The organism is Saccharopolyspora spinosa NRRL 18395 (assembly GCF_000194155.1).
Classification (GTDB): Bacteria; Actinomycetota; Actinomycetes; order Mycobacteriales; family Pseudonocardiaceae; genus Saccharopolyspora; species Saccharopolyspora spinosa.
This window is the reverse complement of sequence record NZ_GL877878.1, coordinates 3,317,557-3,375,227: the sequence shown is the minus strand read 5'-3', so window position 1 is coordinate 3,375,227 and position 57,671 is coordinate 3,317,557. Positions and strand designations below refer to the sequence as shown.

Genomic DNA, 57,671 nt, shown 5'->3' with positions numbered 1-57,671 from the left:
GTGGTGCCGGGAAACGCGCGCGGCGGGAAGTGCGCGTCCCAAGTGTCCGGTTCGAACCATGCCAGATGCGCGCCGAGCCAGTCCAACGCCTCGTCGAGGACCGCAGACTCGTCGAAATCCTGGGCGATGGGCGGATGCCGCACCACGACCGCATCCCCCATCCGACAGCCTCCCAACCCGCCACCACGACAATCCCAGCAACCACGCTAGCCGTGCACCGCTGCCGAAACATCGTTCTGGAGAACGAGCCAACCTCCTCCCCGAGAACGACTCCGCTGACGGCAGGCGTGTGCGCATCGGGAGCGTGCCCAGCCACAAAACCCTGGGGTACGCAAACTCCCGGTACCTGCAGCGCGTCGGAAGAACCGCTTGGGAGACCGGATCGCCACGCGCGGACGCAAGACGAACGCACTGACCGTCACCATCGTTGCGGGATCTTCCCCATGCAACAAAGGCGAACCGACCCTGCTTGCTGCGATCAGCAGACCTAGGACACTCCGGCGCATTGGGGTACCAGACGCGGTATCTTCACCGCTTTCTCGGCAGTCCCGGCTGCGGTAGTCGCGTTTGCGGACCCCGTGGCCGCAGGTGGCGGTGATTTGGCCGTGGAGGCTGGCGGCCGTAGGGCGGGGAGGTCAGCTGGAGGTTGATGCGGCCGGTGTAGGCGCTGGCGGGCGCGGCGGGCGTCGCCCGCTGCGGATCGCCTCTGCGCAGCAGCAGGGTGGCCACCGATCATGGGTGACCACCCCGCCGCTTACCATTCGGTTTTTCTTGCCGGGCCTTGTGGTTACATGGTGTTGCTCCTCTGATGCTGAAAGTGTCAGAGCGGCCGGGCGTACCGACCGCGAACGGAAGGCACTGGGTGATTGTGTGGCTTCCGGTCAGTCGTTGAGCAGGTCGATTGCCACCTCGGCCATGATCTGTACGCCGAGGGTGCAGTCCTCGGGCAGTGACCACTCCTCAGGGGAGTGCGAGATGCCGTCACGTTGGCTGCGGACGAACACCATCGCGGTCGGGCAGATCGTGGCGAGTTGCTGTGCGTCGTGCCCGGCGCCGGACCAGAGCCTGCGCCCTGGCAGGCCGTGAGCCTCGATCCGGCCGGCCACCCGGTCCACCATGCCCGGATCGAACGTAGCGGGCGCGGTTCGGGACATTCGCTCACAGGTGGTCAGCTCGCAGCCGTAGGTCAGGGCGGCGTCTTCGGCGAGAAGGCGGATTGCGCTTTCGGCCTTCGCGAGCACCGCCTCCTCCGAGGCGCGCAGGTCGACTGTCAGGGTTGCCGCTGCTGGCACGACGTTGACCTGTTGCGGGAGGGTGTTCATCGCACCGACTGCCACGGTGAGGCCGGGATGATCGTCGGTGAGGGCGTGCAAGCGCAGCCGCAGCGCCGACATGGCCAGTCCGGCGTCCCGGCGCATTTCCATCGGGGTCGCGCCGGCGTGTGCTGCGGCACCCGTGAGCGTAATCCGGATCCACGAGGTGCCAACGACTCCGGTGACTGCGGCTACGGGAAGATTTTCCCGTAGCAACACCGGGCCCTGCTCGATATGTGTTTCCAGATATGCGTGCGGCGGGCGGTCGACCAGCAGTGGCGCGGTGCCGAGCAGACCGTGCACGCGCAGTTCGTGCTCGACGGTTCTCCCTTCGGAGTCGGCGATGGCCAGTGCCTCCTCCGGTCCGAGCAGTCCACATGCGACGGACGAACCGAGCAAGTCGCGGCCGAAGCGCGTGCCTTCCTCGTCGGTGAACACCGCGACGGCGAGCGACCGGCGCGGGCGGGGACCGGCCGCCACCGCGCGCAGCACTTCTACGGCGCCGAGCACACCGAGGCAGCCGTCAAACCGGCCGGCGTTGACCACGCTGTCCACATGCGAGCCGAGCAGGACGGGGGACAGGCCGGGGTCGGTGCCCGGCAGGATCGCGATGGTGTTGCCGATGGCATCGTGGTTGATTTCGCAGCCGGTCTCGGCCAGCCAGGACTCCACCAGACGCCGGCCCTGCGCGTCCGCCTCGGTAAGCGCCAGCCTGGTGACCCCACCGCCGGTTGCCCTGCCGACCACGGACAGTTCGGCCAACCGTTGCCAGAGGGACTCGCCGTCGATCTCCGGCACGGTGGTGCGGCGGTACGTCCCGGTCATGAGACCACCAGCAGTTCGGGTGCGGCCCTGGTGGTGAGCAGCTCGGCGCCGTCTTCGCGGATGACGATGTTCTCTTCGTGCACCATCATCCTGCCGGGCGCGAACTCCATGCCTGGCTCGATGGCCAGCACGGTGCCCGCTTCCAGTACCGTTTCGTCGTCCGGGTGGTTGCTCGGTGGTTCGGTGAGCTGGAGGCCCAGCCCGTGCCCGAGCCTGCCCACGTTGTTGCCTGCCGAGCCGGCCGCGGCCAGTTCGTCGGCCATCACCTTCCACAGGTCGCACACTCGGACCCCTGGACGGGCGGCCGCGATGCCGACTTCGGTGGCGCGCCACACGGCTTCGTAGGCTCGGCGCACCGCGTCGTCGGCCGTGCCGATCGCCCAGTTGCGGTCGAAGTCGCAGAAGTAGCCGTCGAAGACCGTGCCCGTGTCGATGATGAGCACGTCACCGGTGTCCAGTGCCCGGTCGGTGGGCCCCATGATGATGTTGTCGTAGCCGCCAGGACCGGACACGCCGATCAGGTAGGGACTGGTGTCGGCGCCCCGCGCGATCAGGTCGGCACGCATCCGCTGCACCACGGAGCGCTCGGTGTCACCTGCCCGGATCAGTTCGGGGACGCGGGCATAGGCGTCCGACGCGAGTTGGCAGACGAAGCGGATCTTGTCGATCTCGAGGTCGGACTTGACGTGTCGGCAGTACCGGATCACCGCAGAGCCATCGGTGATGGTCACGCCCGCTCGGGACGCGATTTCCGGCAGTTGTCCGGCAGGCATCCGCAGCTGCAGTTCGGGGCCTAGCTCGGCGCCGACGGTGCCGCCCGTGCCGGCCAGCTCGCGCAGGGTGCCGGCTAGCAGACTGACCCCGTCATCACCGGGGTTGGGCGCGGGCCACGTGCGCACGTCGGTGACCCAGGTGGCACGCATGCCCGGCTCACCGATCTCGGGGATCACCGCGACCGGGGCGCCTGCCGCAGGCACCACCACGTACCAGGGTCGGGTCGGGCTCTCCCAGAACTGGGTGTCGAAGCCGGTGAAGTAGCGCACCTGCTGGGGTGCGGTCACCAACAGGGCGTCCAGGCCGTGCTCGCGCATCGCGCGCTGTGCCCGGGCAGCCCGCTGTTCGAACTCGGTGGCGGGGAAGCCCCGCGGCGGGGTTTTCACAGAAATGGCGGTCATAGCGCCTCCTCACTTTCCGGTGTCGGTCGGTACCGAGCTGGCTTGGTGCAGGTCGTGGTGGCGGGTTTCCGGGGCCATGAGCACCGACACGATCAGTCCGAGGACACAGATCAGACCGGCCAGCAGCATGGTGGCGCCGATACCCATGTGGCCCAGCAGAATCGGAGTGACGAACGTGCCGACGCCGGCGCCGATCCTGCTGACCGTGGTTCCCAGGCCCACGGCGGTGGCCCGGATGGCGGTCGGAAAGAGCTCGTTGGGATAGATCCATTGCAGGATCGTCGGGCCGCCGATGGCGAGCGCGTAGAGCACGAACAGTGTCGCGATCACCGGGGTCGGAGCGGTGGGTATCAGGCCGAGGAGCAGCAGCGCGACGGTGGCCACAGCGAACGGCCAAATGAGCAATGTTCGCCGGTTGAGCCGGTTGGCCACCAGTGTTGCGATCACGCAGCCGGCCAGGAAGAACACGCCGATGGCGGCCGAGCCGAGGTTGGCCTGCCTCGGATCGTCGAGATTGAGTGCGCTGAGCAGAGCGGGACCGAAGGCGTAGATGGCGTAGACGGGCCACAGCGAGCAGGCCCAGAACACCGCGACGAACACGGTCCGGCGCAGGTAGCCCTTGGAGATCAAACCGCGCAGGCTGGTCTCGCCCGGTTCGGCGGGCAAATCGTCTAGCTCCGCGTCCGGTCCGAGTGCTTTGCGCAGCGCGGCCTTGGCTTCCTCGGTGCGCCCCTTGGACAACAGCCAGCGGGGCGACTCGGGTGTGCCGAAGCGGGCCACCATCAGCACGGCTGCGGGGATCGCGGGAGACAGCAGCATCCACCGCCAGGCGTCAGGGCCGAGCTCGAGAAGCGCCTCGCCGACCAGGTAAGCAATGGTGTTGCCTGCCGCCCACATGGTCGTCAGCCAGCCGAGCATGCTGCCTCGGTGCCGGCGCGGGGTGAACTCCGCGAGCAGCGAGGTGGCGATCGGGTAGTCCGCCCCGATGGCCAGCCCCACCACGAAGCGCAGGATGAGCAGCCACACGGGGCCGTCCACGAAGAACTGGGCCACCGAGCCGACGACGATCGCCGCCAGATCAATGGTGTACATCGCCTGTCGGCCGACCAGATCCGTCACGTAACCGAAGACCAGGCCGCCGAGGAACATGCCCAGCAGCGCGGATGCGGCGAGCAGGCCCTGCCAGACCGGACTCAGGTCCCACAGGGGCACCACCTGTGTGAGGGCCAGCCCGATGATGCCGAGCACATAGCCGTCCAGCAGGGGGCCGCCGGCGGAGTAGAGGGTCAACCTGCGGTGAAACCAGGTCAGTGGCGCGTCGTCCACGCCCGTCTTTGCTGTGGGTCGGCCGGCATCCCGGTGATATCGGGTCGCTTCGGCTTGTCCTGTGTCGTGCTGTCGCATGCCACCGCCCTGTCTGTGTGTGGGGTCCGACACATGCCGCAGGACCTTAAGGTTGTTCAACAAAGACTGTCAATACACCGCATAGGCCCAGGAAAGTATTGAGCATTGTTGAACAAGCTAGCTATAGTGCGGGCATGGCTGAAGGCATAGACCTGACGGGCACGACCGCCGACCGTGCGGCGGAGGAGTTGCGTGAAGGCATCGTCACGGGCGCATTGCCGCCCGGCACCCCGCTGCGGGAGGTCACCCTGGCGGCCGAGCTCGGCGTGTCCCGCAACACGCTCCGCGAGGCGCTGCGCCTGCTCACTATGGAAGGGCTGGTGAGCCAGCGACTGCACAAGGGCGCGGTGGTGAACACCATGTCCGCCGAGCGGATCCAGGACATCTACCTGGTGCGGCGAACTCTCGAATTGCGCGCCGTGGAGGAGAGTGGTGCCGCGACACCGGCTGCGCTGGCCGCCATCGATGGTGCGGTGCGGGCAGAAGAGCGAGCCGAACAAACCGGGAACTGGCGGGAAGTGGGCACTGCGAGCCTGCGTTTCCACTGCGCGATCGTGGCCACCCTGGGCAGCCCGATGCTGGACTCGATGTTCCGGGGCGTCACCGCTCAGCAGCGACTGGCATTCGCCGTGGTGGCAGAAGAACGACGGATCCAGCAGCCCTGGGTGTCGCGGGACCGGGAAATCTGCGATCTCATCCACGCCGGCTACCGCGCAGCCGCCGGAAGGGCGCTGCGCGAATACCTGGACGACTCGGAACGCGTGGTACTCGGCCTGGTCGGCGAAGACGCCAACGCGACCGTGGACGCGATCAGCAAGGAGGCATGATGGGGTCCTACCCTGCCGCATACCAGCCCGGTGCGAACGCCACGTTCGCTGCCGACCGGGACCTCTACGGGCGCATCGGCAACGCCTCACCGGATCAGCGGATCCAGGTCGAGTCGTTCATCATTCCGCCGCGCTCCGGGCAGGCCTGGGAAGTACCGGCCGGCTCTGTCTGCCGGATCATTGCCGTCGACGGCCCGCAGGTCGGCGACCTCAACGTGTGGCACCGGCACAACCCGCGTGAGCGGATGTGGGCGTCGCGGACCCGCCAGTTGCAGCGTGCGCACGTGTCCACCTACGACCGCATCTGGTCCACGCTGCCCTACCTGCGGCCGCTGCTCACCATCACGGGGGACAGCCTCGACGGCTACGGCCCGGATGAGCACGGTGGCCGCGTTCACGACCTACTCGGCACCCGGTGCGACCCGTACGTCAACCGGTTGCTCACCGGGGAGGACTTCGATTTCCACTGTCATTCCAACCTCACCCGCGCGGTGCTGCCCTACGGGCTGACCGAGCTGGACGTGCACGACGTGCTGAACGTCTTCCAGTGCACGGGCCTCAACGACGAGGATCGCTACTTCATGAAGGCAAGCCCAGCACGGCGCGGCGACTTCCTGGAGTTCTTCGCCGAGGTCGATCTGCTGTGTGCACTATCCACCTGCCCCGGTGGCGACTTGAGCATTCCCTTGTGGGGTCCGGAAGCGGGCGATCCCATCGAGGTATGCCGCCCACTCGGCATCGAGGTGCACCGGCTGGACCCGGCCCTGCTCGACGGTTGGACACCACCCGAACCGGCTCTATATCGCAACATGCACGGCTTGACCCTGCTCTCCGTCGCCCAGTCGCAGGGCGACGACTCGTGGTGGGTGCGCGACTCTCCCACGACCAGCGCTCCGGCCGGGCCCCTGGACACCGCAGCGACCGACTTCCACCGAACGCTGCCCGGCTACCAGCCCACACCACTGCAGGATTTGCCCGAGCTCGCCGAAAAGTACGGCATCGGCCGGCTCTGGGCGAAGGTGGAATCCACCAGACTGGGCATGCCGTCGTTCAAAATGCTCGGCGCGTCATGGGCATGCTGCCGTGCACTTGCCGACCGCGTCGGTGCCCCACCGATCCCGGACGAACTACGGCCGCGGGTGACGGGGCGGTTCACACTGGTCGCGGCCACCGACGGCAACCACGGCCACGCGGTCGCCCGCACCGCCCGCTGGCTCGGCGTAGCCTGCCGGATCTACCTCCCCGAGTCGATCGGCGCCGAGCGGTCCGCGGCGATCAAAGAAGAGGGCGCGGACGTCATAGTGGTGCCGGGCAGCTACGACGACGCGATCGCGCTGGCAGCAACACAGGAAAACGACAACACGCTGGTCATCTCCGACACCGCATGGCCGGGCTACGAACAAGTGCCCCGTACGGTGATCGACGGCTACGCCACATTGTTCGGGGAGATCGAAGCACAGCTCCCGGACGGAGAGCTGCCCGATCTCGTGATCGTGCAGGTTGGCGTAGGCGCACTGGCAACGGCCGTCGCGCGCTGGCTTTCCCGGTTGCCGGGACGCCGCCCCCGCCTGTTGGCAGTGGAACCCACCGAAGCGGCTTGCCTGCTGCGCTCGCTGCGGGCCGGGGCGCCGACGGAGGCCCCGGCACCACATCGCTCCGGAATGGACGGACTGAACTGCGGCAATGTCTCGCCGATCGCCTGGCCGACGCTGGCCGCCGGGATCGACGCGGCACTCGTGGTAGACGACGCTGCGGGCGCAGCGGCGGTGGCATCGCTGCACAGTGCCGGGGTGAGCACCGAGATGACTGGCGCCGCAGGCATCGCCGGTCTGGATCGTCTGACCAGCGACGAGACGCTCGACCTGCTCCGCCGCCACCTGGACGTCTCGGCGAACACCCGAGTGCTCGCTCTGGTCACCGAGGGGGCAACCGCAGGGCCGCGGCAAAGTCGTTAGTTCCTTGTCAGGCAACGTTGATCTGGTTATTGAGATCCTGGCGGGAAGTCTTCGGGTTGCTTCGCGAAACCACGAGGCGATCGGCAACGGGCGCATGACCGATGCTCACCTCGCATTGCGCGAACCGCTGACCGGACTGGTCAATCGCGCTTTACTCGCCGATCGCCTGCACCACCACCTGGCGGCGCTGTCCGCTGGCAGCGGCGAAGTGCTGCTCTCGACATCGAGGCTTTCGATCATCGAGAACGCGGAAGCGCGTGCCTCGCCCATGAAGCAACGCGCCATTGACCGCGCTTGTCGAGATCGCGGATGAACCAACACGTCGGCGCATTTGGGATGAAGACTGGCTGATGCCGGCCACCTTTCTTCAACGTGGGAATCGAGAGTTCCACGCGAGTTGGTGGCGGAAACACAACGGGGGAGTTGGAGCAGGCGGGCGAATCCGCTTTCCAGGCGGGACAGGCTGCTCTCCGAAACCCTGGTCTTCGCCGCGAGTTCAGTCAGGTGATCCCGTGTGCCAGCACGGGATCACAGCCGCTCGCCCGCGTCCAGTACGCCCACGTCTCCGGCCGCGAATTCCAGCAAGACGGTGCAACCCGCCCAAAAGACCATCTCTGCCAGGTTGTCGGGCAGAAGGTCACCCGGGCATGCCTTTCAGGGCTTGGAGATCTGGGCGATGAGAATGTCTCTGGTCTCTGTGAGGTGGGCCTTGACGGCAGCGGAGGCTCGGGCCTCGTCGCCGGAGAGAACGGCATCGTGGATCTCGCGGTGCGCTGCGATGACCTCGGCGAGGGAGCGCGTATGGGTAGTCGAAAGCCGTCGTGTGTGCGCCTGGCCGCGGGCACGACTGACGGCCTCGGCGACCTGTGCGTTGCCTGCCGCACGGAGTATCGCATCGTGGAAGGTTGTGTCGTGTTGCTGGAAGGCCAGCTCATTGCCCCTGGCGCAGGCGTCCTCCATAGCGCTGAATGCCTGCCGCATCCGGTCGAGTTGTTCGCTGTTCTCCGACACAGCAGCGAGGGCCGCGGATGGCACTTCGAGCAGTAGGCGTAGACCGAAGAGGTCATGGACATCGGTCACGGAAGCTTCGAGGATGCGAACGCCTTTGCTGCGCTCGAAGGAGACGACACCCTCGGACGCGAACTTGAGGAGGGCTTCGCGTACCGGGGTGCGGGACACACCCAGTTGGCGAGAGATTTCCACGACGGAGTAGAGCTTGCCCGCTTCCAGCTCGCCCCGGACCAGGGCGTCGCGCAGCTCATCGTAGATGCGCTGCGTAAGTGGAATGTCGTCGGCGAGTGATCTCAATGGAATTCCTTCGCGGGCCTCTGGTGGACATCGACAAGGGTAGCCGCAGTGGTCGTCACATAAAGTCGAGGTCGGCGCCTTGGCTGGCTGGTAGGACGGTCTCGGCGTAGAGGCGCCGCCATCCTCGGGCAGGTGGCGTGATCTCGGGGAGGTCGGCGAGCCGCTGCTCGAGGGTGGTCTCATCGATCAACAGGTCGATCCGGCGCGCTGGGATGTCGAGGCGGATGAGATCGCCGTTCTGGACGGCGGCGAGCGGGCCGCCGACAGCGGCCTCGGGGGCGCAATGGAGGACCACGGTTCCGTAGGAGGTACCGCTCATTCGCGCGTCTGAGACCCGGACCATGTCGCGCACGCCCTGCCGGGCGAGCTTCGCCGGGATCGGGAGGGCGCCGCTTTCCGGAAAGCCTGCGGCCACCGGACCCGAGTAACGCAAGACCAGAACGTGTTCCGCGGTGATTTCGGTGTCGGGATCATCGAGGATGGCTGTGATGTCCTGACCGGCGTCGACCACGAAGGCGGGGCCGGTGTGCTGAAACAGATGCGGACTGGCGGCAGAGGTCTTGATGACAGCCCCGTTGGGAGCGAGCGATCCCTTGAGGACTGCCAGCGCCCCGGGCGGGCCGAGGGGCTCCTCGAGTGTGGTGATCGCGGTCTGCCATTCCTGGCGCTCAGGTAGGTCTGCGAGCAGGTCACCGAGCCGCGTTCCCGTGGCTCCGACGGTCGTCAGGTCCAGGCGGCCCGCCAGTTGCTTGAGGACGGCCGGGATCCCTCCGGAACGGTGCAGGTCTTCCATGTAGAGCTGGCCGGAGGGTTTGAGGTCGACCATGAGTGGAACGTCGGCCGCGACCGTGTCGAACTCTTCGAGGGCGAGGTCGATGCCTGCGCGGCGGGCGACCGCGAGGAGATGCACGAGGGCGTTGGTGGATCCGCCGAGCGCGGCGAGGACCTTGATCGCGTTCTCGAACGCGGGGCGAGTCAGTATGTCGCGCGGCGGTGCACCGCCTTCGCGCACCATCTCCACGATTCGCCGGCCGGTGAGCACGCCGTGCCGAAGTCGCGCGCCACTGCTGGCTGGCGGCGTTGCGCCTCCCGGCAGCATCATGCCCAGCACCTCGGTGAGCGACGCCATCGTCGACGCGGTGCCCATGACGGCACAGGTTCCCGCTGTCGCCACCAGTTCGCCACGAGCTTCGGTGATCTCCGCCGCATCGAGCACTCCGCCGCGATGGTCTCCCCACAAGCGGCGGCAGTCGGTGCACGCGCCCAGGCGCTGGCCTCGCCAGCTGCCGGTCAGCATCGGACCGACGACTTCGAGCAGCACCGGCTTGTCGGTCGAGGCCGCCGCCATGAGCTGGGCCGGCACGGTCTTGTCGCATCCGCCCAGCAGTACGGCGCCATTCATGGGCAGTGCCTCGATCATCTCCTCCGTGTCCATCGCCATGAGGTTGCGAAAAAGCATGCTCGTCGGCGAAGTCAGGATCTCCCCGAGCGAGATCGTCGGGAACTCCATAGGAAGGCCGCCTGCTTCGAGCACCCCGCGTCGGACGGACTCAAGCAGAGCAGGCATGTCGCGGTGGCAGGTGTTGTAGTCGGACTTGGTGACCGCGATCCCGATGACGGGCCGGTCGAGATCCACGTCGTCGTAACCGGCGGAGGCGAGGAACGCACGACGCAGGTACCGGCTGAAGCCCTCGTCGCCATAACTGGTGCGCGACCGGTCGATCGCGGATTCGGCGGGCTTGGGGGCCATCAGTGTTTCTCCTGTGTGTCCAGTAGTGATCTTGGTGGTTGATCTTCCGCTTCAGCAAGATCCAGCAATATGCGATCGATCGGCTCGCCTTGTTCATCGGCAAGAAGCACAAACGCGGACGCGGTTTCGGCCTGCCTGTCGTGGTTTGAGGTGGCGGGAGCTGGAGCGGGCGTGACCTGACCACGGGCACCAGGGAACGCACAGCCGACCGGGAAACCGGCGGCGCGAATGCCCTGGGCTCGGACGTCAGTGATCATTCACTACGCCAGCTCCCGACCCGACTTGGTGGGGCGGGCAGGCTGGGGTCGGTGATGGCGGCGTAGCGGCCCGGCCGGCGCGCGCCGAAGATGCTCACTTCGTACTCACCGGGGATGAACACCAGTTCTTTGGCACGGGCACGTTCGAGCTGGACTTCGGCAACGAACGTCCCCGTCTCCGCGCCCGCGTCGAGAACGATGTCGGCGTCCGGGCCGACGATCTGACTTCGGCCCAGGAAACGCAGGCCACCTTCTTCGTCGGGCCGGTCCGCGATCGCCAGGAAGACCCGGTTCTCCCAGGCCCGCACGCGCGTGACGAGCTCGGCCAGCAGCGTCGCGGACGCTGGCCAGGCGGTCGGCATGACGATGATGTCCGCGCCGGCGAGTGCGAGCTCGCGGGCGGATTCCGGGAAGCGGAGGTCGAAGCAGATCATCATGCCGACTCGGCCGAATGGCGTGTCGAACACCCGCGGGGCACCGTCGTCCCCGGGGGCCACGAACCGATCGGCTCCCATGAAGGGGATGTGCTGCTTGCGGTAGTGGCCGAGCGTTCCCGCAGGCCCTAGGGCCAGGGCGGTGTTGTAGACGTAGCCGTCGGTGCCGCGCTCCAGGAGACCGAGCACCGCGTGGACGCCAGTCCGGCGAACGACGTGATGCAGGGGGAGGAGCGCCGGGTCGTCGAGCGGCAGGGCCGCTTGATGTACCGCGTCGGCATCGGCGAACATGTAACCGTGCAGGTAGCACTCGGGAAAGACGAGTAGGTCGGCCCCCCGTTCGGCGGCGCTGATGACTTCGTTGACCGCAGTGTCGATGTTGGCGGCGACATCGCCCAGGACGCTGCCGCTCTGCACCAGACCAACGCGAGGCGCCGTTAGCGAGGTCGGCCCGAGTCCAGGCATCCCGGTCGAATCTGTGGAGGACACGGCCCGATTCTTACACTCAGGCATGCAGCATGTAAAGCTTGACGTGTTGCATGCAGCATGTCACAGTCCGCAGACTCGTTGAGCCCGGCGCGATGGTCGCGCGACCGGATCTGCAGCTGACGAGCCGAGAGAAAGGGTGTGACAGAGTTGGCCACCATCGGACGGACCAACCAGCAGCGTTGCGATCTGTCGAAGCGCATCTTTCGCAGAATCGTGCCACTTTTGTGCGTGGTATACGTGATCAGCTTCCTGGATCGGACGAACATCGGGTTCGCGAAGGATCGACTCGAGGTAGATCTCGGAATCTCAGCTGCCGCGTACGGGCTGGGCGCAGGTCTGTTCTTCTTGAGCTATGCCCTGCTCGAGGTGCCGAGCAACCTGCTGATGCGCAAGGTCGGTGCCAAGTGGTGGATCGCGCGGATCATGATCACATGGGGCCTCCTGTCCAGCGCGATGGCCTTGGTACAGGGCGAGATCTCCTTCTACGTGATCCGGTTGCTACTCGGTGCTGCGGAGGCGGGTCTGTTCCCCGGCGTCATCTTGTACTTCACGTACTGGTTCACGCGTGAGGAGCGAGCCAAGGCCAACGGGTACTTCCTGCTGGGAGCCTCGATCGCCAATATCGTCGGTTCGCCGGTCGCCGGGTTGCTGCTGAGCCTCGATGGGCTCGGTGGGTTGCATGGCTGGCAGTGGCTGTTCATCGTCGAGGGCGTCCCCGCCGTGGTGCTCGCGTTCATCGTGCTCCGGGTGCTGCCGGACTCTCCGCAGAGCGCGTCGTGGGTCACCAAGGAGGAAGTACGTGACCTGCAGGCTCGGCTGGACGCCGAAGCCGACGTCGCGCAGGAGAGGACCGGCCGTCATCCCGTTGCGCAGGTCCTACGGGACGTGCAGATCCTCATGGTGATCGCGGTCTACTTCTGCCACCAAGTGGCGATCTACGCCGTCGCCTACTTCCTGCCCAGCATCATCGGCAGCGCCAACTCGCTGACCCCGATTCAGACCGGGCTCCTCACTATGCTTCCCTGGCTCGCCTCCGGTGTCGGGGCACTGCTGCTTCCGCGACTGGCCACTACCGCCTCCCGGGCTCGTCTGCTCATCGCCACGGCGCTGATCGTCATGGCGTTCGGTTTCGTGCTCGGCCTCGTGGCCGGTCCCGTGCTCGGGCTCGTTGGCATGTGCATCTCCGGATTTGTCTTCTGGTGCGTCAACTCCACCATCTTCACCTTCCCCGCCTCCCGGCTCACCGGCGCCGCCCTCGCAGGTGGTCTCGCGTTCGTCAACTCCTGCGGCATCCTCGGGGGGTTCGTCGGCCCCTATCTCATGGGGCTCATGGAGAACGCCACCGGCAACCCCGCCTCGGGACTGTGGGCCGTTGCCGTGCTGCTCGTTGTCGGAGCGGTACTGGCCATGCTGCTGCGTCAGGGTCATGAAGGCCCCAGCGTCGACACTCCAGCTCGCAAGTCCAGTCTGGAATTTGACTGACGTAATGCCTGACGGTGAAACTGCCTGGGCCTCAACGCGACCCACTTACGTGCTGCTGACCTGTTTGGACAGCGGGCCACGCCGGTGGGTTGCGGTCCAGGCTGGACCGCGGCCAGCTGAAGAGCGCCGGGGCGGACGGATTCGCGTCTGCCCACCTGCGTCAGCGGTGCGGTGCGTAAAACCGGATCGGTAACTCGTTGAGCGAGGACACGTCCGCGGCGGTGTGCTCACGGACTCGATGTGCGGGCCGCTGATGCGCAGCCAGGCGCCGTCGCGCAGAATCAGGACGGGATCGGCGTTCCCCGTGTGGTGGGCTGCGGCCGCAAGGGCAGCTACCGGCGGTAACCGTCTCTTGTGGACGCGGTGGGGGGAACCGCAACGACGGTTGTTTCTAGCTGGCGTGCGGGGTGTTGTCGTCCTCGATGGCCCAGACCGCGATTTGGGAGCGTGAGGTGAAGCCGAGTTTGACGAGAATGTTCTCGACGTGGGCTTCGGCGGTGCGCTGGGAGATGACCAGGTTGCTGGCGATTTGCTTGTTGCTCATGCCTTGGCGCACGAGTTCGGCGATTTCCCGCTCGCGTCGGCTAAGGCGTGTGTGCGGCTCTTTCCGGGGAGCGGCCTCGGTGCGTGGCGGTTTGCCGCGGGCGTAGGCGATGGCTTGTTCGAGGCTGACGTCCGCGCCTTTGGCGTAGCAAAGGCGGTACTGGTCGTCGCCGAGAGCGTGGCGGGTCCGTTGTTCGCATTCGTCGTGGTAATTGCTGAAGAAGGTCAGCAGTGGTGCGCCGGCTTCGCGGCGAATGGTTTCGGCGGTGCCGAACATTTGGGCGGCGTCGGCGTGGCGGTTTTCGCTTGTGGCGACCCATGCGAGCAATTCGGCGCACAGTCCGTTGCAGTGTTGGTCGTTGAATCCCTGCAGGAGGTCGAGGCTTTCGCGGGCCAGGGTGGCGGCTCGTTGCGGCTGGCCTTGCCGCCAGGCGTCGACGCCGAGGCCCCAGAGGGCGTAGGAGCAGCGCCAGCTTTCGCCGTATTCGCGTGAGAGCGCGAGAAGTTCCTCGTGCGCGGCGGTGACGCGTTCGGAGTCGCCGTGCAGCGAGGCGCAGACGCCAAGGAGGACCAGCCCGGTGGAAAACCAGGGCAGGTCCCCGGAAAACCGCAGCCGGGGGATCATTTCTTCACAGAGCTCAACCGCAGTTGAGAAGTCGCCTTGCAGTGCCGTGTTGAGGGCGTCGGTAATCTGGAGCGGTGCGGCTGTGTCCCCGTCGTGATCGGCAGCGAGCGTGCGGGCCTCGCTGATGAGAGTCGACGCTGCGGGAACATCGCTTTGCAGAAGGGCGAGGTAGCTGGCACTAATGAGCAAACGCAGCCGGTCGCCGTCTTTCTCGGTGCCATGCTGAAGGATTCGGTCGCACCAGCGGCGGCCTTCACTGGTGAGTCCGCTGACGCGCCAGTAGTCGCGGAGGGCGTCGGCGATGCGCGTTCCGGCGACGGTACCTGTCGGCTCGTTCAGGCAGAATTCGAGTGCGGTGCGAATGTTGGCGTGTTCGGTTCGCAGGCGTGCAAACCAACGGGCTTGATCCGGGCCGAACCAGTGCTGCTGCATCTGCTCGGACAGTTTCAGGCACCAGTCCCGGTGCCGTTGGCGGACCCGCGTCTCCTGGCCGGAACGTCGCAGCATGTCGCGGCCGTACTGCCGGATGGTCTCCAGCAGCCGGAACCGGGCCGGGCCGCCACGGTCATCGCGGATGAGGATCGACTTGTCCACCAGTCCTGTCAGCGTGTCTAGAATGTCGGCTTGGGTTAGGTTTTCGTCCGCGCAGACCGCCTCGGCACCGTCGAGATCGAAGCTGTCGGCGAAGACAGAGGTACGTGCCCACAGCTCCTTCTCGTTGCTGGAGCACAGATCGCAACTCCATTCGATCAGGGCGCGCAGCGTCTGATGTCGCGGCAGCGCGGCCCTGTTGCCGGAGGTGAGCAGGCTGAACCGGTTGTCCAGCCGTCGCAGGATTTGATCGGGGGACAGCACTCTCAGGTTGACCGCCGCCAGTTCGATGGCCAGCGGAATGCCGTCCAGTCGTCGGCAGATGCCGGAGGCGGCATGTCCGTTGTGGTCGTCGAGGACGAAGTCCGGCAGGACCGCTTTCGCACGATCCGAAAACAGCGCGATAGCTTCGTAACCGGCCAACGCACTGGGCTTAACATGGCTGTTGGGATCCGGGCATTGCAGGGCGGAGACCGGCAGGATGTACTCCCCGGCGATGCCGAGCGCCTGGCGGCTGGTGACCAGGATCCGCAGTTCAGGACACCGTTCGAGCAGGGCCGCCACGGTGAGCGCGCAGGTTTCAAGCACATGTTCGCAGTTGTCGAGCACTAGCAGCAGACGCCGGTCCGCGACACTCTTGGCCACTGTCTCGGCGGTCCAGCGGGTGGACTGATCGTGGATGCCCAGTGCGGACACGATCGCTTGTGGTACGAGCCCCTCGTCTTCCAGACCCGCGAGTTCGACCAGCCACACACCGTCGGGGAAGGCGCGCCGCATGTTCCAGGCGGCGCGCGAGGCCAGCCTGGTCTTGCCCACGCCGCCCACGCCGGTCAGGCTGACCAGCCGGGAGGAGGACAGTGCCCGCCTGACCTGGCTCAGCTCTTTGCGCCGGCCGACGAAGCTGGTGAGCTCGGTCGGCCATTTTCCCTGCACGGGCGGCGTGGACACGTCGGTCATAGCAGTTCCAGGCTAGCTCGGCGGCTCGTGAGAAACCGGCCGCAAGCACGCAGGTGGTATGCGGGCTGGTCAGCCGTGCACGTGCGGCGGTTTGCTGGCCAGGGCGAGGTGGGCCTCGCCGAGGGCTTCGGTCCGGGTTGGCGTGCACGAGATTGGCCTTCGATTATAGATGAGCTGGGCTTCGCCGACGAGTTCGCCGACGCGGTCGCCGCCCACGTGCAGTCCGACGAGCGGGCCGTCGGCGGCGCGCACGAGCTCGACCGCACCGGCGGTCTTGACGATCTGGTTCTTGTCGTTTCCGGTTAGGTCGTAGGTGAAGATCTGCACCTCGCCGTACTGCTCCTTGGCGGCGGCCCCGGTGCGGCCGACTGAGGAGACCTCGGGGTGGGAGTAGGTCACGCGGGGGATGCCCCGCCTCGTCGACCGGCAGCGGGTTCAGGCGCTCGGGTGGCTGCTCGTGGGCGTCGTCGTGCTGGCAGTCCAGGGCCCGCGGCGGGTTGATCTTTCCCTGCATACGAACCGTGCCGAGGTGTGACGGCGTTGTTTCAGCCGTCGGACTTGGACTCCGTCCGGCCTGCCCAGAGCCCGCGCGCGTGCTCGAGGTGTCGCCTCATGACTTCGATCGCGTCTTCGGTCCGGCCCGCTTCGACGGCGTCGAGGAGCTCGTCGTGTTCCCGGATGGATGTCAGCAGTACCTGTGTGCTGGCCAAACGGTCGAGACCGTAGAGCCGTGTCTGGTCGCGGAGTTGGCCGACGAAATCCACCAGCCGAGGGTTGCCGAGGTGCGCCAGCAGGGCCAGATGGAGCTGTCGGTCGATGCCGAGGTAGCCGATCAAGTCGTCGGCGAGAACGGCTTTCTGAGTGCGATCGGCGAGGTCACGCAGGGCCGCGAAATCGCCGACTAGGCCGTGCGCGGTGATCTCGCGGACGGCGCCGACTTCCAGCATGAGCCGGATCTGCAGAATCTGGTCCAGGTCGGCATCGGTGAGCACGCGGACGCGAAAGCCGCGATTGCGCACCATTTCGATCAGCCCTTCCTTGGTCAGGTCGAGCAGCGCCTCGCGGACGGGTGTGATCGAAACCTGCAGCTGCTCGGCGATCTGGCCGATCGCGTAGAGCGTTCCTGGCTGGAGCTCTCCGGACACGATCTGCGCGCGGATCACATCGGCCGCGTCGTCGCGCAGACTCTGGCGTCGAAGCCCCGTGGACGGTGTGGTCGCCGCGGCAGGATCGGACATGCGAACCCTCTCGTAATGTCAAACCTTCGCCGCACAGCCTAGTCCTGTTTAAAACCTGATGTGTAAGGTATCAGCGCCGATCCCACCGTCTTGAACACGGTCCGGCCGGTCACCGGCGGGCGCGGTCGAGGTCGAACACCGCCAGCGCGGTCAGTGGCCGGACCGCATGCACGGCCCGTATCTGGTCTGGAGCTTGGCCGCTGGCGCCCAGCAGCGCGAGCACGGACGGGCCTGGCCGGGCGAGGACGTCGGTGGCTGCGCCGATGATGGCGCCGGTGCTGATCGTCGTGACGGCCTCGGCATCCGCGCAGGGCTTCGGGGCCTTGGGGGCCGCAGCGGTCGAGCGCCTGCACGTTCTCGGAGCACAGGTCAGTGGTGGTGGCCGTGCCGGCCGAGGGTCTCCACGGGGGTCGCGCCGGGGCGGATCCACTGCGGCACGGGGCGGCTGGTCGGGCCCCAGGTGGCGTTCCCGTCCGCGTCCGAGCGCCAGAACCAGCACGAGTGGTGCCCTTCGGGCCAGTCCTCGGGGTTGTCCTCCCACGCCTCGTCGCGGCCGTAGGGCGTCATGTCGAGTAGGCCGAGGGATCCGTTGACCGGCTCGTTCCCACGGCCCGTCGTGGAGTAGGTGAGGAACGCGCGCTCGCCGTCGCGCAGGAAGCAGGTGATGTAACCCATGCTGCCGCCGACCGGCGCGTCCACGTCGCGCACCGAGTACCAGGGCTGGGTGTAGCCCATGAACTCGACGTAGGAGGCCACCTCGTCCCACCGGCCAGTGGTCAGGATGGCGAACGAGACGCCGCGAGCGTTGAGGTAGACGGCGTCCTTCAGGTGCCAGGCCGTGGTCGTGCAGCCCTCGCACTGCCCCTGGTGCGGCGCGCCGTCGTACCACATGTGCTTGTAGACCACGAGCTCGTCGCGGCCCTGGAACAGGTCCAGGAACGGGACAGGGCCGTCGGGTCCGACGACCTCGACCGTCCCGTCGAGTTCCACCATCGGCAGCCGGCGGCGGGCCGCGGCGAGGGCGTCGCCCTCGCGGGTGTGGGCCTTCTCGCGGACCAGAAGCTCGTCACGGGCGGTCTGCCAGGTGGCCAGGTCAACGACGGGCGGGCGGCCTGGCAGCGCGGTGGTCGGGTCGTCCGGCGTGGTCGTCATGGAGTCCTCCGTGGTGTCTCGTGCCCTACGACGGTCACCAGAACAGACTCGCGACCCGGCCGGAACTCATCGCGGCAGGGGGGCCCTCGGCCGAGCCTGCAAGACCACGTCGGGCTGACACGTTCACAGACGCGCTCGAACTCATGTGGAGGTTCCGCCGTATGCCCCGGAGATACCTGCCGGGGGTTCGCCGCGAGGTACTCGACCTGGTCGCCGCTCGCCGGCGTATCGCTGGAAACAGAACTGGCTGTCACCAAGCGTGCGGCGCAGTTGCCGAGAGAGGCGGTGTCCCCAAACGACGGTTTCTGAGGCCAGCGCGATGACGGCCTCAGAGGGCCCCGGCGAGCGCCGTGCTGACACGTGCTGCGCGCGGAGATCCGGGTCGGCAACACCAATGATTAGCGAGCTACCTGCTTGGCCAGCCGGGTGAGCGCGTCGTGGATGCGAAGGTCCGCTCCGTCGGCGTAAGTGACTGCGAAGACGAAGTCCTGCAGTTCGATTTCGGCCTCCTTGATCTCCAAGATGCCCTGTTCGATTTCTTGTTCCACGGCTGCTGTTGGTATGACGGCGATGCCGATGCAGTCGACTGCCATCTTGATGATCGTGGACATCGACCAGGTTGCAAATATTCGGGGTGGATGATTGTCCGGGACGGCGAGCCAGTCGCGCAGGAGGGTGTACGGGTACGTGCCTTTCGGGAGTGTTATAACCGGATGACGTGATAACGCCTCTGCGGTGAGAGGGCCAGGGCCGATGCGCAGGTCTGGCGAGGCGACGAAGTTGAGGTTGTAACGGCACAGTTCCTTCTCGATAAGTGCATCGGATTGCTGTGGTGAGGCGAGTAGGAAGGCCATGTCGAGCACGCCATCGGCGACGGCGTGCCGCATTGCTGGTGTGATGTCGACGGAGATGTCGATTACCAAGTCGGGATAGCGGTGGTGGGCGGACTCGAGGAAATCTGTAAGCCAGGTGTGGACGATCGTTTCGGCCACGCCCAGCCGAACAGTGCCAACCAGCGAATCCGATCCTGTGACGGTTGTGAGCATTTCGGCGTGCAGTCGTAGGAATCGCTCGGCGTACTCGAGAAGTGCTCGTCCGCGCGGTGTCAGCTGCACAGAACGTGTGGTCCGCTCGAAAAGTGTCACGCCGAGGTCCTTCTCGAGGGCGGCGATGCGGTGGGAAACGGCGGGCTGCGTGGCATGGACCTTCGACGCCGCCTTGTGGAAGCTGTTGAGTTTGGCCACCCAGTAGAAGGTCTCGAGACTGTTCAGGTTGAGCAACGGCGGTTCCTGGCTTTCCGCTCTCGCGATTCGCGGGTAGCAAACCGTAGGACATGCCTCCACGGCATGTCCAGGTTCATCGGTTCACGAGGCGTCGCGGAAGCGCCAAGGTCAGGACAGCCCCGACGACCGCAGCTGCCGCGATGAAGTAGACGCCGTTGTCGGTGGTGCCGGTAGCGTCCGCGACGAGGCCGACGATGTAGGGACTTGTGAAACCTCCCAAGCCGCCTAGGGAGTTGATCAGCGCGACGCCGGCCGCCATCCCCACTCCGCCCAGGAACAGGCCCGGGATTGAGAAGAGCATCGCCGTTGTGCTGTACGCCCCGATGGCCGCAACGGTCAGGGCTGCGAACGCCGCCCATTGTGTGCCGTGCAGAACGACGCTTGTGGTGAGGCCGGCGCAGACCAGCGCGAACGGAACGACCAGGTGCCAGCGACGTTCTCGATGCCGGTCCGAACTCCTCCCGATGAGGAACATGAACACGAAGGCCGCGGCGAAGGGCACGGTGGTGAGCAGGCCGACGGTAAATGTGTTCCCGAAGCTGAGCTGTTGCACGAGAGTAGGCAGCCAGAAGGAGACGCCGTACGAGCAGATCGCTGAGCAGAAGCAGATGGCGGTCATGAGCCAAACCCGCGGGTTGGCCAGCGTGGCGCGCAGCGAGGTGGTTGAGGCATCGTGCGCCGTCGCTTCGCGCTCGGCAGCGAGGTCGGTCTCGATCTGGCGCCGTTCGCCCGGACCAAGCCACCTTGCCGACGCCGGCGAGTCGGCGACCAGTTTCAGGGCGAGCAATCCGAGCACCAGCGAGGGGACAGCCTCGATCAGGAACATCCACCGCCAGCCCTGCAGGCCCATGAGGCCGTGCATCGCCTGGATGATTCCGCCGGACAGCGGGGCGCCGATCATTCCCGCCAGGGGTACGGCTCCCACGAAGAGTGCCACCATCTTGGCCCGGCGCACCGATGGGAACCAGTAGCTCAGGTAGAGGATGACGCCCGGGTAGAACCCGGCCTCGGCGGCGCCGAGCAGGAACCGCAAGACGTAGAACTGCCACGGCGCGCCCACGAAGGCGAACGCCGCGGAGATGATGGCCCAGAGAATCATGATGCGTGCGATCGTGCGTCGGGCGCCGATGCGCATCATCACGAGGTTGCTCGGCACCTCGAAGACGAGGTAACCGATGAAGAACAGGCCCGCACCGAGGCCGTAAGCGGCGTTGGACAAGCCCAGGTCGTCTTGCATGTTGAGTTTGGCGAACCCGACATTGATGCGATCGAGGTATGCCGCGATGTAGCACAGCATCAGGAACGGCATGAGGTGCAGCGCGACACGCCGGTAGATCGCTGTGGGATCAGGACGAGAGGCGACTGCGATGGTTTCGGGCTCCATCATGGGGTCCTCGGAATTTCATCAGGTGGTCAACGGCGGTCATGAGATTTCGAAGATTGCTTCGACTTCGACGGCCATCCGCGATGGGAGCGAACTCGCACCGGTGGCTATGCGGGCGTGCTTGCCGCGTTCGCCGAAGATCTCGACGAAAAGGTCGGATGCTCCGTTCAGGACCGTCGCGTGCTCGGCGAAATCCGGCCCACTTTGAACTACACCGGCGACGCGGACGACGCGTGCGATACGCGAGAGGTCTCCCGCACAGGCATTGGCGAGGTGGCTCACGATGTTGAGCGCACAGAGCTTCGCCGCTTCCTGCCCGTCGGCGACGCTGAGATCGGTGCCGACTCGGCCGGCGTAGCGGAGTTCGCCGTTCCAGCGGGGGCCTTGGCCCGAGACGAACAGATAAGCCCCGGTATGTGCCACCGGCACGTAGTTGCCTCGTGGCACGCTGACCGTTGGCAGCTCGATGCCCAATGCAGCGAGTCGATGGTCTGCGTCGTCTTCATTTTTCACTTCAGCTGCCTCCAATCCCCGCTGTCGCCCTGCCAATTGACCGAATGGCCGAGGGTGCGCAGCATCGAAGAGCGAAGCGCACGCAGCAGGCCTTCCCACTCGGTGGCCGGGATGCCGTCGACAGCAGGCTCGGGCGCCATGAACATCCCGTCGACGCCACCCGAGGCCACGCACGCCTCGATGCTCCGGATCTCCAACTCGGGTTCGTGAAAGACTGTTGGGTTTTCCAGGAGGGCCGCTAAGGATGCGATGACGCCGGTGGCGCCCCAGTTGGATACGTTCGAGATTACGAGCCAGTCGGCGGCGTTGACGGCAGCGACTCCGCCGCGGCCGGGGATGCCGGTGTCAGCCGCCTTGGGAGAGAACGACGGCAGAGCATCGGCGACCACGCCCATGCCGAGCTCGTTACCGCCGTCACCGATGCCGATGAACGGAATGCCCTGCGACCGGCCTTGCCGAAACAGGTAATCGAGGTCAGCGACCAGGCCGTCGAGGGGCCTTCCGCCGAGTCCGTGGTAAAGCCCCTTTGCGTTCTCGCCCGGTCTTTCGATGGAAATCATCAGGCTCGGCTGCGTGCGGTCGAGCAGTTCATCCGAGACTCGATGGCACGCGGCGTCATCCTTCGGCACTGTCCGGATGTAGACCGGTCGCAGGTACTCGATCGGCTCGATCTTGCCCGACTCCGGGAAGGGCATGGGACACAAGCCCGCGCCACGAGCCGTCGCGATCATCATCTCTTCCCAGTCCTCGTCGATGACGATGACCGACTCGGTTCGCAGCCCGAGAAACAGGGCCCGTGCCAGCATGGCCGCACCGACGGGCCCGTCGGTCTCCGGCGCGCCGCCCCCTTCGGGAAACCCGGTGGCGATGAGGACAGGCCCGCCGCCCTGGCGGACCTTGGAAACGATGATTTCAGCAGCGCCCATGCAGACCGGCCCTGGCTGCCGCTGTTGTAGTGCCGCGTGCAAATTGCGAATCAACCCCACCCCGGTGTAATCGACCATCATGAAATCGTCGATCGTTGCTGCCACGCGCTGGTAGGTGGAAGAACTGCTTTCCAACATCGGACCTCCTGGTTTTGGTTAGTGGGGCGGTCAGGAGAATGCGGACTGGAACATGTCCGCATCGACATTGCCGCCACTGAGCACCGTCACGACGGTCTTGCCGGACACGTCCAACTTCCCCGCGAGGAGGGCGGCGAGGGGTGCGGCGCCTCCGGGCTCCGCCACGAGCTTGAGCGTCTCGAAAGCCACCCGCATCGCTCGGCGAACTTCGGTGTCGCTGACCGTGAGGCCACCAGTGAGAAGGCGGTGGTTGACGGAGAACGTGAGTTCTCCTGGCGTGGGCACGTGGAGCGAGTCGCAGATCGACTGCGCCCCCGGTTCGTTCCGCACACGTGCGCCTGCGGCAAGGGAACGTGCGTGGTCGTCGAAGCCTTCAGGTTCGACCGCGAATACCTGTGCATCAGGCAGGGTCGTGCGCACAGCGGTTGCCACGCCGGCGATCAGCCCTCCGCCGCTCGCACTGGCGAGTACGGCGTCGGGCTTTAGACCGGCCTCGCGCGCCTGGGCGAGGAGTTCGAGTCCGACCGTTCCCTGACCGGCCATGATCTCCGGATCGTCATAAGGCGGAACGATGACCGCGTTCGTCCGGTCGGCGATCTCCCTGCCGAGTGCCTCTCGATCCTCGGTTTGCCGGTCGTAAAGCCGGACCTCGGCCCCGTAGCTCTTGGCGCCGTCGACCTTCGCCCGGGGTGCGTCCAAGGGCATGAGGATGGTGGCCGGCACGCCCAGTTCCGCACATACGGCCGAGATCGCCAGCGCGTGATTCCCGGACGACCAGGCGACGATTCCGCCGGACCGCTCGTGCGGCGCGAGTTGCAGCGCGCGATTGCAAGCCCCACGAAACTTGAACGAGCCCGTCTTCTGCAACGACTCGGCTTTGACCAGAACTCGTGCGCCGACCAGTGCGTTGAGGGCCGCGCTCTCCAGCAGCGGCGTTTCGATGATTCGTTCTCGAATTCGATCATGTGCAGCGGTAATCGCTTCGAAAGGCAGCGTAAAACCGCTGGCATCCTGGTGTTGCTTGAAGGTCATACCGGATCGCAATCGCTCGAAGTTGAGATTGCCGAAACTAAACCACCCTGGATTTATTCGGTCAAGAAGAAGTTTTTGATAAATATTAATAAGCGATCTTTATCAATAATGACTTAGTGCTCGATGGCGGCAAGTGCCGGCGGCGGCTTCGTGGAAGCAAAACTTGCCCACCCTTGACAGTGCGGGGCGGGCATTCGTAGCCTCTGTTCGCATCTTACGAAAGGTGTTCGTATATGTCAAACGGTTCTCGAACGTCCAGCACGGTCGCGACGGCGTTGCGCCTGCTCAAGCTGCTCGCCGAGAATCCCGAGGGCATCGGGATCAGCGACATCGCCCGACGTCTGGGCATCGGGAAGAGCAGCGCGCACCTGCTCGTCTCGACCCTTGTGCAGCAAGATTTCGCGTTGCGGAATGACGAGAGCCTCTACGTCTTGGGGATCACCGCGTTCGAGGTCGGCTCGGCCGTACCAGACGCAGCCCGGTTCGGGGGTGAACTTCTGGCGCCCATGCGGGAACTCGCCGATATTTCGGGAGAAGCGGTCTCGCTGGCGATCCCGCGCAACCGCGACGCGGTCATCGTGCAGCGCTTCGAAACCAAGCACGTGCTGCGGGCGGAGATCGGGATCGGCACACGGATGCCACTGGTCAGCTGTGCGTCGGGAAAGGTGCTGCTCGCAGCTATGTCCGAGGCAGAGATAGACAATCTTTATCCAGACGAGGAGCTGCCCCGCGTCACCCGGCACACGCTGCGTTCGAAAGCTTCGCTAAAGGCGACGGTGCTCCCGGTCGTCCGGGAGCACCGGTATGCCTTGACCGAAGGGGAGTACGCCGAAGGGATCACCGGAGTCGCTGCCGGGATAGCCGACGCGAGCGGAGCGCTCGTCGCCGCGCTCAGCGTGGCCGGCCCCAGCAGCCGCTTTCACCCAGCGGAATGGGTGGATCCTCTTCTCACAGCCGCAGACGCCATGACTGCCCTCCTCGCCTCTCGCCGCTAGTCGGCCCTGCCCAAAACCAGTCATTCATCGGATTAGGGGTACAGCTCGAATGGAAGTCATCGCAGGAATTGATGTCGGCGGCACCTTCACCGACGTCGTGTTGCACGACAGCGAGAGTGGTGAGCTCCGGATCGCAAAGGTCTTCTCCACAGCCGGGCAGCAAGCTGAGGGCCTGCTCACCGGCCTCGGACAGCTCGGTACCCCGATCGAACAACTCGACGTGATCGTGCATGGCACGACTGTCGCGACGAACGCTGTTCTGGAACGCAAGGGTGACCGGTGCGCACTCGTCACGACACGTGGTTTCCGCGATGTTCTCGAGCTTCGCCGTCGTGACCGCCCAACCACGTACGGACTGACCAGCGGGTACACGCCCATCGTCCCGCGCAGCCGGTCGTTCGAGATCGATGAGCGCATCGACGCGGAAGGCTGTGTCGAGGTCGCGCTCGAGGACGAGGGCATCCGCCGACTCGCCGACGAGCTGCGGGCCGCGGCGGTTGAGAGCGTCGCAGTATGCCTGCTCAACAGCTACGCGAATCCGGTGCACGAGCAGCAGTTGGTCGCCGCCCTAGCTGAATTGTTGCCCGGTGTCGCACTCAGCGCGTCGCATGAGATCTGCCCGGAGGCCGGTGAGTTCGAGCGAGCCAACACCAGTGCAGTGAACGCGTTCGTGCGAGCCACGATGAGCCGGTACCTGGACACTGTGCAGGAGCGCCTGGAATCCCAGGGCTTCAAGCACGAAGTACAGGTCATGCAGTCCAACGGAGGCTTGATTCCGGCTCGCCGCGCCGGCCAGTTCGCGGTACGGACCCTGCTTTCCGGGCCGGCCGCTGGCACGGTGGGCGCGGCAGCGTTCGGCGCTGCCGCAGGGCTCGACGACGTCATCTCTTGCGACATGGGCGGCACCAGCTTCGACGTCGCGTTGATCCCCGGCGGTGATCCGGCCATCACCGCCGAGAAGAGTATCGACTACGGCGTGCCGATCAAGCTGCCGATGATCGACATCACCACGATCGCAGCCGGCGGGGGATCGATCGCCTCCCTTGACCGCGCCGGGATTCTGCAGGTCGGACCGGAGAGCGCAGGCTCGCACCCGGGCCCCGCGTGCTACGGCCGTGGCGGTACCCGCCCAACAGTCACCGACGCCAACATCGTGCTTGGCCGCATCGCTGCCAAGCAGCAGTTGGGGACTCAAGAGGGCTTCATGCTCGACGCGACGGCTGCCGAGAACGCCATCCGCGACCACATCGCCGAGCCGCTCGGGATCACCGTTAAAGCTGCGGCCTTGGCCATCGTCCGGATCGCCAACGAGAAGATGGCGCGCGCCATTCGAACCGTCAGCGTTGACAAGGGTTACGACCCACGCAAGTTCGCGCTCGTCGGATTCGGCGGGGCAGGCCCGATGCATATCGTCGAGCTGGCCCGGACGGTGGGTGCCCGCACCGTGCTGATCCCACCTCTTCCGGGGGCGCTGAGCGCATACGGCTGCCTCATCGCGGACGCGAAATACGATTACGTGACTGCCGTGAACGCCACCGTCGACGGCGGCATGGAGCAGGAGGTGCAACGCAGCCTCGCGATGCACCGCACCACCGGCGAAAAGGTGCTGCACGCCGACGGGTTCGCCGAGAACGCAGTCTCCGTCGAGCATTTTGCGGAGATGAGCTTCAGCAAACAGATGTACTCCCTGCGCGTCCCACTCGGCGACAGGGAGACGGGGTGGACCGCGGAGCGGCTGAGCGAGTCGTTCCTCGCGCAGTACGCGACCACTTACGGCGGCCGAATTCCGTCACGCAGCATCAAACTCATCAATCTCCGGACTGTCGTCACCGGCGCGCGGTCCCTCGCGGCGCAGCGCGCCCGCACTCCTGCGCGAATCTCGGAGACCGCGAGCCGGGAGATCACCTTCGATGACCTGACGGTCCCCGTAGCCGTGCTGTCGCGGGATTCGTTGACACCCGGTCAGACCTTGGAAGGACCGCTTGTGCTCGAACAGACCGACTCCACGATCATCCTGCCGCCACGCACCACCGCCGTGGTCCACGACAACGGCTCCATCGTCGTGGAGGTGGCGCTGTGAACGACTCGGTGGACGCCCTGTCCTTGGCGGTCATCCGCGGCCGGCTCGAGCAGATCGCCGACGAGATGGACACCGTGTTCGAGCGGATGGCCTTCTCGCCGGTCATCTCCGACGCTTGGGACCGCGCCGACGGGATCTACTCGGCAACTGACGGCTCGATGATCGTGCAAGGCTCCCGTGGGCTCCCGATCTTCGTGGGCACCATGCAATACACCGTGGCGAGCGTGCTCTCGACCGTGCCGAAGCTGGCGCCTGGGGATACTTACCTGGTCAACGATCCCTTCGCCGGCGGCACGCACATCATGGACACGAAGATGGTGCGGCCGTTCTTCTACCACGGCGAACTGTTCGCAATGCTCGCCAACACCGGGCACTGGCCCGATCTCGGCGGCCGGGTTCCCGGCGGCTTCGCGGCGGAGGCGAGCGACTGCTATCAGGAGGGCCTGCGAATTCCGCCGGTACGGCTCTTCGAAGGCGCGGACTTGAACCGCGACATCCTCGCGATCCTTCAGGCCAACTCGAGGTTGCCAGACGACGTCCTCGGAGATGTCGACGCCCAGGCGACCGCGCTGCGCGCCGGCGAGGAGCGGCTGACCGAACTGCTCGACGAGTACGGACCCGATCTGGTTTCCGAGGTGATCGCGACACTGCGTGAGCGTTCGGCCGTGCAGATGCGCTCCCACATCAACGACATTCCGGACGGCACGTACCGGTTCACCGAGGAGATGGACAACGACGGCATCGTCGATCAGGTGCTGCGCGTCGCGGTCGAACTGACTGTGACCGGCGACGAAATGACCATCGACTTCAGCCGGTCGTCGCCGCCGTGCGAAGGGCCGATGAACTCGGTGTACGCGGCCACCGTGTCGAGCTCGATCGTCGCGATCAAGCACATCTTCCCAGACATCCCGATCAATTCGGGCATTTTCGAGCCTCTCACGTTCGTGATTCCAGAAACGGTCTTCCTCAACGCCAAGCCACCCCGCCCGGTGGCCGGCTGCGCGGCGGAGACGAGCCAGCGGATCATCACGGCAGTCATGGGGGCTTTGGCCGAGGCGGCGCCGGACCGCGTCCCGGCAGGTTCGTCGGCGACGTCCAACAATCTGTCGATCGGTGGGATCGATGAGGATGGCACGCCGTTCGTGATGTACGTGTTCCTCGGCGGTGGGTACGGCGGCCACGCAGCCGGCGACGGACTGTCCAACGGTTGCTCACTGATGAGCATCGGCCTCGTCCAGTCCATCGAAACCCTCGAACAGCGATACCCCATTCGGGTGCGGCAGTACTCGCTGCGCGATGGGTCGTCCGGGCAGGGCCGATTCCGGGGCGGACTCGGCGTGCACTTCGAGTTCGAGTACGCCGCAGAGACTGGCCGTGCGAGCCTTCTCGGCGACCAGGCCAAGACTGCTCCGGTCGGCCGAGCCGGCGGCGGCCCCGGAGCGACATCGGCCCCCTGGTTCCGCCTTGGCGGCCAGACGGTAACGCTACCGATGATCAGCAAGGGTGAGAACATCTCGATCCGCCGGGGCGACGTTATCTGCATGCGCACCCCGGGAGGTGGTGGCTACGGCGATCCCGCAGAGCGGCCCGGCCACGAGGTAAACGCGGACATCGAGAGCGGCTATCTCACGTCGGCCACTTCACCGCCTGTTGAGTGATCCGCCAACACATCCCACTCAGCCATAGGGAGACGCAATGTCCATTGGCAAGGAAAGTGCCTTGCGCGACAACGGGATTCGCCGAGCTATTACGGGGAGCCTGGTCGGTACCTCCCTGGAGTGGTACGACTACTTCCTCTACGGGACGGCTGCCGCGCTGGTCTTCAACAAGGTCTTCTTCCCGTCATTCGAGCCGCTCACCGGCACGCTGCTTGCTTTCCTGACGTTCGCGGTTGGATTTGTGACACGACCGGTCGGTGCTGTCATTGCGGGCCACTTCGGCGACCGCATTGGACGGAAGAAAGTCCTGCTCGTCACGATCGTGGTGATGGGCGTGGCGACCGTCGCGATCGGGCTGCTACCCAGTTATGCGACCGTGGGGGTCACCGCACCGATTCTGCTCGTCGTGATCCGGGTCGTCCAAGGACTGGCGCTGGGCGGCGAATGGGGCGGCGGCGCCCTGATGATCGCCGAGCATGCCCCAACCAGCCAGCGGGGATTCCTGACCAGCTTCGTGCAGGTCGGTGCATCGATCGGCAACCTGCTCAGCACCGCGGTGCTATTCGTGATGTCCGCACTGCTGACCCAAGATGCCTTCCTCGCTTGGGGCTGGCGTGTACCGTTCCTCCTGTCGGCAGTTGTCGTTGTTGTCGGCATCTACATCCGGCTGAAGGTCAATGAGACACCCACTTTCAGTTCCCTCAAGGGTGATGCTCAGGTCAGCCGCTCACCCGTCCTGGACCTGCTTCGTCGGCAGCCGTTCGACATCCTCCGGGTAGTCGGCATCCGTGCGGGCGCTGACATCGTGTATTACCTGCTCATCACGTTCCTGCTGACCCCCGCTGCTGGCGGCGATGATCGGTGCAAGCATGCAACTCGTCACCTACCCGGCCTTCGCCGCGCTCAGCGATCGCTACGGTCGGCGACCTGTCACCCTGGTCGGCGCCATCGGTTCGATCGCCTGGATGCCTTTCGTGTTCCCGTTGGTCGATACGAAGTCCACAGTGCTCATCGTCGTCGCCGTGCTCGGCGGGCTCCTCTTCCACTCAGCGATGTACGGAGTGCAGGCAGTGTGGATCTGCGAGTTGTTCGAAGCCAGCCACCGTTACAGCGGAGCGTCGCTCGGCTACCAACTGGCCGGCATCGTGGGCGGCAGCCTGGCACCGACGATCGCCGTCGGGCTGCTGCAGATCTCCAACTCGACGATCCCGGTTGTCATTTATGTGTGCGTCGCCGTCGCGATCGTGGCGGTTGCGGCCATGCTCACCCGGGAAACCCGCGGGGCGGACATGGATCAAGAGGCAGGCACGGCCAACGACGGCGCTGCCAGACCAGCGGCGAGCAGCGTAACAGACTGACACTGTGCTGATGCCCGAACAAGTCTGCCCAGGCAATGATTCTGCGGTTCGGCCGAACAGACCCGTGTTGGCGATCGACCCAAACCATCGACGACCGCCAATGATCAGATCGATTCACAAGGACTAGCACATGGCCAGCCCAAACCCATTGCGCGCGCTCGACGAAGTGTGGCGCGATACGTACTATCGACGAACGGCCCGTTCTCGCAAGGCAAACGAAGCGGCGGAAAAGTTTGTTGCAAAAGGGCAGCGAGCCCGTTTCAACTCTGGAATGCCTTACCCGGTGTACATCGAACGTGGTGCGGGATCCCACTTTACCGACCTGGACGGCAACGACTTCCTGGACTGCAACGCCGGCTGGAACGCGGCCTTCCTGGGACGTGGTAACCCAACGGTTTCCGCGACGGTGCAGGAAGCTATGGCGAAGCTCGGTGCGCCCGGCGGGGCGATGCACCCTTCGCTCATCCGTGATGAGTTCGCGGAACTGCTGTGCGAGCGGGTACCCGGCGCAGAACGGGTCATCTTCGCCCCTTCCGGATCGGAAGCCAACACCTACGCGCTCCGGCTCGCACGCTCCTTTACCGGGAAGCAAAAAGTAATCCGGATGGCGGGTGGATTCCACGGCCAGCACGATGCTCTGCTAGGTGCCCAGTCTTCCAAAGCGGGAACGGCGTCGACAGCTCAGGACAACGTCATCACGGTCCCGTTCAACGACCTCGACGCAGCCAGGTCAGCGTTGGCCGAGCATGCGGGTTCCGTCGCAGCGCTGATCACCGAACCCATGATGACTATCCCGGGTGCCGTTCACCAGCGCGACCAGTTCCTGGCGGGACTGAGGGCGGCGACCAGGCAACACCATGTCGTGTTCGTTCTTGATGAGGTAATCACTGGGTGCAGGTTCGCCGTCGGCGGGGCGAGTGAGTTCTACGACTTTGCGGCCCCGGACCTCACTGTGATGGGAAAAATGCTCGGTGGTGGGCTTCCTACGGCCGCAGTCGTCGGCCGCGCCGACATCATCGAGCAGCCGATCAGTGCTTCCAACACCCACGCCCAGAACCCAGTCACTCTCGCCGCCGCCGTCGCGGCCATGCGCGTGACAGAGGCTGACGGCTACGCCCGCGTGGCGAAGATGGGAGATCGCCTTCGCCGCGAACTGCGGGCAGTGACCGACGAGTTGACAACCCCGGTGCAGGTTACCGGTGACGGTCCTTGCGTCGGAATTCACTTCGTCGACGAGGAGGTGGTTGACTTCGCGACCGCCGAACGGGCCGATCACTCGTTGTGGCAGCTGCTTTGCCTTGGCATCGCAAGTCACGGACTGGGGCTCAGCAGCCGCACATTCGGCCCAACACTCGCATGGACCGAGTCTGATCTGGACGTTGCGGTCAAGGGATTCTCGTCGACGCTGGAGGCGATATCGACCGCCTGCGCGAGCAATTGATGGAGAGGTGAAAGTTCATGTCCAGAAGCTTCCGTCAGGAGATCAACGCACCGGGAGTCCCAGCACCGCGTGGACATTTCTCGCACGCCGTCGTCGTCAACGATCTGGTCTACGTTTCCGGACTGCTTGCACTGAATGATCGCGGGAAGATCAAGGACCCTGGTGACGCTCGAGCGCAAGCCGCAACGATCTTCGACTCGCTGGAGGCAATCTTGGCCGCCGCCGAAACCAGCCCGGAAATGCTGATCAAGTTGACTACCTACGTGACCCGCATCGAAGATCGTTCGGTGCTCAACGCGCTACGAAACGAGCGCTGGCCCGGCATTCGCGCTGCCAGCACGCTCGTCGAGGTCAGCAATCTGGCCGGCGATGGTGCGGCGGTCGAGATCGACGCTGTTGCCGCGCGACGCGGGCAAGGCTGATGGCACGGGCCTGATCGTTCTCGAGACGCACGACCAGTGAGGCTGGCTCGTGTTCGTTTACCGTTAAATGGAAGATGATTACAAAGGTGTCAAATCACTCAGAAGACGCGGCCAGTCTGACCGAACGTGCGAGGAACGTATTGCCGGGAGGTATCACCCGGTCCACGGTCTACGTTCCGCCGCACCCCCCTTATGCAGCTACAGGTTCCGGTGCTCTAGTTCAGGACGTTTCGGGACATGTGCTTGTCGACTGCAACAACAATTACACCTCATTGATTCATGGACATTCTTCTCGCCAGGAGATTGTTGAGGCGGCGGTATCGGCTACCCGCAGCGGAACGGCATTCGGGTTGCCGACTCGGCATGAGGTCGATTTCGCCGAATACTTGGCCGCTCGTACCGGCGTCGAGAAGTGGCGTTTTTGCAACTCCGGGACGGAAGCGGTGCTCATGATGTTGCGTGCCGCTCGAGCCTTCACGCAACGCGACACGATCATTCGTTTCGCCGGCAGTTACCACGGTACGGGCGACGAGGTCGTTGACCCGAAGGCCGCTGGCGTGCCGAAGTGGGTCGAAGAGTCAGTTCTGGTGGTCCCGCAGGGTGACCTGGACGCGCTCAAGGACGCCCTTCGAGAGCACGGCAATAGGGTCGCCGCAGTCCTGATCGACCTCATGCCGAACAGGGCAGGGCTGAACCCCGCGACACGTGAGTTCGTGCAAGAGCTTCGTGCGCTGACGCGGCGCTACGGCGTGCTCCTGGCGATCGACGAGGTCATCAGCTTTCGATTGAGTTGGGGAGGATTCCACCAACACTACGGTGTTGAGCCGGACCTGATCTCTACCGGCAAGATCATCGGCGGCGGATTCCCCGTGGGAGCCGTAGGCGGCAAGGCCGGGTTCCTCAGAGAATTTGACCCTGCCAGAGCTGGTGCGGTCATGTGGGGCGGCACGTTCTCCGCCAACCCCGTGACAATGGTCGCCGGGCTCACCGCGCTTCGGCTTTTCGATCAGGACGCGATCTCTGCACTCAACGCCAAGGGCGAGAGCATGAGAGGCGATCTCGAAGCTGCTGGCGTTCGTGTCAACGGCTTCGGGTCGCTACTTCGGATCATGACATCAGATACGAAGGCGCTGTGGTGGTCCCTTTACGAGCGTGGCGTGCTGGCCGGCTCCAACGGGCTGCTTGCTCTTTCGACAGCAATGAATGACAAGCATCTGAGCCACGTCATTGAGGCAGTCGCTGAAGGTGCGCGGAATGTGGGGGATACCGGCACACCGGAGCAATGATGCGGCTCGGAGTCTGGAGTTGGCGTTGTCCGTGACGGCCACTCCGGCTCTCGGGGCCTGTGATTCGGGTCTGAAGCGGGTGGAAGTGCCTGTCCTGTAGAGGAAAATTGTTCTCTGAGAGAAGATCCTTTCCGGGCAGGGAGGCACTTCCGGGGTGAAGGGTCCCGCAGGGCTGCCCGCGATCGTGGTGACCGGCGATGGTGCGGGGGTGGTCTCCCAATAACCCTCCGTGCGGTGTCGAGCACGTCGGCGAAGGCGCGACGAGGTCGGTCGGGGCTAGGTCGTGTCGGTGAGCCCAGCCAGGGTCAAGCCTTTGGCCGAGATTCGGGTTGCTTCCGCCACGTGCTTGGCCAGCACGCTGATGAGCAGTGCTGGGCCCCCTGCCAACGGGAGTAGGCAACTACCCGGGGCCAGTAGTTGTGCTGGTACGTCATGCGTGGCGCCGTGCCACCACAGGTCGGGGCGGACGAGCAGGGTTTGTTGCAGGACTTGCGCTCCAGCGGTGATGGCAGGCCCCATGCTGCCGGGGACCTCGTCTCCGAGGGCAGTTTCCTGGTCCCACAACGGTTTTCCGTTGAGCGTGACCCTGATGTGGGAGCGGGCTATGGCCGGGAGCCTGCCGTGCAGGCCCAGCGCCAGTGTCTCCCGGTAGATGAGGCTGGCGCCATCGCGGAGTTCAATGCTGGTGGTGGTGTGGTGACGACTACCTCCGCCGTAGATGGTGGGTTGCGGTGCCCACAGGAGACGTCCGCCGGTATCGACATGGATCTGCGTTGCGATATGGGAGGGATGCTGGTCGGAGGAGGGCAGCGCGATGGCGGCTGCGGCACTGCCGAACTCCAGGACCGCACCGCGTCCCACATCGACGTCGACGGTGTAGTGGTCACCGCCCAGCGGTCCGGCGCAGGAGCCGCTCATGAGCACCCGGAGTGGCGCGGTGTCGGCCCGGCCCACCTGCTGGAGGTGGTAAGGGGGTTCTCCGAACATCTCGGTTGGCACGGTCAGGCCCCGTTTTCCCTGCCGGACGGTGAGGCGGGCCCGCGCACGAATGCCGGTTCGCCCCACGGTAGGAGCAGCGGAGCGGGTCATGATCGTCCGGAACGGGCTGGTTGCCGCCCGTCCAGCAGATGCCGAATCCAGTCGACCACGTGCGAGGCAGCCGGATCCTGCTGCAGGGAGTTCATGACCGTTGGGCGGCCTTCCCTTCTGGCTTGGCCGTCATGGATCATGCGGGCGGGATCGGCACCCACGTAGGGCGCCAGGTCGACCTTGTTGATGACGAGCAGGTCTGCGCTGGTGACCCCCAGACCGCCTTTGCGGGGAACGTCGTCGCCGCCGGCAACATCGAGTACGAAGATCCAGGCGTCCACCAGCCCCCGGCTGAAGGTCATGGTGAGATTGTCGCCGCCGCTTTCGATGAGTAGCAGGTCCAGGGGCTCGCCGTCTTGGGCCCGTGCTTTCCTTGCCAACTGTTCGGCGGCTTCCAGATTGGCGGAGATGTCGTCGCGTACGGCGCTGTGGGGGCACGCCCCCGTCTCCACGGCGACGATGCGTTCGGGTGGGAGTGCGCCCCGGTTCTTGAGGTAATCGGCGTCCTCGGTGGTGTAGATGTCATTGGTCACGACACCCAGTCGCAGCCGTTCCCGTAGCTGTTCACAGATCGCGGCCACCAGTGCGGTCTTGCCGACTCCGACCGGGCCGCCGATGCCCACCCACAGGCCTCGTTCGGCTGGGTCTCCCGGTGGGGCCGCGACAGAAGCGCTGAGCGTTCCACCACCCCAGTGCAGATTATGGTCGTCGTCACGATGCAAAGAGATGCACCTCCAGGGTGGCGTGTTGTTCGGCGTAGACCTCAAGCAAGGGTGCGGCCCCAGACGGCAGCGTTCCGGCGGCGACGAGCATGGCCGCGTTGTCGGCGACGGCATCCGCCGCCCCCGACAGTTCCGCCAGCACCCCGGAGACTTGGAACGGGTCCAGGCCCAGGAGCCGGAGAGCGGCTGTGGCCGGAGTGGTGATGGAGTCGACTGCCGCCAGCAGCGCTGCCTCGCGCGGGGTGAGTTCGGCCGCAGCCGACAGGCATCCCAGGACCACTGGGTGGTGCGGACCGTCTGGCGTTCTTGCGGCGGCAGCCAGCCGCTCGGACCACCACAGGTGCCGTGCTGTGCGCAGCATCTGCCGGCCAAGCCGCCGGGAGATGGACCGCAGCGCCGGCGAAGGCGTGCGGGCATCCGCCTCGGCGTCCAGGTGCGCAAGGTCAGCGCCGCTGGCGGCGGCTGCGGCCAGTCCCGCCGCAGTGCTGCCGGTGGTGTGCAGCCGGCCCCGGCAGAACTCCCGCAGTTCGTCAATGGTGCGCACCACTCCGGTCGCGACCGCCGTCTCGACTCCGCCTGAGTGCGCGTGGCCACCGGTAGGCAGCCGACCATCAGCCAGCAGAAGCGCTGCTGCGTGCAGGATGGGCATGCGACCGCTCCTAGAACAGGGAGTACCGTTGCGTCATCGGAATATGTTTCGGTGGTGTTGCTGGCGCCGGATACTCCTGGTCGTCGATGGTCACGATGTAGGAGTCCTCGGTGTTCTCCTGCTTGTTCCCGACGTGAATCGTGGGCAGGGCAGCGTTTTTCTTCATGTTCTTCTTGTTCAGTTCACCCGTTGGTTTGATCGGCACCCACGGCGTTTCGGTTCGGAGGGTGGCTTTGCTGGATTCCGCCACCGGAGACACGAAAACGCGCGTGCACGAGGTCACCGCCTTGCCCGAGCTGCCCCAGTTGGTGCGTCCCCAGAAGGGCTCCGGCTGTGACACGGATGCGTTCGGGTCACCACACACTGCCCAGACCTGAACTCCGGCCTGCAACACCATCTCGGCGCGGACTCCGAAAAACCGCGGATCCCACAGCACCAGATCCGCGTACTTGCCGACCTCAATGGACCCGATGTCGTCGTCCATGCCTTGGGCGATGGCCGGATTGATGGTGTACTTGGCGATGTAGCGCTTGGCACGCTCGTTGTCGTGGCGCATGTCCATGTCGCCAGCCTGATCCCGGTCCGGGAATTGCCCCTGCATCGTGTCGGCCCAGTACTGCTTCATCACGTGAGCCGTCTGCCAGGTGCGCATCACCAGTTCCCCGACACGTCCCATAGCCAGCGCGTCGGAACTGGTGATGGACAGCGCTCCGAGATCGTGCAGCACGTTTTCCGCGAAGATGGTGTGCCGCCGGACCCGGCTTTCGGCAAAGGCGATGTCGTTTGGGTCTCGCGAGTTCAGATGGTGCGCAAGGATCACCATCCACTTGGCCTCGGCGGCGGTGTTCCTCGTCAATGGCAGGGTCGGATTCGTCGATGCCGGAAGCACTTTGTCCATCGATGCCAACTGCAGGATATCGGGAGCGTGTCCGCCGCCGGATCCCTCGGTATGAAAGCTGTGAATGCTGCGTCCACTGTTTCTGATGACCTGCGCTGTGCTTTCGTAGAACCCGGCCTCGTTGAGGGTGTCGGAATGCAGTGACACCTGCAGTCCGAACTCGTTCGCTGCGGCGAGCGCGTCTCTGAGAGCTACCGGGGTCGCCCCCCAGTCTTCGTGGATCTTCAGGCCGCAGGCACCCGCCTTGGCTTGGCTTTCCAGCGCCTTCCACGCTTGTTGGCCGCCGCCTGCGCTGCCTTTCCCGTGCAGGCCGATATTGAGCGGCACGGTGTCCATCGCCTTGATCGCCTGTTGGATGTTCCAGGCACCAGGGGTTGCGGTCGTTGCCAGACTGCCGGTGGCCATTCCCGTGCCGCCACCAACGCAGGTGGTGATACCACCGTTGAGCGCGTGCGCGGCCAGCTCAGGCAGCAGGAAGTGCACGTGCGTGTCGATCGCTCCGGCCGTGAGGATCTTTCCGTTGCCGGCGATGATCTCGGTCTCCGGGCCGATCACGAGATCGTTCACCGGGTCATTCGTGTGGGTACTGACCGGAAGGTCTGCGGCCCGCACATCGCTCATGCACTGGGGATTGCCTGCTTTTCCGATGGCGTAAATCTTGCCGTCCCGCAGCGCCACGTCCGCCTTGACGATGCCCCACCAGTCCAGGATCAGCGCGCCGGTGATGACCGTGTCCGGGGTGCCGCGCTCACGGGACGAGGAGGCTTGGCCCATCGACTCGCGGATGACTTTGCCGCCACCGAACACCACCTCGTTGCCGCTGCCGTGCTGGCCCCGGCTGTAGTCCTCCTCAACCTCGATGCAGATGTCGGTGTCGGCCAGCCGGACTTGGTCGCCCTTCGTGGGGCCGAAGCTCTCGCAGTAGACTTGCCGGTCAATCGTCCTGACCGTGGTCGCGAGCGGGACGGGTTGATCCGTCCCGTGCAGCCGCTTCAGGGAGGCGGGAAACTCCCGCGAATCACGCCCGGTTTCCGCACTCATCACGCGTCTCCCCTGGCAGTGTCCGAACCGCGCACGGGCTCCTGACCAACCGAAGCCGACTGAGAGGTTTCGACGTCGTCCGAGTCTTGCCCCTGCTCCGGGTACCAGACCCAGTTCTTGAGGTTTCCTCGCGTGCTCAGCCCGGTTACCGTCCCGTCCCCGGCGAGCGCTACGAGGGGCACCTCATAGGTACATCCCGGTTCGAACCGCCACGCCGTCCCCGCCCGGATATCGAGCCGGTATCCGACGGTCAGTTTCCGTTTTTCTTCCTCGCTGACCGGATCCCCGTCTGCGCCAGCAAGAACCGCGAGACCGTCTGGCCCGGTCACCGCTGGCCCGACGTTCGCCGAGGCGTCGGACTCGGTGTTGGCGTAACCGGAGTTGGCCTCGTAGAAGTGGAAGTGCGACCCTACCTGAATGGCGCGGGTTGCGAAGTTCTTGACCCACACCGTGCGCCGCCACGGCATACCCTCCGGCAGGGGCGGCGGCGGGACGGGTTCGTCGTTGAAGGAAACGGGCTCGTCACCGGGGATCACTTGGCCGGGAACCATGCTCACACCGCCACCTCGTCCTGCTGGATCGGCTTTTGCAGCACGACCATCTTGGTGCCATCCGGGAATGTCGCTTCGACGGCGAGGTCACGCATCATTTCGGGCACCCCTTCCATGCATTCGCTGTGCCGTACCACCTTGGTTGCGCTGTCCATGAGTTGCGGAACGTCCTGACGGCCGGCCCGGGCTTCTTCCAGAATGTAAGCAGTGATGATCGCCATCGCCTCGGGATAGTTGAGCTGAACCCCTTGGGAACGCCGCGTGCGGGCAAGGTCGGCGGCAACATGCACCAGCAACATTTCACGATCTCTCGGGGACAAACGCATGGAAGGCGCCTCCGCTCGAATCTGGTTCAGGCGCACGCGCGGACGCGTGCTGCACTTCAGGAATGAACAATCAGCTTGTCGGGACTTGCTCCCTGCAAGCTGAGCAACACTCACGGGTACGGCTCAAAGCGCCGACACCAGCCCTGTGCAGTGCCGGTTTGCCTACATAGGAACTGCGGGGAGACACCACCACCACCGTCCGCATCCGGTGCCTCATGGCAACGGTGGCGTGAAGATCGCATGCGGTCGCGAAATGGCCGCAGGAATTGACTTCGCGAGAGCCGACACATGCCGCTTAAGGGGAGTCGCGACCCGGAATGACAGTGATGGGTGCGACAAGCAGAGTGTCGGGAGCCGTTTCGTACTCGGGTGTGGTGCAGTCCTTCTGCGGGGTAAGGCCGCAACACTCAGGGCGTTCGATGGCACAGTGCGACCCTAGAGCAAGAGGCGGCAGCCCTTGCCTCGGCAGAAGCATGAAAGATCAACCCATTCGGGTGGTTACATGCTGCGACGGGCTTCTCGGAGTGGGGGTATGGCGTGCCCGCCAACCAACAGCATCGGGCACCGCGATTTACCCTGAACCGGTACGCGGATGTCGTTGTCAGTCAACGACTTCCATATCGTCGCGTGATGGTCGAAGGTCTTGCGCCGGACGATCCGCGGAAAGCGCATCGAGCTGGTGTTGCCGCCAGGCCGTGCGGCGTACCCGGTTTCCCGGGTGCCTGCGGATAGATGACAAGCCGGCGGCGTAATCTAATTCTCACGCCGGGAGATGCGTGCCTCGCAACAGGAATTCCATAGTGGGCATTGGTTATTCTTTGATTTCCGGTGGTTGGGTTGGACATTTCCCATCGGCGCGCGGCTGGTGCTCGCCAGCGCCGCTCAACGATTGACGGCGTGAGGTGCACGCTGAACAAGTCGGCGACGCCGACCGGCGGCAGGTCGGTGACAGCGTGGATCAACGCGGTGTTGCGGGCTTGGCGGTTGTCCATGCCGCACTGCACGAGGTCTTCGCCGAGTGCTCTGTCTTCGTTGCTTAGTCGCGTTCCGCGTCAACCGGCCATACGACGTGATTGGGACTCTGCGTTCGCGTGCTGCCTGCACGACGTCGTGGATTCCTTGAAGGGCATCGGGTGAATCTTCGAAGCCTTGCCGATCAGTTTGTCGAACCGGCGGCGTTCGCCGGCTTTACCTTGCGCTCGCGGTAGTAGGTGGCGGGAAGTACGACTTCGAGCGAGTCGCCCACATCGGGTATCGCTCGGACGAAAGCCCGATCGGCACCGCGAGCTAGGCAACCCCCCCCGGTGAGTCCTTCGCGGTACGCGGACAGCTCGGCCTCCAGTGCGTCGCGGACGAGGGGAGCGCTCGCGGCCTGTGAGATTCGAGTGCCCGGCGATTCCGATTCGCGGCAATGCCGACCCCGACAATCGTGACGGGCACTGATGAACAGGCGAGGACCGAACGAATCCGGGTTGCCAGCGGTTCGCTACACGCTGGGTCGTAGCTTGTAGCGGATGGGCAGGTGTTTGAGGCCACCGATGAAGTTGGTGGCGAACAGTTCGGCCTTGCCGGCGAGCTGGACGCTGTCCAGCCGGGGGAGCAGCTCGGCAAAGAACGCGCGGGCTTCCATCTTCGCCAGCGCCGCGCCGAGGCAGTAGTGGACACCGAAGCCGAAGGCCAGGTGCCGGTTTGGCGTGCGGCGGATGTCGAAGCGGAACGGTTCTTCGAACAGGTCCTCGTCGCGGTTAGCTGAAGGGTAGGACAACAGCACGGAGTCACCCTTGCGGATGGTGGTCCCACGCAGCACGTAGTCCTCGGTGGCCGTGCGCAGGAAGCACTTGATCGGTGTGACCCATCGGATCATTTCGTCGACCGCGGTAGGCAGGAGGGTGAGGTCGTCCTGGAGTTGCCGCAGCTGCTGGGGGTTCTCGATCAGGGCCTGCAGGCCGCCCGCGATCGACGCGCTCGTGGTGTCGTGGCCCGCGGTGGCGATCAGGATGTAGTAGGAGGCCGCGTCGAACTCGGACAGCAATGCACCGTCGAGCCGGGCGTTGGCGATGGCCGAGGCGAGGTCGGTGGTGGGGGTGGCCCGGCGGGCGGCCGTGAGCTCGTTGAAGTAGGTGAGCAGCTCCTGCTGGACGGCGACGAAGCCCTCCGCCCCTCGGCCGCCGTTGATCTCCTGGTCGGCGTTCCCCAACAGCTCCTTGGCCAGCGAGAGCACCCTCGGGAAGTCCGATCTGGGCAAGCCGAGCAGGGAGAGGATGACGTCCAGCGGGTAGTGCACGGCGATGTCGGTGACGAAGTCGCATTCGCCGTCGAATTCGAGCATCCGGTCGACGTACTGCCGGGCGAGCTCGGTGACGCGGGTCTCCAAATGACGCAGCGCGCCGGGTCCGAACCAGTCGGTGCCGATGGCCCGGACCTGCCGGTGCTCGGCACCGTCCATCGACACCAGCGTGCGGAAGTTCGTGCCCTGTGCGGCTGTCCGCTTCTCCATCGCGTCGGGGACCAGAATCGGGCGGGGCGCGTTGCGGAACAGGTCGGGCTGACGCTCGATCTCCATCACGTCGGCGTGCCGGGTGATCGCCCAGAACGGGCGGTAGCCCGGCGCCTCGACCCAGTGCACGGGAGCTTCGCGCCGTAGTAGTGCCAGCGCTTTGTGTATTCGGTCGTCGTTCGCGTAGGCGGCTGGGTCGGCCAACGTCCGGCCCGCGCCCATTAATTTGATGTTCACGCCAGGGCACCCTGCCTCGTGTCGATGGCGACCCGGGACTTTACCGCGTCAATGCCGCGCGCGGAAGGCCGGATTGTGACCAGGGTGACATCTTGCCTTTTTGTTCAGAATTCTCTAGTTAAAAAGGGCAGCTTTAGATTCTTCGGTCGTGCTGTCACGGGAGGCGACCGGTGTGTCGATGTTAGGGTCGCTCCGTCGTGTGTGGACACTCCATACTGGATGTGGCAATGCGCAGAGTTCGTAGTGCGGGAGCCATTTGATGGCATCACTTGAGCCTTCAGTTCCAGCACAGCCGATAGCCGTCGTCGGATTGTCCTGCCGATTACCGCAAGCCGCGGACCCCCGCGGATTCTGGGATCTGCTCACCCGTGGCGTGAGCGCGATCACCAGCGTTCCGCAAGATCGTTGGGACCTGGCCGCACGTTTCGACGAGGAGCTTTCCGGGCGGGGGAGCCTGGGGTCGGGCCGTGGTGGTTTCCTCACCGAGGTCGACCAGTTCGACGCCGCCTTCTTCGGGATCTCCCCTCGTGAAGCCGCCGAACTCGACCCCCGGCAGCGGCTCACGCTGGAGCTGGGCTGGGAAGCGTTGGAAGACGCCGGGATCGTGCCGGGTGCGCTGCGCGGTGAACGGGTCGCCGTGTTCGTGGGCGCGATGGGGGACGACTACGCCACGCTGAGCTTCGCCGACGGCGGCTCCCAGATCGGTCACTACACGGCGACCGGTGTGCAGCGGAGCATGATCGCCAACCGGTTGTCGTACGTGCTCGGTGTGCACGGCCCGAGCTTCGTCGTCGACTCCGGTCAGTCATCCTCCCTGGTTGCGGTTCACCTCGCCGTGGAGAGCCTGCGCCGCGGCGAGTCTTCGGCCGCCCTGGTCGGCGGGGTCACCCTGAACCTGGCTGCGGAGAGCATGGCGGCCACGGCCAGGTTCGGCGCGCTTTCGCCCGACGGGCTCTGCTTCACTTTCGATGCACGCGCGAACGGCTACGCACGCGGTGAAGGCGGCGGTTTCGCCGTCCTCAAGCCGCTGCACCTCGCGCTCGGCGATGGCGACGACATCTACTGCGTGATCCGCGGGACCGCCATGAACAACGACGGTGGCGGCGATGGGCTCACCGTCCCGAACGAGCGCGCCCAGCAGGCGGTGCTCGCGGAGGCGTACCGGCGAGCGGGAGTGGACCCGGCCGAGGTCCAGTACGTCGAGCTGCACGGCACCGGCACGAAGGTGGGTGACCCGATCGAGGCTGCCGCGCTCGGCGCGGTGCTGGGCGCCGGACGCTCCGCCGGTAACCCGCTCCTGGTCGGCTCGGCGAAGACCAACGTCGGGCATCTGGAGGGCGCGGCCGGGATCGTCGGACTGCTCAAGGCCGCGCTCGCCGTCAAACACCGCCGGCTCCCGGCGAGCCTCAACTTCGAGCATCCGAACCCCGCCATCCGCTTCGACGACTGGAACCTGCAGGTCGTGCGGTCGTCGCAGCAATGGCCGGAGTGCAACGGGCCAGTGCTAGCCGGGGTGTCCTCGTTCGGGATGGGCGGCACCAACTGCCATGTCGTGCTGTCCGGTGCGCCCGGGCCGGTGCGGGAGCCCGGTCACGACACCGCCGAACCCGCTGAGGTCGTGTGGACGCTTTCGGCGAAGACATCCGCGGCGCTGCGCGCACAGACCACGGCGCTGATCGGGCACGTCGAGGCTCATCCGGACTTCCGGCCCGCTGACCTCGCCTTTTCACTCGCGACCAAGCGAACCGCGTTCCAGCACCGCGTCGCGGTCGTCGGCGCCGACCGCGACGCACTGCTGGCCCGGCTACGGCCCTTCGCCCGCGGCGAGTACGCGGCCGACGTGGTCGAGGGAACCGTTCTCGCCCAGCCCAAGGTCGCGTTTCTGTTCGCGGGCCAAGGCGGACAGCGGGCCGGTATGGGCCGTGAGCTGCACGCTCGGTTCCCAGTGTTCGCTGCGGCCTTCGACGCCGTGTGTGCGCGGGTCGGTCTGGACGTGCTCTCCGCCGACGACGAGACGCTGGCGCGGACCGAAGTTACCCAGCCCGCCTTGTTCGCGCTCGAGGTCGCACTGTTCCGGCTGCTCGAGTCCTGGGGGATCACGCCAGACTTCGTGGTGGGGCATTCGATCGGCGAAATCGCCGCCGCGCACGTCAGCGGTGTGCTGTCGCTCGACGATGCTTGCCGCATGGTGGTGGCGCGCGGCCGCTTGATGCAGGCACTGCCCACCGGCGGCGCCATGATCGCCGTCCAGGCCTCTGAAGCCGAGGTAGTAACGCTGCTCGACGAGCAGCCAGCGGTGTCGCTGGCGGCGGTCAACGGCCCTTCATCGGTGGTGCTCGCGGGAGCCGTCGCGGACGTCGAGCAGGTCGCTGCCACCTTGGCCGCCGCAGGGCGCTGGACCCGTCGGTTGCGGGTCAGCCACGCGTTCCACTCGGCGTTGATGGCCCCGATGCTTCACGAGTTCCGTCAGGTCGTGGCCGGGTTGACGTTCGGCGAGACGTCGATTCCGATGGTGTCGACGCTGACCGGTCAACCAGCCGACGAGCTCTGGCGGACCCCCAGCTACTGGGTGCGGCATGCGCGCGGCACAGTGCGGTTCGCGGACGCGGTCAAGACACTCCGCGCCGATGGCACCGGACTGTTCGTCGAACTCGGGCCGGACGGGGTGCTGTCGGCGCTCACCAGGGACATCGTCGAAGAAGACCCTGCCGACGCGGTGGTCGCGGTTCCCTTGCTGCGTGCGGCCGACAGCGAAGCGACCACGGCGCTGACCGCGCTGGCACAGCTGCATGTTCGCGGTGTCAGCCCGGAGTGGACGGCCTTGTTAGGCGACCGCGGCCGCGTGCCGTTGCCGACCTACGCCTTCCAGCGGGAGAGCCATTGGCTGCAGGGTCGCGAGCCCGCTCCGGTGCGGACTGTGGAGAACCCGGTCGAGTCGTCCCGCTGGACCGGGGGCGCCCTCGAACTGGTGCGTACCCGCCTGGCGACCGTGCTCGGTTACGCCTCGCCCGGCGGGATCGAGTCCGCTGAGACGTTCCGTGAGCTCGGCCTGAATTCGGTCACCGCGGTCGAGTTCCGCACCGCCCTGGCAACCACGACCGGCCTGCGCCTGCCCACCGGCCTCATCTACTCCTACCCAACTCCGGGCGACCTCGCCCGTTACCTCGATGCCGAGCTCTCGGGCGCGGCGGACCCCGCGAGCCCGGCCTGGCGCGACACTCCCAGCGCCGAAGATCCCGTGGCGATCGTCGCGATGGGCTGCCGTTTTCCGGGCGGAGTGAGCTCACCTGAGGAACTCTGGGACCTGCTGGCCGAAGGCCGTGAAGCGCTCGGCGATTTCCCGCTCGACCGGGGCTGGCAGCCCGATCCCGCGTACCCGGCTGTCGGCGGTTTCCTTCCTGGGATGGCGGAGTTCGACGCGGCCTTCTTTGGAATCTCACCGCGCGAGGCGACCGGGATGGACCCCCAGCAGCGACTTCTGCTGGAGGTGGCCTGGGAGACCTTGGAGCGGGCCGGGATCCTCCCGGAGTCGCTGCGCGGCACCCGGACCGGCGTGTTCGCCGGCTTGGGCCACAACGGGTACGCGGGCAGCGCCGAGACGGGCAGCGTCACCAGCGTCGCCTCTGGCCGCGTCGCCTACGTCTTCGGCCTCGAAGGCCCGGCTGTCACGGTCGACACGGCGTGCTCGTCGTCGCTGGTCGCGCTGCACCTCGCCGCGCAGGCTGTGCGGTCCGGAGAGTGTGAGCTGGCGCTGGCCGGCGGGGTCACGCTCATGGCGACCCCGGAGATCTTCGCTGACTTCGCCCGGCAGCAGGGCCTCGCCGAGGACGGCCGTTGCAAGGCGTTCTCCGCCGGCGCGGACGGCACCGGTTTCGCCGAAGGCGTCGGCCTGCTCCTCGTGGAGCGTCTAAGCGACGCGCGTCGTAACCGGCACCCGGTGCTGGCCGTGGTGCGCGGCACCGCGATCAACTCCGACGGCGCGTCCAATGGCCTGACCGCGCCCAATGGGCTTTCCCAGCAGAAGGTGATCCGTCAGGCACTGCTCTCCGCCGGACTGGCGGCCACCGATATTGACGTCGTCGAGGCACACGGCACAGGTACGCGTCTGGGCGACCCGATCGAAGCCGAGGCCCTGCTGGCGACCTACGGCCGGGATCGCGCGGACCGGCCGGTGCGACTGGGTTCGGTGAAGTCGAACCTCGGGCACACCCAGGCCGCGGCCGGGGTCGCCGGGGTCATCAAGATGGTTCTTTCGATGCGCCACGGTGTCCTCCCGCGCACCCTGCATGCGGACGAGCCGTCGCCGTTCATCGACTGGTCTGGCGGGTCGGTCTCGCTGCTGACCGAAAGCGTCCAGTGGCCGGACACGGGCCGTCCGCGGCGGGCCGCGGTGTCCTCGTTCGGGATCAGCGGCACAAACGCGCACGCCGTCTTGGAACAAGCTCCCGTCATGAACTTCGCCGAGCAGCCGGTTTCGGACGGAGAGCAAGGTGTCACGGCATGGGTACTGTCGGCGAGAACCCAGGCAGGAGTCCGTGCGCAGGCGGCCCGATTGCTGTCCCACCTGGACGAAAACGCGTCGCTGCGACTTTCCGACATCGGTTGTTCGCTGGCCACCTCGCGGACATCCTTCGCACACCGCGCCGCGGTGGTCGGCGGCGACCGCGCCGGGCTGATCGCCGCGCTCAGTGCCCTCGCTCAGGGTGCCCCGGCGGCCGGAGTGGTCGAAGGTATGGCACGCGAGGGCGCCAGAATGGCGCTCCTGTTCGGCGGCCAGGAAAGTCAGCGCCTAGGCGTGGGGCAGGAGCTGCACGCTCGGTTCCCGGTATTCGCCGAGGCCTTCGACGCCGTCGCCGCCCACCTGGGAACGGCACTGCCCGGTGACACAAACTCGTTGGCGCGCAACGGCTTCACCCAACCCGCGTTGTTCGCGTTGGAAGTCGCCTTGTTCAGGTTGCTGGAGTCGTGGGGGATCGCGCCGGATTTCGTGGCAGGTCATTCGATCGGTGAGATCGCGGCCGCCCACGTCTGTGGTGTGCTGTCTCTCGAGGACGCTTGCGTGCTGGTGGCCGCCCGTGACCGGTTGATGCGGGCGTTGCCGCCGGGTGGCGTGGCGGAGACGGTTGCGGACTCGGAGGAGGAGATTTCGCCGTTACCGGAGGGCGTTTCGCTGGATCCGGTACCGGACGAGTTCCGCACGATCGTCGAAGGTCTCGAGTTCGGACGGCCGTCGATCACAGCGGTGTCTGCGGTGACCGGTGCGGTGGTGACCGACGAGTGGAGCACGCCGGAGTACTGGGTGCGCCAGGCGCGGGAGGCGGTGCGGTTCGCCGACAGCCTGCACGCTCTCGAAGCGGCCGGTGTCACGACGTTCGTCGAGCTGGGATCGGACGGCGTGCTATCGGACATGGTCCGGGACGCCCTCGTCGACGCGGTGGCCGTTCCGGTGCTGCGCGAGGACCGGGGCGAGGAAGAGGCCGTGGTCAGCGCGCTGTCCTGGCTGCACATCGTCGGCGTGCCTGTGGCGTGGCATGCTTTCTTCGCCGGCTGCCACCGCGTCGACCTACCGACCTACGCCTTTCAGCGCGAGCGCTACTGGGCAAGGCAGTCTCACGACGTAGTTTCGCTGGGGCTGCGGTCTGCGGGGCACCCGCTGCTCGGTGCCGGGGTGGAACTGCCCGAAAGCGGCGGGTACGTGTTCACCGGCACCCTGTCGGTGGGGTCGCTGCCGTGGCTGGCCGACCATGTCGTCGGTGGTTCGGTGCTGTTGCCGGGTACCGCATTCCTGGAGCTGGCCGTCCTAGCCGGCGACGAGACCGGGTGCGATCGGGTCGAGGAACTCGTTCTGGAAGCGCCACTGATCTTCACCGGGCCGGACGAGGTCGGGGTGCAGGTCGTGGTCGGTGGTGCCGAAGCCGCGGGCGGCCGGTCGGTCGGGGTGTACTCGCGGTCCGGGATCGACGGACCGTGGGTTCGCCACGCCACCGGAGTGCTGGGCGTGCGCGGTGCGACGACGGCCGAGGCTGTGGAATGGCCTCCAGCCGGAGCCGTACCCGTGAACCTGGAACGGTTCTACGAGGATTGTGCCGAGGACGGGTTCGACTACGGCCCGGCGTTCCAGGGGCTGAAAGCGGTGTGGCGGCGAGGCGACGAGGTCTTTGCCGAGATCGCCGCCGCGACTGACTCGGACGCCTACCGACTGCATCCCGCGCTGCTCGATCCGGTGGTGCAGGCGACCAGATTCCTCGGTATCGACGAGCCAGGAGTCGGGCGGGTGCCGTTCTCCTGGAGCGGGTTTTCCCTGTATGCCGTCGGCGCTTCGGCGGCCAGGGTCCGGCTGGTCCGGAGCGGGGCGGACACGGTGTCGTTCACCCTCGCAGACGCCTCCGGTCTGCCAGTGGCTTCCGCCGAATCCCTCAGCCTGCGGCGAATATCGCTGGTCGACGTTTCCGGTGCGCGTGGCGCCCTGTTCAGGCTTGACTGGGCGCCGCTGGCCGGCCCTCTCGGAGACGGGGCCTTCGTCGAGCTGGATGCCCTCGAGACCGACGCACCGGTGCCCGCCACGGTCGTGGCCAGAGTGCTCGCCCCGACCATCACCTCGACGCCCGTGGCGGTACGCGAGGCAACCACCGCTGTGCTGGATCTGCTTCAGAACTGGCTGGGGGACAACCGGTTCGAGGACTCCCGATTGGCCGTGGTGACCAGGCACGCCGACCGAGACCCCGCGCTCGGCGCCGTCCGAGGTCTGGTGCGATCGGCGCAGTCGGAACACCCGGGCCGGTTCGTGCTGGTCGACCTCGACGACGAACCCGCGTCCGAGGGCGCGTTGTCATTGGCGTTGGCCTCCGGTGAGCCCCAGCTCACGGTGCGGGCGGGAGAGGTCTTCGTCGGCCGCTTGGCACGGTTCGCCGTTCCGCCCGCTGCGCGGCCGTGGAACGCCGATGACCACGTGCTGATTACCGGTGGGACCGGGGGCCTAGGTGCACTGCTGGCCCGCCACCTGGTGACCGGACGTGGTGTGCGGCGCTTGTTGCTGCTCAGCCGCCGCGGTGAGGCCGCCGACGGTGCGACCGAGCTGGTCGCGGAGATGACCGCGCTCGGTGCCGCCGTCCGCGTCGTGGCCTGCGACGTCGCCGACCGTGGCGCGTTGGCTGAGGTGCTCGGGTCGGTTCCGGTTGAGCATCCGCTGACAGCGGTGATCCACGCTGCGGGGGTGCTCGATGACGGTGTGCTCAGCGCGCTGAATCCGGAGCGGTTCGACGCGGTGCTGGGGCCGAAGGCCGACGCCGCCTGGCATCTGCACGAGCTCACACAGGGTATGGACCTGTCCGCGTTCGTCGTTTTCTCCTCTGTGGCCGGGATCTTCGGCAACCCCGGGCAGAGCAACTACGCCGCCGCGAACGGTGCACTGGACGCGTTGACCGGCTATCGGCGTTCGCTCGGGCTCCCCGCGCTGTCACTGGCCTGGGGCGCCTGGGAGCTGCCGGGCAGGGCACGCGAGGGCATGTCGTCGCAGGCGCACCGGCGGCGGATGGCGCGCGCCGGACTGTTACCGCTTTCCGCCGAGCTGGGACTGTCGCTGTTCGACGTGCTGGTCGGTTCGGCCGAAGGAACCGTCGTGCCGGTCCCGCTGGACTTCGCGCGGCTGCGGAGTTCCGGCGAGATCCCACTTGTGCTGCGAGGCCTGGTAAGCGGGACTGTGCGCCGAGCCACCGCGAGCGCGATGGCGACGACGCTGGCCGGGCAGCTCCGCGAGTTGCCCGACGGCGAGCGCGGTGACGCCGTCGTGGCGCTGGTGCGCGACCGGATCGCCGCTGTGCTGGGTCACACTGGTGCGGACGCGATCGACCCCGCGCTGCCCTTTATCGAACTGGGTGTTGACTCCCTGGCGTCGATCGAGCTGCGCACCGTGTTGGCGACGGCGACGGGGGTCCGGCTGCCCGCGACGCTGGCGTTCGATTATCCGACACCGCTTGGGCGGGGCGTCCGCGCCGGGCCGGGGTGTCCTCGTTCGGGATCAGTGGCACCAACGCCCACGTGATCATCGAAACCACCCCCCCAACCGAACCAAACGAACCAAACGAACCGGCCGAACCAATCGAAGCAGCCGACGCCGAAAGAGTCGAAGAAGCGGAAGAAGCGGTTGAGGCGGTTGAGGCGGTGTCTGTTGTGGTGCCGTGGGTTTTGTCGGGTAGGTCGCCGCGGGCGGTGTGGGAGCAGGCGGGGCGGTTGGTGTCGTTTGTGGATGGGCATGATCTGTTGGATGTGGGTTTTTCGTTGGCTACGACGCGGGCGGTGTTCGAGCATCGTGCGGTGGTGGTCGGTGACCGGCGGGCTTTGGTGGCGGGGTTGGAGGCGTTGGCCGGGGGTGGGGATGGCCCGGAGTTGGTGGTGGGTGTGGCGGGGATGGCGGGCAAGGTGGTTTTCGTGTTCCCGGGGCAGGGGTCGCAGTGGGTGGGGATGGCTGGTGGGTTGCTGGGTTCGTCCCGGGTGTTCGCGGACTCGATGGCGGAGTGTGCGGCGGTGTTGTCGGAGTTCACCGACTGGTGGTTGTTCGACGTGCTCGATGATGAGGTGGCGCTGGCCCGGGTTGATGTGTTGCAGCCGGTGTTGTGGGCGGTGATGGTGTCGTTGGCGGCGTTGTGGCGGTCTTTTGGTGTGGTTCCGGACGCGGTGGTCGGGCATTCCCAGGGTGAGATCGCCGCGGCGTGTGTGGCCGGGGCGTTGTCGTTGCGGGACGGGGCCCGGGTGGTCGCGTTGCGCAGCCGTGCCCTGCGGGCACTGGCCGGGCAGGATGGCACGGCGTCGGTGCACTCTCCGGCCGACTCTGGGGCGCATTCGGTTCAGGTGGAGTCGATTCGCGACGAGATCCTGCGAGACCTCGCGGGGATCACTCCGGCCGACGCGCGAATTCCGCTGTATTCCACCGTCACCGGTGACGTGCTCGACACCACTGGCATGGATGCCGGCTACTGGTACCGCAATCTGCGTGAGACCGTCCGGTTCCAGCAGACCACCGAGACGCTGCTCGCCCAGAAGTTCGGTGTGTTCGTGGAGGTGAGTCCCCATCCGGTACTGACGGCTGGGATCACCGAAACCGCCGGGGACCGCGCGCTGGTGGCTATGACGCTGAGACGCGGTGAGGGCGGATTCGAGCGGTTCCTGCGGTCGGCGGCCGAACTGTTCGTGCACGGCCTGGCCGTCGACTGGACTCCGGCGTTCGCCGGGGCACGCCGGGTGCGACTGCCGACGTACGCATTCCAGCGTGAGCGGTATTGGCCAGACGTGGCGGAACCACGGGAAAACGCGGTCGCGCTCGGCTTGGCCGCGTCGGAACACCCGCTGATCGGCGCCGGGGTGGAGCTGCCCGGATCGGATGGGCTCCTGTTCACCGGTCTCCTGTCACTGCGTGCACAACCCTGGCTCGCCGATCACACAGTGGCGGGCTCGACGTTGTTCCCCGGTACGGGTTTCGTGGAACTTGCGATTCAGGCCGGAGAAAAGGCCGGCTGTGACCGCGTTGACGAACTGACCCTCGAAGCGTCGCTGGTGCTGCCCGAGAACGACGGTGTGCAAGTGCAGGTCGCCCTCGGCGGACCGGACGAAACCGGCAGGCGCGTGGTGACCTTCCACTCTCGCGCCACGCCTGAGGCGCCGTGGGTCCGGCATGCCACCGGGGTGCTGAGCCCCGGCACGCCCGCGCCGGATCCCGAGATCGGGGTGTGGCCCCCAGCCGGGGCCGAACCAGTGTCCCTCAACGGGTTCTACGCCGAACTCTGCGATAGCGGCTTCACTTACGGCCCCGTGTTCCAAGGACTCAGAGCGCTGTGGCGACGCGGTGACGAAGTCTTCGCCGAAGTCGCTCTGACCGAGGACCCGACCGGTTTCGGCTTGCACCCTGCGTTGCTGGACGCGGCGCTGCACGCGAGCGTGCCCGCAGTCGGTGGCGGACGTCTGCCGTTCTCGTGGAACGGCGTATCGTTCTACGCCACCGGCGCTACGGAACTTCGCGTGCGACTCACCCCAACGGCGTCGGACAGCGTGTCCTTGTCGCTCTTCGATTCCAGGGGCGCGGTCGTCGCCTCGGTCGAGTCCTTGGTACTGCGTCAGGTCTCGCCGGACGACCTGGCTCGGACCGATGCTGATCCGTTGTTCCGCACGGAATGGGTGCCGCTGACCTCGTTGTCGGCCACCGAAGACTGGGCCGAGCTCGGACCGGACGGCATCGATGCCCTGACCGGCGAGATCCCGGCCTCGGTGCTCGTCCGGGTCGATTCCGGTGCGTCCGAGCGTGCCACCACCACGCTGGCCCTGGCACAGACCCAGCTGTGGCTGGCGGATGAGCGGTTCGCCGAGTCACGGTTGGTGTTCGTGACTCGCGGAGCCGGGCTCGACGTCGGCCAGGCAGCCGTGCAGGGGCTGGTGCGTACGGCCTGTACGGAACATCCAAGCCGGTTCGCCCTGATCGACCTCGACGATACAACCGCATCGGCCGCCGCACTGCCGAGCGCCTTGGCCTCCGGCGAGCCGGAGCTGGTCATCCGGGACGGCCAGGTCGGAGTCGCCAGACTGGCGACGGTCTCGGTCTCCTCGGAAAGCGGCGATTCGCCGTGGGACGCCAACGGAACAGTGCTCATCACCGGCGGCACCGGCGGGCTGGGCGCGCTGCTGGCCCGGCATCTCGTGGCGGAGCGCGGTGTGCGGAACCTGCTGCTGCTCAGCCGCCGAGGCCCGGATGCCGAGGGCGTGGCGGAGTTGGTGGCCGACATGACCGCGCACGGAGCCGACGTCCGCGTGGTGGCCTGCGATGCTTCGGATCCCGGGGAACTCGCCGGAGTCTTGGCGTCGGTCCCCGTCGAACACCCGTTGACGGCGGTCGTGCACGCCGCCGGGGTGCTCGACGACGGTGTCCTCGGCTCGCTGAACCCCGAGCGCTTCGACACCGTGATGCGGCCGAAGATCGACGCCGCCCGGAACCTGGACGAACAGACCCATGACCTCGCGGCGTTCATCCTGTTCTCTTCGGCCGCCGGGGTGCTCGGTACCCCCGGCCAGGCCAACTATGCCGCCGCGAACGCGGCTCTCGACGCGCTGGCCGCCCGTCGGCGGTCGCGCGGGTTGCCCGCGTTGTCGATCGCGTGGGGCCTGTGGGAGCAGCGCGGCACGATGACCGCGCACCTCGGTGAGCTGGACCTCCGGCGCATAGAGCGCTCCGGGATGCCGCCGCTGTCGAACGAACAGGGGCTCGCCTTGTTCGACCGGGCCGTCGACACGGTCACCGACGCGACGGTCGTGGCCATGCGATTCGATGCGCATGCCCTGCGCGGCGCGGGAGAGATCCCGCCGATCCTGCGTGGTCTGGTGCGCGGGGCTTCCCGGCGCTCTGCGGCCACGGGCGCGGGGAACGCGGATACCCTGAGGACACGGTTGGCCCGGCTGCCTGAAGGCGAGCGGGACGGCGTGCTGCTCGACCTGGTGCGGACTCAGGTCGCTGGGGTGCTCGGTTACGCCACCGCCGAGCCGATCACGGTGACCCATGCGCTCACCGACCTTGGCTTCGACTCGCTGACTGCGGTCGAGCTTAGGAACCGGCTGACCGCCGAGACCGGGCTGCGGCTGCCCGCGACGCTGGTGTTCGATTACCCGACGGTGCCTTTGCTGGCGGAGTTTTTGTTGTCTGAGTTGATGGGTGGGGGCTCTTCGGGAGTGGTGGCCACGGCCCCGCTCGCGCAGGTGTCGGATGATCCGGTTGTGATTGTGGGTATGGCGTGTCGTTATCCGGGTGGTGTTGGTTCGCCGGAGGATTTGTGGGATCTGGTGTGTTCGGGTGGGGATGGTATTTCGGGGTTTCCGGTTGATCGTGGGTGGGATGTCGAGGGTTTGTATGACCCTGATCCGGGGAAGGTGGGGACTTCGTATACGCGTGAGGGTGGGTTTTTGTATGAGGCGGCTGATTTCGATTCCGGGTTTTTCGGGATTAGGCGTTGGCGACGGATCCGCAGCAGCGGTTGTTGCTGGAGACGTCGTGGGAGGCGTTCGAGCGTGCGGGGATCGTTCCGGCGTCGTTGCGGGGGAGTCGGGGTGGTGTGTTCGTCGGTTCGATGTATCACGATTATTCGTCTTCGTCGTTGGTGAGTTTCCCTGCGGATGTTGAGGGTTATCTGGGTATCGGTAATGCGGGTGGTGTGGTGTCGGGGCGGTTGGCTTATCAGTTTGGGTTTGAGGGGCCGGCGGTGACGGTGGATACGGCGTGTTCGTCGTCGTTGGTGGCGTTGCATCTTATGGGTTGACCGCGCCGAATGGTCCGTCGCAGCAGCGGGTGATCCGGCAGGCGCTGGCGGCGTCAGGCTTGTCCACTTCGGATGTCGATGTGGTGGACGCGCACGGCACGGGTACGAGGTTGGGTGATCCGATCGAGGCGCAGGCGTTGCTGGCCACGTATGGGCAGGAGCGGGATGTGCCGTTGTTGCTGGGTTCGGTGAAGTCGAATATCGGGCATACCCAGGCGGCGGCGGGGGTGGCGGGGATCATCAAGATGGTCATGGCGATGCGGCATGGGGTGGTGCCCCGGACGTTGCATGTGGATCAGCCGTCTTCGCATGTGGACTGGGCTGGTGGCGCGGTGGAGTTGGTGACCGAGTCGGTGTCCTGGCCGCAGGCGGGGCGTCCGCGCCGGGCCGGGGTGTCCTCGTTCGGGATCAGTGGCACCAACGCCCACGTGATCATCGAGGTCCCGCCCGCAGCCGAACCAGCGGATGTGACCGAACCAGCGGATGTGACCGAGCCGGCCGATGTAGCCGATGTGGAAGCGGTTGAGGCGGTTGAGGCGGTGTCCACTGTGGTGCCGTGGGTTTTGTCGGGTAGGTCGCCGCGGGCGGTGTGGGAGCAGGCGGGGCGGTTGGTGTCGTTTGTGGATGGGCATGATCTGTTGGATGTGGGTTTTTCGTTGGCTACGACGCGGGCGGTGTTCGAGCATCGTGCGGTGGTGGTCGGTGACCGGCGGGCTTTGGTGGCGGGGTTGGAGGCGTTGGCCGGGGGTGGGGATGGCCCGGAGTTGGTGGTGGGTGTGGCGGGGATGGCGGGCAAGGTGGTTTTCGTGTTCCCGGGGCAGGGGTCGCAGTGGGTGGGGATGGCTGGTGGGTTGCTGGGTTCGTCCCGGGTGTTCGCGGACTCGATGGCGGAGTGTGCGGCGGTGTTGTCGGAGTTCACCGACTGGTGGTTGTTCGACGTGCTCGATGATGAGGTGGCGCTGGCCCGGGTTGATGTGTTGCAGCCGGTGTTGTGGGCGGTGATGGTGTCGTTGGCGGCGTTGTGGCGGTCTTTTGGTGTGGTTCCGGACGCGGTGGTCGGGCATTCCCAGGGTGAGATCGCCGCGGCGTGTGTGGCCGGGGCGTTGTCGTTGCGGGACGGGGCCCGGGTGGTCGCGTTGCGCAGTCGTGCCCTGCGGGCGTTGGCGGGGGGTGGTGGCATGGTGGCGGTGTCGTTGCCGGTGGCTGAGGTCGCCGGGTATGCGCGGCGGTATGGGGTGTCGGTGGCGGCGGTCAACAGTGCGTCGTCGGTGGTGGTCTCCGGTGAGGTGCCGGCGTTGGAGGGGTTGGCCGAGGAGTTGGGGGCGGCGGGGGTGCGGGTGCGTCGGGTGCCGGTGGATTATGGGTCGCATTCCGGTCAGGTCGACTCGATTCGTGAGCGGGTTCTGCGGGATCTCGCGGGGGTGTCCGCGGTGGCTGCGCGGGTTCCGTTGTATTCGACCGTTACCGGTGAGGTGCTGGATACCGCTGGCATGGATGCCGCGTATTGGTACCGGAATCTGCGTGAGACCGTCCGGTTCCAGCAGGCCACCGAGACCTTGCTGGGTGAGGGGTTCGGTGTGTTCGTGGAGGTCAGTCCTCACCCGGTGCTGACTCCCGCGATCACCGATACCGTCGGGGAGCGGACGTTGGTGGTCGGGTCGCTGCGTCGTGATCAGGGTGGCCTGGACCGGTTCCTGCGGTCGGTCGCGGAGTTGCATGTTCGTGGTGTGTCTGTGGATTGGGTGCCGGTGTTTCCTGGTGCGTGCCGGGTGGGTCTGCCGACGTATCCGTTCCAGCGTGACCGGTACTGGCCCGAAGCCGTGGCCGGTGCTGGTGCTGGTGATGTGACCGCGGCCGGGTTGGGTGTGGTGGATCATCCTCTGCTCGGTGCGGGGGTCGAGCTTCCTGGCACGGACGGGTATGTGTTCACTGGTCGTCTTTCGCTGCGGACTCATCCCTGGCTGGCCGATCACGCCGTGGCCGGGGCGGTGTTGTTTCCCGGGACCGGTTATGTCGAGCTCGCGGTCCGGGCGGGGGATCAGACGGGGTGTGACCATCTTGAGGAGCTCACCCTGGAGAAACCTTTGGTGTTTCCCGGCACGGGCGGGGTGCGGATCCAGGTCGCGGTGGAAAGCCCGGATGAGTCCGGGCGGCGTGTGTTCGGTGTTTACTCTCGCGCGGATGACGAGACCGAGACGGTCTGGGTCTGTCACGCGACCGGTGTGCTCCGCACCGGCACACCCACGACACTGCCCCAGCCCGAGCCGGGTGTTTGGCCCTGAACCGATCGACCTGGACGGTTTCTACCAGCGGCTGGCCGACGCGGACTTCGGTTACGGTCCCGCCTTCCAGGGACTGAGGGCCGCATGGCACTGCGGTGACGAGATCGCCGCCGAAACCGCCCTACCCGACACCATCGACCCACACGGATTCACCCTGCACCCAGCACTCCTCGACGCAGCCCTGCACCCGGCGTGGATCAACGGAGACGAGAGCGGCCGTCTCCCCTTCTCCTGGCGCGAGGTCGCCCTGCACGCCACGGGTGCTACGCACCTGCGGGTGCGACTGCGACGGACCGAAGTGGACACCGTGTCCCTGCGGCTGTTCGACCGGACCGGCCATCCGGTGGGTTCGGTGGACTCGTTGACAACCCGTCCTGTCGATGTCGGTGCGCTCTCGTCGGCTGGGACCGATGGACTGTTCCATGTGGACTGGGTGCCGGTGAGCGCCGAGCCTGCGGCGTCGGTGCTCGTGGTGGGCGGTGAGTTGGCAGGGTTCGATTCCTTCGCCGATCTCAAAGAACTGGGTGTCGCGATCGAAAGCGGCATGCCGACGCCGGAGGCCGTTCTCTTCCCGGTCGCAACAGGTGCGGTGGCGGTGCCCGATGCGGTGCGCGCGTTGACCGCCGACGTCCTCGGCGTCGTCCAGGACTGGTTGTCCGACTCCCGGTTCGCTGGGGTGCGAGCGGTGTTTGTGACTGCTGGTGCTGTCGACTGCGACGGACCGGCACGGACACCATCTCACTCACGCTGGCCGATCCCGCCGGGGCACCAGTGGCATCCATCGACGCACTAACCCTGCGCCCGGCCGACGGAGCGGCACGACGGGTTTGGGGGGCGCAAGAGTCGCTGTTCCGTCTCGAGTGGACGCCGGCGCTTGCCGCCGCGGTGGCCCCGGCGGGCTCCGTAGCCGTACTAGGCGATCTGGCGTTGCCGGGAGCGGAGTCCGTGCGCACCCTGGCGGACCTGGTCGCGGTGCCCGAAACGGTGGTCATCCCGCTCGTCGCCACTGCGGGCTCGACCGTGCCGGAGGCGGTCCGTGAGCTGACCACCCAAGTCCTGGACCTGATCCACATCTGGTTGTCCGACTCCCGGTTCGCTGGGGTGCGAGCGGTGTTTGTGACTGCTGGTGCTGTTCGTGGTGTGTCGGATCTTGCTGCTTCCGGGGTGTGGGGGTTGGTGCGTTCGGCGCAGGTGGAGCATCCGGGCAGGTTCGGGCTTGTCGATGTCGATGGGGATACCGTTTCTGCCGGGGCGATCGCGGTGGCCGTGGGCTCCGGTGAGCCGCAGGCCGGGGTTCGTGGTGGTGAGGTGCTCGCGGCCCGGTTGGCGCGGGTCCCGGCTGGTGACGGGCTGGTGCCTGCGGTGGGTGTTCCGTGGCGGTTGGATGCCGGTGGGCGTGGCACGGTGTTGATTACCGGTGGCACGGGTGGTTTGGGTGCGCTGCTGGCTCGTCATCTGGTCGTTGAGCATGGGGTGCGGCGTTTGTTGTTGGTCAGTCGCCGTGGTGGCGGGGCCGAGTTGGTCGCGGAGTTGGCCGCGTATGGCGCGGAGGTTGGTGTTGTCGCGTGTGATGTCGCCGATCTTGACGCGTTGGCTGGGGTGCTCGGGTCGGTTCCGGTGGAGCATCCGTTGACGGCGGTAGTTCATGCCGCTGGGGTGCTGGATGATGGTGTGATCGAGTCGTTGACTCCGGAACGCCTGGATGTCGTGTTACGGCCAAAGGTGGATGCGGCCTGGAATCTGCATGAGCTGACCCGCGATTGCGATCTTTCCGCGTTTGTGATGTTTTCCTCGGTTGCGGGGGTGTTCGGTGGTGCTGGGCAGGGTAATTACGCGGCGGCGAACACGTTTTTGGATGCGCTGGCCGAGTATCGTCAGAGTCTCGGGTTGCCGGGTCAGTCGCTCGCGTGGGGGATGTGGGATCAGCGCAGCGGGATGACCGGGCATCTTGGTGAAGCGGATCTTCGTCGGATGGCGCGTTCCGGGATGCCGCCGATGTCCACCGAGCAGGGCCTGGCGCTGTTCGACACGGCCACCGGCCTTGCCGATGCCGCCGTGGTCGTGACCCCACTGGATTTCCGCGCGCTCCGGAGCCAGCCGGAAATCCCGTCGGTCTTCACGGGGCTCGTCCGGCCTGCCTTCCGGCGGTCTGTTGCGCATGCCGGCGGACCGGGTGCGGAGACGTTGCGTGATCAGCTGGTCGTGCTCGACGCCGCGTCGCGTCGCGCGGCGGTGCTCGACGTGGTGT

At 66.3% G+C, this 57,671-nt stretch carries 37 protein-coding genes and 6 pseudogenes (1 of these 43 running past the window's edge); 18 read left to right on the top strand and 25 right to left on the bottom strand.

Annotated features, from left to right (window positions below):
* The 4 genes from SSPN_RS44160 to SSPN_RS0116630 form a co-directional block, all read right to left on the bottom strand.
* Window positions 1-161: the 5' end (the start) of a DUF6895 family protein gene (locus SSPN_RS44160; protein WP_010696294.1), read on the bottom strand. It extends 814 nt beyond the left edge of the window; the window shows 161 of its 975 coding nt (coding positions 1-161); its start codon is at window positions 159-161; its stop codon lies beyond the left edge, outside the window.
* A 720-nt stretch (window positions 162-881) separates the two neighbouring features.
* Window positions 882-2,138, bottom strand: coding sequence for a M20 family metallo-hydrolase (locus SSPN_RS0116640; protein ID WP_010696293.1), 1,257 nt, complete (start codon window positions 2,136-2,138; stop codon window positions 882-884).
* Window positions 2,135-3,313 carry a M24 family metallopeptidase gene (locus tag SSPN_RS0116635; RefSeq protein WP_010696292.1) on the bottom strand — a complete coding sequence of 393 codons (1,179 nt, stop codon included), beginning with the start codon at window positions 3,311-3,313 and terminating at the stop codon, window positions 2,135-2,137. The genes SSPN_RS0116640 and SSPN_RS0116635 overlap by 4 nt, the downstream gene beginning before the upstream one ends.
* 9 nt (window positions 3,314-3,322) lie before the next feature.
* Window positions 3,323-4,639, bottom strand: a complete 1,317-nt coding sequence (locus tag SSPN_RS0116630; RefSeq protein ID WP_010696291.1) for an MFS transporter — start codon at window positions 4,637-4,639, stop codon at window positions 3,323-3,325.
* Between the two features lie 212 nt (window positions 4,640-4,851).
* On the opposite strand from SSPN_RS0116630, the gene SSPN_RS0116625 reads away from it, so the two are divergent.
* Genes SSPN_RS0116625 through SSPN_RS0116615 form a run of 3 tightly spaced genes read left to right on the top strand, consistent with a single transcriptional unit; the run spans window position 4,852 to window position 7,812 of the window.
* Window positions 4,852-5,544 carry a GntR family transcriptional regulator gene (locus SSPN_RS0116625; RefSeq protein ID WP_010696290.1) on the top strand — a complete coding sequence of 231 codons (693 nt, stop codon included), beginning with the start codon at window positions 4,852-4,854 and terminating at the stop codon, window positions 5,542-5,544.
* Complete coding sequence (locus SSPN_RS62170) at window positions 5,541-7,499, top strand: diaminopropionate ammonia-lyase (RefSeq protein ID WP_148271979.1); 1,959 nt, start codon at window positions 5,541-5,543, stop codon at window positions 7,497-7,499. Before SSPN_RS0116625 ends, SSPN_RS62170 begins: the two co-directional genes overlap by 4 nt.
* A gap of 4 nt (window positions 7,500-7,503) precedes the next feature.
* Complete coding sequence (locus SSPN_RS0116615; RefSeq protein WP_085982078.1) at window positions 7,504-7,812, top strand: hypothetical protein; 309 nt, start codon at window positions 7,504-7,506, stop codon at window positions 7,810-7,812.
* A 341-nt stretch (window positions 7,813-8,153) separates the two neighbouring features.
* Here SSPN_RS0116615 and SSPN_RS44150 read toward each other — a convergent pair whose 3' ends face one another.
* From SSPN_RS44150 to SSPN_RS44145, 4 genes are read right to left on the bottom strand one after another with little or no spacing between them, the layout of a single operon-like run.
* Window positions 8,154-8,807: a GntR family transcriptional regulator gene (locus tag SSPN_RS44150; protein WP_010696287.1), complete on the bottom strand. Its 654-nt coding sequence runs from the start codon at window positions 8,805-8,807 to the stop codon at window positions 8,154-8,156.
* Window positions 8,808-8,862: 55 nt separating this feature from the next.
* Window positions 8,863-10,557, bottom strand: a complete 1,695-nt coding sequence (locus SSPN_RS0116605) for a dihydroxy-acid dehydratase (RefSeq protein ID WP_010696286.1) — start codon at window positions 10,555-10,557, stop codon at window positions 8,863-8,865.
* Entirely contained in the window at window positions 10,557-10,814 is a 258-nt protein-coding gene (locus SSPN_RS54850) for a hypothetical protein (RefSeq protein WP_143539575.1), read from the bottom strand. The genes SSPN_RS0116605 and SSPN_RS54850 overlap by 1 nt, the downstream gene beginning before the upstream one ends.
* The gene (locus SSPN_RS44145) at window positions 10,811-11,737 is read right to left on the bottom strand and encodes a carbon-nitrogen hydrolase family protein (protein ID WP_170121557.1); all 927 of its coding nucleotides are present in this window, start codon (window positions 11,735-11,737) and stop codon (window positions 10,811-10,813) included. Before SSPN_RS44145 ends, SSPN_RS54850 begins: the two co-directional genes overlap by 4 nt.
* Before the next feature lie 138 nt (window positions 11,738-11,875).
* Here SSPN_RS44145 and SSPN_RS0116590 point away from each other — a divergent pair, with 138 nt between their 5' ends.
* Complete coding sequence (locus SSPN_RS0116590) at window positions 11,876-13,219, top strand: MFS transporter (protein ID WP_010696283.1); 1,344 nt, start codon at window positions 11,876-11,878, stop codon at window positions 13,217-13,219.
* A gap of 391 nt (window positions 13,220-13,610) precedes the next feature.
* Here the strand turns inward: SSPN_RS0116590 and SSPN_RS0116585 are convergent, their stop codons facing one another.
* The 10 genes and pseudogenes from SSPN_RS0116585 to SSPN_RS0116535 form a co-directional block, all read right to left on the bottom strand.
* Window positions 13,611-15,935, bottom strand: coding sequence for an ATP-binding protein (locus SSPN_RS0116585; RefSeq protein WP_010696282.1), 2,325 nt, complete (start codon window positions 15,933-15,935; stop codon window positions 13,611-13,613).
* A gap of 69 nt (window positions 15,936-16,004) precedes the next feature.
* Window positions 16,005-16,374 (bottom strand): annotated as a pseudogene (locus SSPN_RS0116580) (dihydrolipoyl dehydrogenase); the annotation flags it as partial.
* Between the two features lie 106 nt (window positions 16,375-16,480).
* Entirely contained in the window at window positions 16,481-17,173 is a 693-nt protein-coding gene (locus tag SSPN_RS0116570) for a GntR family transcriptional regulator (RefSeq protein ID WP_010696279.1), read from the bottom strand.
* A gap of 109 nt (window positions 17,174-17,282) precedes the next feature.
* Window positions 17,283-17,603: a hypothetical protein gene (locus tag SSPN_RS59830; protein ID WP_237710565.1), complete on the bottom strand. Its 321-nt coding sequence runs from the start codon at window positions 17,601-17,603 to the stop codon at window positions 17,283-17,285.
* Window positions 17,543-18,325 carry a DUF899 domain-containing protein gene (locus SSPN_RS0116560; RefSeq protein ID WP_010696277.1) on the bottom strand — a complete coding sequence of 261 codons (783 nt, stop codon included), beginning with the start codon at window positions 18,323-18,325 and terminating at the stop codon, window positions 17,543-17,545. Before SSPN_RS0116560 ends, SSPN_RS59830 begins: the two co-directional genes overlap by 61 nt.
* 398 nt (window positions 18,326-18,723) lie before the next feature.
* Window positions 18,724-19,605, bottom strand: coding sequence for a LysR family transcriptional regulator (locus SSPN_RS0116555; RefSeq protein ID WP_010696276.1), 882 nt, complete (start codon window positions 19,603-19,605; stop codon window positions 18,724-18,726).
* A 76-nt stretch (window positions 19,606-19,681) separates the two neighbouring features.
* Window positions 19,682-20,995 carry an MFS transporter gene (locus SSPN_RS0116550; protein ID WP_010696275.1) on the bottom strand — a complete coding sequence of 438 codons (1,314 nt, stop codon included), beginning with the start codon at window positions 20,993-20,995 and terminating at the stop codon, window positions 19,682-19,684.
* A 36-nt stretch (window positions 20,996-21,031) separates the two neighbouring features.
* Window positions 21,032-21,505, bottom strand: coding sequence for a RidA family protein (locus SSPN_RS0116545; RefSeq protein WP_029535408.1), 474 nt, complete (start codon window positions 21,503-21,505; stop codon window positions 21,032-21,034).
* Window positions 21,502-22,569, bottom strand: a complete 1,068-nt coding sequence (locus SSPN_RS0116540; protein ID WP_010696273.1) for a DUF4392 domain-containing protein — start codon at window positions 22,567-22,569, stop codon at window positions 21,502-21,504. Before SSPN_RS0116540 ends, SSPN_RS0116545 begins: the two co-directional genes overlap by 4 nt.
* A gap of 30 nt (window positions 22,570-22,599) precedes the next feature.
* Window positions 22,600-23,601 (bottom strand): threonine/serine dehydratase family protein, encoded by a 1,002-nt coding sequence (locus SSPN_RS0116535; protein WP_010696272.1) that lies wholly within the window; start codon window positions 23,599-23,601, stop codon window positions 22,600-22,602.
* A gap of 233 nt (window positions 23,602-23,834) precedes the next feature.
* On the opposite strand from SSPN_RS0116535, the gene SSPN_RS0116530 reads away from it, so the two are divergent.
* The 8 genes and pseudogenes from SSPN_RS0116530 to SSPN_RS44130 all read left to right on the top strand — a co-directional run bounded on the left by SSPN_RS0116530 (window position 23,835) and on the right by SSPN_RS44130 (window position 32,841).
* Window positions 23,835-24,596: an IclR family transcriptional regulator gene (locus SSPN_RS0116530; RefSeq protein ID WP_010696271.1), complete on the top strand. Its 762-nt coding sequence runs from the start codon at window positions 23,835-23,837 to the stop codon at window positions 24,594-24,596.
* Between the two features lie 49 nt (window positions 24,597-24,645).
* Complete coding sequence (locus SSPN_RS0116525) at window positions 24,646-26,676, top strand: hydantoinase/oxoprolinase family protein (RefSeq protein WP_010696270.1); 2,031 nt, start codon at window positions 24,646-24,648, stop codon at window positions 26,674-26,676.
* The gene (locus tag SSPN_RS0116520) at window positions 26,673-28,334 is read left to right on the top strand and encodes a hydantoinase B/oxoprolinase family protein (protein WP_010696268.1); all 1,662 of its coding nucleotides are present in this window, start codon (window positions 26,673-26,675) and stop codon (window positions 28,332-28,334) included. Before SSPN_RS0116525 ends, SSPN_RS0116520 begins: the two co-directional genes overlap by 4 nt.
* Window positions 28,335-28,371: 37 nt before the next feature.
* Window positions 28,372-29,106: pseudogene (locus SSPN_RS59825) on the top strand (MFS transporter); the annotation flags it as partial.
* A gap of 82 nt (window positions 29,107-29,188) precedes the next feature.
* Entirely contained in the window at window positions 29,189-29,692 is a 504-nt protein-coding gene (locus SSPN_RS59820) for an MFS transporter (RefSeq protein WP_337466346.1), read from the top strand.
* A gap of 130 nt (window positions 29,693-29,822) precedes the next feature.
* The gene (locus tag SSPN_RS44135) at window positions 29,823-31,133 is read left to right on the top strand and encodes an aspartate aminotransferase family protein (protein ID WP_083821746.1); all 1,311 of its coding nucleotides are present in this window, start codon (window positions 29,823-29,825) and stop codon (window positions 31,131-31,133) included.
* A gap of 17 nt (window positions 31,134-31,150) precedes the next feature.
* Window positions 31,151-31,555, top strand: a complete 405-nt coding sequence (locus tag SSPN_RS0116500; protein WP_010696262.1) for a RidA family protein — start codon at window positions 31,151-31,153, stop codon at window positions 31,553-31,555.
* 74 nt (window positions 31,556-31,629) lie between these two features.
* Entirely contained in the window at window positions 31,630-32,841 is a 1,212-nt protein-coding gene (locus tag SSPN_RS44130) for an aspartate aminotransferase family protein (RefSeq protein ID WP_063713923.1), read from the top strand.
* Between the two features lie 276 nt (window positions 32,842-33,117).
* Here SSPN_RS44130 and SSPN_RS44125 read toward each other — a convergent pair whose 3' ends face one another.
* The 7 genes from SSPN_RS44125 to SSPN_RS0116450 all read right to left on the bottom strand — a co-directional run bounded on the left by SSPN_RS44125 (window position 33,118) and on the right by SSPN_RS0116450 (window position 40,851).
* On the bottom strand, window positions 33,118-33,828 hold the full coding sequence (locus tag SSPN_RS44125; RefSeq protein ID WP_170121558.1) for an urease accessory protein UreD: 711 nt from the start codon (window positions 33,826-33,828) through the stop codon (window positions 33,118-33,120).
* Between the two features lie 98 nt (window positions 33,829-33,926).
* Window positions 33,927-34,628: an urease accessory protein UreG gene (ureG, locus tag SSPN_RS44120; RefSeq protein ID WP_044574168.1), complete on the bottom strand. Its 702-nt coding sequence runs from the start codon at window positions 34,626-34,628 to the stop codon at window positions 33,927-33,929.
* 13 nt (window positions 34,629-34,641) lie between these two features.
* Entirely contained in the window at window positions 34,642-35,301 is a 660-nt protein-coding gene (locus tag SSPN_RS58445) for an urease accessory protein UreF (RefSeq protein WP_010696256.1), read from the bottom strand.
* A 10-nt stretch (window positions 35,302-35,311) separates the two neighbouring features.
* The gene (gene ureC / locus SSPN_RS0116475) at window positions 35,312-37,240 is read right to left on the bottom strand and encodes an urease subunit alpha (RefSeq protein WP_010696255.1); all 1,929 of its coding nucleotides are present in this window, start codon (window positions 37,238-37,240) and stop codon (window positions 35,312-35,314) included.
* Window positions 37,240-37,791, bottom strand: a complete 552-nt coding sequence (locus SSPN_RS0116470; RefSeq protein WP_044572994.1) for an urease subunit beta — start codon at window positions 37,789-37,791, stop codon at window positions 37,240-37,242. Before SSPN_RS0116470 ends, ureC begins: the two co-directional genes overlap by 1 nt.
* A gap of 2 nt (window positions 37,792-37,793) precedes the next feature.
* A complete protein-coding gene (locus tag SSPN_RS0116465; protein ID WP_029535403.1) occupies window positions 37,794-38,117 on the bottom strand; it encodes an urease subunit gamma in 324 nt (107 codons plus the stop codon).
* Window positions 38,118-39,603: 1,486 nt separating this feature from the next.
* Window positions 39,604-40,851 carry a cytochrome P450 gene (locus SSPN_RS0116450; protein WP_010696251.1) on the bottom strand — a complete coding sequence of 416 codons (1,248 nt, stop codon included), beginning with the start codon at window positions 40,849-40,851 and terminating at the stop codon, window positions 39,604-39,606.
* A 259-nt stretch (window positions 40,852-41,110) separates the two neighbouring features.
* On the opposite strand from SSPN_RS0116450, the gene SSPN_RS54840 reads away from it, so the two are divergent.
* The 6 genes and pseudogenes from SSPN_RS54840 to SSPN_RS61640 form a co-directional block, all read left to right on the top strand.
* Complete coding sequence (locus tag SSPN_RS54840; protein ID WP_148271978.1) at window positions 41,111-48,892, top strand: type I polyketide synthase; 7,782 nt, start codon at window positions 41,111-41,113, stop codon at window positions 48,890-48,892.
* Window positions 48,832-50,157: pseudogene (locus SSPN_RS63270) on the top strand (acyltransferase domain-containing protein); the annotation flags it as partial. The gene SSPN_RS54840 and the pseudogene SSPN_RS63270, both read left to right, overlap by 61 nt.
* A pseudogene (locus tag SSPN_RS63265) lies at window positions 50,137-50,964 on the top strand (polyketide synthase dehydratase domain-containing protein); the annotation flags it as partial. The pseudogenes SSPN_RS63270 and SSPN_RS63265, both read left to right, overlap by 21 nt.
* A gap of 303 nt (window positions 50,965-51,267) precedes the next feature.
* A pseudogene (locus tag SSPN_RS62680) lies at window positions 51,268-55,291 on the top strand (type I polyketide synthase); the annotation flags it as partial.
* Window positions 55,292-55,409: 118 nt separating this feature from the next.
* Window positions 55,410-56,216 (top strand): polyketide synthase dehydratase domain-containing protein, encoded by an 807-nt coding sequence (locus SSPN_RS61645; RefSeq protein ID WP_010696247.1) that lies wholly within the window; start codon window positions 55,410-55,412, stop codon window positions 56,214-56,216.
* A 224-nt stretch (window positions 56,217-56,440) separates the two neighbouring features.
* A pseudogene (locus tag SSPN_RS61640) lies at window positions 56,441-57,671 on the top strand (beta-ketoacyl reductase); the annotation flags it as partial.

Excerpts from the sequence above, each read along its gene's own strand:
- SSPN_RS0116640 (WP_010696293.1), bottom strand. The coding sequence starts at position 2,138 with ATGACCGGGACGTACCGCCGCACCACCGTGCCGGAGATCGACGGCGAG.
- SSPN_RS0116635 (WP_010696292.1), bottom strand. The coding sequence starts at position 3,313 with ATGACCGCCATTTCTGTGAAAACCCCGCCGCGGGGCTTCCCCGCCACC.
- SSPN_RS0116625 (WP_010696290.1), top strand. The coding sequence starts at position 4,852 with ATGGCTGAAGGCATAGACCTGACGGGCACGACCGCCGACCGTGCGGCG.
- SSPN_RS62170 (WP_148271979.1), top strand. The coding sequence starts at position 5,541 with ATGATGGGGTCCTACCCTGCCGCATACCAGCCCGGTGCGAACGCCACG.
- SSPN_RS0116605 (WP_010696286.1), bottom strand. The coding sequence starts at position 10,557 with ATGGCCCCCAAGCCCGCCGAATCCGCGATCGACCGGTCGCGCACCAGT.
- SSPN_RS54850 (WP_143539575.1), bottom strand. The coding sequence starts at position 10,814 with ATGATCACTGACGTCCGAGCCCAGGGCATTCGCGCCGCCGGTTTCCCG.
- SSPN_RS0116585 (WP_010696282.1), bottom strand. The coding sequence starts at position 15,935 with ATGACCGACGTGTCCACGCCGCCCGTGCAGGGAAAATGGCCGACCGAG.
- SSPN_RS0116570 (WP_010696279.1), bottom strand. The coding sequence starts at position 17,173 with ATGTCCGATCCTGCCGCGGCGACCACACCGTCCACGGGGCTTCGACGC.
- SSPN_RS0116560 (WP_010696277.1), bottom strand. The coding sequence starts at position 18,325 with ATGACGACCACGCCGGACGACCCGACCACCGCGCTGCCAGGCCGCCCG.
- SSPN_RS0116550 (WP_010696275.1), bottom strand. The coding sequence starts at position 20,995 with ATGATGGAGCCCGAAACCATCGCAGTCGCCTCTCGTCCTGATCCCACA.
- SSPN_RS0116540 (WP_010696273.1), bottom strand. The coding sequence starts at position 22,569 with ATGTTGGAAAGCAGTTCTTCCACCTACCAGCGCGTGGCAGCAACGATC.
- SSPN_RS0116535 (WP_010696272.1), bottom strand. The coding sequence starts at position 23,601 with ATGACCTTCAAGCAACACCAGGATGCCAGCGGTTTTACGCTGCCTTTC.
- SSPN_RS0116530 (WP_010696271.1), top strand. The coding sequence starts at position 23,835 with ATGTCAAACGGTTCTCGAACGTCCAGCACGGTCGCGACGGCGTTGCGC.
- SSPN_RS0116525 (WP_010696270.1), top strand. The coding sequence starts at position 24,646 with ATGGAAGTCATCGCAGGAATTGATGTCGGCGGCACCTTCACCGACGTC.
- SSPN_RS59820 (WP_337466346.1), top strand. The coding sequence starts at position 29,189 with ATGATCGGTGCAAGCATGCAACTCGTCACCTACCCGGCCTTCGCCGCG.
- SSPN_RS44135 (WP_083821746.1), top strand. The coding sequence starts at position 29,823 with ATGGCCAGCCCAAACCCATTGCGCGCGCTCGACGAAGTGTGGCGCGAT.
- SSPN_RS0116500 (WP_010696262.1), top strand. The coding sequence starts at position 31,151 with ATGTCCAGAAGCTTCCGTCAGGAGATCAACGCACCGGGAGTCCCAGCA.
- SSPN_RS44130 (WP_063713923.1), top strand. The coding sequence starts at position 31,630 with ATGATTACAAAGGTGTCAAATCACTCAGAAGACGCGGCCAGTCTGACC.
- SSPN_RS44125 (WP_170121558.1), bottom strand. The coding sequence starts at position 33,828 with ATGTTCGGAGAACCCCCTTACCACCTCCAGCAGGTGGGCCGGGCCGAC.
- SSPN_RS58445 (WP_010696256.1), bottom strand. The coding sequence starts at position 35,301 with ATGCCCATCCTGCACGCAGCAGCGCTTCTGCTGGCTGATGGTCGGCTG.
- ureC (WP_010696255.1), bottom strand. The coding sequence starts at position 37,240 with ATGAGTGCGGAAACCGGGCGTGATTCGCGGGAGTTTCCCGCCTCCCTG.
- SSPN_RS0116470 (WP_044572994.1), bottom strand. The coding sequence starts at position 37,791 with ATGGTTCCCGGCCAAGTGATCCCCGGTGACGAGCCCGTTTCCTTCAAC.
- SSPN_RS0116465 (WP_029535403.1), bottom strand. The coding sequence starts at position 38,117 with ATGCGTTTGTCCCCGAGAGATCGTGAAATGTTGCTGGTGCATGTTGCC.
- SSPN_RS54840 (WP_148271978.1), top strand. The coding sequence starts at position 41,111 with ATGGCATCACTTGAGCCTTCAGTTCCAGCACAGCCGATAGCCGTCGTC.